This is a genomic window from Microbacterium sp. bgisy203 (genome assembly GCF_057706945.1).
In genome coordinates this window covers 56226-113545 of record NZ_JBYIPF010000004.1, presented here as the reverse complement: position 1 = coordinate 113545, position 57320 = coordinate 56226, and the positions used below count along the sequence as shown (strand labels likewise).

At 70.6% G+C, this 57320-nt stretch carries 49 protein-coding genes and 2 pseudogenes (2 of these 51 cut by a window edge); 29 read left to right on the top strand and 22 right to left on the bottom strand.

The window, feature by feature from the left end:
* The 5 genes in view from AC3ENQ_RS08330 to allB are tightly spaced (at most 50 nt apart) and all read right to left on the bottom strand, a layout consistent with a single transcriptional unit that may run on beyond the window.
* Positions 1-612 carry the beginning of a Zn-dependent hydrolase gene (locus AC3ENQ_RS08330; RefSeq protein ID WP_431803858.1) on the bottom strand. It extends 681 nt beyond the left edge of the window, so only the first 612 of its 1293 coding nucleotides appear in the window; the start codon lies at positions 610-612; the stop codon falls past the left edge of the window.
* A gap of 50 nt (positions 613-662) precedes the next feature.
* A complete protein-coding gene (locus tag AC3ENQ_RS08325) occupies positions 663-1910 on the bottom strand; it encodes a pyridoxal-phosphate-dependent aminotransferase family protein (protein ID WP_431803534.1) in 1248 nt (415 codons plus the stop codon).
* A complete protein-coding gene (locus AC3ENQ_RS08320; protein ID WP_431803532.1) occupies positions 1907-3559 on the bottom strand; it encodes an AtzH-like domain-containing protein in 1653 nt (550 codons plus the stop codon). Before AC3ENQ_RS08320 ends, AC3ENQ_RS08325 begins: the two co-directional genes overlap by 4 nt.
* On the bottom strand, positions 3556-4665 hold the full coding sequence (locus AC3ENQ_RS08315) for an acetamidase/formamidase family protein (RefSeq protein WP_431803530.1): 1110 nt from the start codon (positions 4663-4665) through the stop codon (positions 3556-3558). Before AC3ENQ_RS08315 ends, AC3ENQ_RS08320 begins: the two co-directional genes overlap by 4 nt.
* Positions 4662-6095, bottom strand: coding sequence for an allantoinase AllB (allB, locus tag AC3ENQ_RS08310; RefSeq protein WP_431803528.1), 1434 nt, complete (start codon positions 6093-6095; stop codon positions 4662-4664). Before allB ends, AC3ENQ_RS08315 begins: the two co-directional genes overlap by 4 nt.
* Before the next feature lie 157 nt (positions 6096-6252).
* Between allB and uraD the strand changes: the two are divergent.
* The 3 genes and pseudogenes from uraD to hpxO form a co-directional block, all read left to right on the top strand.
* Positions 6253-6738: pseudogene (gene uraD, locus AC3ENQ_RS08305) on the top strand (2-oxo-4-hydroxy-4-carboxy-5-ureidoimidazoline decarboxylase); the annotation flags it as partial.
* 18 nt (positions 6739-6756) lie between these two features.
* Positions 6757-7113: a hydroxyisourate hydrolase gene (gene uraH / locus AC3ENQ_RS08300; protein ID WP_431803856.1), complete on the top strand. Its 357-nt coding sequence runs from the start codon at positions 6757-6759 to the stop codon at positions 7111-7113.
* 96 nt (positions 7114-7209) lie between these two features.
* Complete coding sequence (gene hpxO, locus AC3ENQ_RS08295; protein WP_431803526.1) at positions 7210-8397, top strand: FAD-dependent urate hydroxylase HpxO; 1188 nt, start codon at positions 7210-7212, stop codon at positions 8395-8397.
* A gap of 80 nt (positions 8398-8477) precedes the next feature.
* Here hpxO and AC3ENQ_RS08290 read toward each other — a convergent pair whose 3' ends face one another.
* Positions 8478-9089 (bottom strand): helix-turn-helix domain-containing protein, encoded by a 612-nt coding sequence (locus AC3ENQ_RS08290; RefSeq protein ID WP_431803524.1) that lies wholly within the window; start codon positions 9087-9089, stop codon positions 8478-8480.
* Positions 9090-9263: 174 nt separating this feature from the next.
* On the opposite strand from AC3ENQ_RS08290, the gene AC3ENQ_RS08285 reads away from it, so the two are divergent.
* Positions 9264-11534, top strand: a complete 2271-nt coding sequence (locus tag AC3ENQ_RS08285) for a hypothetical protein (protein ID WP_431803522.1) — start codon at positions 9264-9266, stop codon at positions 11532-11534.
* 12 nt (positions 11535-11546) lie between these two features.
* Here AC3ENQ_RS08285 and AC3ENQ_RS08280 read toward each other — a convergent pair whose 3' ends face one another.
* The 3 genes from AC3ENQ_RS08280 to AC3ENQ_RS08270 form a co-directional block, all read right to left on the bottom strand.
* Entirely contained in the window at positions 11547-13097 is a 1551-nt protein-coding gene (locus tag AC3ENQ_RS08280; protein ID WP_431803520.1) for a nucleobase:cation symporter-2 family protein, read from the bottom strand.
* 317 nt (positions 13098-13414) lie between these two features.
* The gene (locus AC3ENQ_RS08275) at positions 13415-14941 is read right to left on the bottom strand and encodes a MinD/ParA family ATP-binding protein (protein ID WP_431803518.1); all 1527 of its coding nucleotides are present in this window, start codon (positions 14939-14941) and stop codon (positions 13415-13417) included.
* An 88-nt stretch (positions 14942-15029) separates the two neighbouring features.
* Entirely contained in the window at positions 15030-15548 is a 519-nt protein-coding gene (locus AC3ENQ_RS08270; protein WP_431803517.1) for an adenine phosphoribosyltransferase, read from the bottom strand.
* Positions 15549-15611: 63 nt separating this feature from the next.
* Here AC3ENQ_RS08270 and AC3ENQ_RS08265 point away from each other — a divergent pair, with 63 nt between their 5' ends.
* From AC3ENQ_RS08265 to AC3ENQ_RS08250, 4 genes are all read left to right on the top strand, one after another.
* Positions 15612-17336, top strand: a complete 1725-nt coding sequence (locus AC3ENQ_RS08265; RefSeq protein ID WP_431803515.1) for a glycoside hydrolase family 13 protein — start codon at positions 15612-15614, stop codon at positions 17334-17336.
* Between the two features lies 1 nt (position 17337).
* Positions 17338-18375 (top strand): LacI family DNA-binding transcriptional regulator, encoded by a 1038-nt coding sequence (locus AC3ENQ_RS08260; protein ID WP_431803513.1) that lies wholly within the window; start codon positions 17338-17340, stop codon positions 18373-18375.
* A 91-nt stretch (positions 18376-18466) separates the two neighbouring features.
* The gene (locus AC3ENQ_RS08255; protein WP_431803511.1) at positions 18467-19690 is read left to right on the top strand and encodes an amidohydrolase; all 1224 of its coding nucleotides are present in this window, start codon (positions 18467-18469) and stop codon (positions 19688-19690) included.
* Positions 19687-20535: a hypothetical protein gene (locus AC3ENQ_RS08250; protein ID WP_431803509.1), complete on the top strand. Its 849-nt coding sequence runs from the start codon at positions 19687-19689 to the stop codon at positions 20533-20535. Before AC3ENQ_RS08255 ends, AC3ENQ_RS08250 begins: the two co-directional genes overlap by 4 nt.
* Here the strand turns inward: AC3ENQ_RS08250 and AC3ENQ_RS08245 are convergent.
* Complete coding sequence (locus tag AC3ENQ_RS08245; RefSeq protein ID WP_431803507.1) at positions 20520-21599, bottom strand: VanZ family protein; 1080 nt, start codon at positions 21597-21599, stop codon at positions 20520-20522. The two genes, AC3ENQ_RS08250 and AC3ENQ_RS08245, sit on opposite strands and share 16 nt — an antisense overlap.
* A 50-nt stretch (positions 21600-21649) precedes the next feature.
* Between AC3ENQ_RS08245 and AC3ENQ_RS08240 the strand changes: the two genes are divergently transcribed.
* The gene (locus tag AC3ENQ_RS08240) at positions 21650-23701 is read left to right on the top strand and encodes an APC family permease (protein WP_431803505.1); all 2052 of its coding nucleotides are present in this window, start codon (positions 21650-21652) and stop codon (positions 23699-23701) included.
* Positions 23702-23965: 264 nt separating this feature from the next.
* Here AC3ENQ_RS08240 and AC3ENQ_RS08235 read toward each other — a convergent pair whose 3' ends face one another.
* Entirely contained in the window at positions 23966-24910 is a 945-nt protein-coding gene (locus AC3ENQ_RS08235) for a hypothetical protein (protein ID WP_431803503.1), read from the bottom strand.
* A 165-nt stretch (positions 24911-25075) separates the two neighbouring features.
* Between AC3ENQ_RS08235 and AC3ENQ_RS08230 the strand changes: the two genes are divergently transcribed.
* From AC3ENQ_RS08230 to kdpB, 6 genes and pseudogenes are all read left to right on the top strand, one after another.
* A complete protein-coding gene (locus AC3ENQ_RS08230) occupies positions 25076-26329 on the top strand; it encodes a SufS family cysteine desulfurase (protein WP_431803854.1) in 1254 nt (417 codons plus the stop codon).
* Positions 26330-26340: 11 nt separating this feature from the next.
* Positions 26341-26793, top strand: a complete 453-nt coding sequence (gene sufU, locus AC3ENQ_RS08225) for a Fe-S cluster assembly sulfur transfer protein SufU (protein ID WP_431803501.1) — start codon at positions 26341-26343, stop codon at positions 26791-26793.
* 7 nt (positions 26794-26800) lie between these two features.
* Positions 26801-28204, top strand: a complete 1404-nt coding sequence (locus tag AC3ENQ_RS08220) for an NAD(P)/FAD-dependent oxidoreductase (RefSeq protein WP_431803499.1) — start codon at positions 26801-26803, stop codon at positions 28202-28204.
* A gap of 348 nt (positions 28205-28552) precedes the next feature.
* Positions 28553-28642 carry a potassium-transporting ATPase subunit F gene (locus tag AC3ENQ_RS08215; protein ID WP_431803497.1) on the top strand — a complete coding sequence of 30 codons (90 nt, stop codon included), beginning with the start codon at positions 28553-28555 and terminating at the stop codon, positions 28640-28642.
* Positions 28642-30334: pseudogene (kdpA, locus tag AC3ENQ_RS08210) on the top strand (potassium-transporting ATPase subunit KdpA). Before AC3ENQ_RS08215 ends, kdpA begins: the two are co-directional and overlap by 1 nt.
* 1 nt (position 30335) lies before the next feature.
* Positions 30336-32513: a potassium-transporting ATPase subunit KdpB gene (gene kdpB / locus AC3ENQ_RS08205; RefSeq protein WP_431803495.1), complete on the top strand. Its 2178-nt coding sequence runs from the start codon at positions 30336-30338 to the stop codon at positions 32511-32513.
* Positions 32514-32648: 135 nt separating this feature from the next.
* Here kdpB and AC3ENQ_RS08200 read toward each other — a convergent pair whose 3' ends face one another.
* Positions 32649-33290: a DUF262 domain-containing protein gene (locus AC3ENQ_RS08200; RefSeq protein WP_431803493.1), complete on the bottom strand. Its 642-nt coding sequence runs from the start codon at positions 33288-33290 to the stop codon at positions 32649-32651.
* A gap of 139 nt (positions 33291-33429) precedes the next feature.
* Here AC3ENQ_RS08200 and AC3ENQ_RS08195 point away from each other — a divergent pair, with 139 nt between their 5' ends.
* Together AC3ENQ_RS08195 and AC3ENQ_RS08190 are read left to right on the top strand one after the other, a co-directional pair.
* Positions 33430-34218: a hypothetical protein gene (locus AC3ENQ_RS08195; RefSeq protein WP_431803491.1), complete on the top strand. Its 789-nt coding sequence runs from the start codon at positions 33430-33432 to the stop codon at positions 34216-34218.
* 72 nt (positions 34219-34290) lie between these two features.
* Positions 34291-34428 carry a hypothetical protein gene (locus AC3ENQ_RS08190; protein ID WP_431803488.1) on the top strand — a complete coding sequence of 46 codons (138 nt, stop codon included), beginning with the start codon at positions 34291-34293 and terminating at the stop codon, positions 34426-34428.
* 237 nt (positions 34429-34665) lie between these two features.
* Here AC3ENQ_RS08190 and AC3ENQ_RS08185 read toward each other — a convergent pair whose 3' ends face one another.
* Genes AC3ENQ_RS08185 through AC3ENQ_RS08170 form a run of 4 tightly spaced genes read right to left on the bottom strand, consistent with a single transcriptional unit; the run spans position 34666 to position 41494 of the window.
* Positions 34666-35922, bottom strand: a complete 1257-nt coding sequence (locus AC3ENQ_RS08185; RefSeq protein ID WP_431803486.1) for a Wadjet anti-phage system protein JetD domain-containing protein — start codon at positions 35920-35922, stop codon at positions 34666-34668.
* Complete coding sequence (locus AC3ENQ_RS08180) at positions 35919-39323, bottom strand: ATP-binding protein (protein WP_431803484.1); 3405 nt, start codon at positions 39321-39323, stop codon at positions 35919-35921. The genes AC3ENQ_RS08185 and AC3ENQ_RS08180 overlap by 4 nt, the downstream gene beginning before the upstream one ends.
* Complete coding sequence (locus tag AC3ENQ_RS08175) at positions 39316-40029, bottom strand: DUF4194 domain-containing protein (protein ID WP_431803482.1); 714 nt, start codon at positions 40027-40029, stop codon at positions 39316-39318. The genes AC3ENQ_RS08180 and AC3ENQ_RS08175 overlap by 8 nt, the downstream gene beginning before the upstream one ends.
* Complete coding sequence (locus tag AC3ENQ_RS08170; RefSeq protein ID WP_431803480.1) at positions 40019-41494, bottom strand: DUF3375 family protein; 1476 nt, start codon at positions 41492-41494, stop codon at positions 40019-40021. Before AC3ENQ_RS08170 ends, AC3ENQ_RS08175 begins: the two co-directional genes overlap by 11 nt.
* 282 nt (positions 41495-41776) lie before the next feature.
* Between AC3ENQ_RS08170 and AC3ENQ_RS08165 the strand changes: the two genes are divergently transcribed.
* The 5 genes from AC3ENQ_RS08165 to AC3ENQ_RS08145 all read left to right on the top strand — a co-directional run bounded on the left by AC3ENQ_RS08165 (position 41777) and on the right by AC3ENQ_RS08145 (position 46150).
* A complete protein-coding gene (locus tag AC3ENQ_RS08165; RefSeq protein WP_431803479.1) occupies positions 41777-42361 on the top strand; it encodes a hypothetical protein in 585 nt (194 codons plus the stop codon).
* Positions 42362-42550: 189 nt separating this feature from the next.
* Positions 42551-43276 carry an HIRAN domain-containing protein gene (locus AC3ENQ_RS08160; RefSeq protein ID WP_431803477.1) on the top strand — a complete coding sequence of 242 codons (726 nt, stop codon included), beginning with the start codon at positions 42551-42553 and terminating at the stop codon, positions 43274-43276.
* A 410-nt stretch (positions 43277-43686) separates the two neighbouring features.
* The gene (locus AC3ENQ_RS08155; protein WP_431803475.1) at positions 43687-43944 is read left to right on the top strand and encodes a BatC protein; all 258 of its coding nucleotides are present in this window, start codon (positions 43687-43689) and stop codon (positions 43942-43944) included.
* Positions 43941-45167, top strand: a complete 1227-nt coding sequence (locus AC3ENQ_RS08150) for a cupin domain-containing protein (RefSeq protein WP_431803473.1) — start codon at positions 43941-43943, stop codon at positions 45165-45167. Before AC3ENQ_RS08155 ends, AC3ENQ_RS08150 begins: the two co-directional genes overlap by 4 nt.
* Entirely contained in the window at positions 45164-46150 is a 987-nt protein-coding gene (locus AC3ENQ_RS08145) for a ferredoxin family protein (RefSeq protein ID WP_431803471.1), read from the top strand. Before AC3ENQ_RS08150 ends, AC3ENQ_RS08145 begins: the two co-directional genes overlap by 4 nt.
* 189 nt (positions 46151-46339) lie before the next feature.
* Here the strand turns inward: AC3ENQ_RS08145 and AC3ENQ_RS08140 are convergent, their stop codons facing one another.
* The gene (locus AC3ENQ_RS08140; RefSeq protein ID WP_431803469.1) at positions 46340-46876 is read right to left on the bottom strand and encodes a hypothetical protein; all 537 of its coding nucleotides are present in this window, start codon (positions 46874-46876) and stop codon (positions 46340-46342) included.
* A gap of 154 nt (positions 46877-47030) precedes the next feature.
* Here AC3ENQ_RS08140 and AC3ENQ_RS08135 point away from each other — a divergent pair, with 154 nt between their 5' ends.
* Together AC3ENQ_RS08135 and AC3ENQ_RS08130 are read left to right on the top strand one after the other, a co-directional pair.
* The gene (locus AC3ENQ_RS08135; RefSeq protein WP_431803467.1) at positions 47031-47639 is read left to right on the top strand and encodes a hypothetical protein; all 609 of its coding nucleotides are present in this window, start codon (positions 47031-47033) and stop codon (positions 47637-47639) included.
* Between the two features lie 89 nt (positions 47640-47728).
* Positions 47729-48010, top strand: coding sequence for a hypothetical protein (locus AC3ENQ_RS08130; protein WP_431803465.1), 282 nt, complete (start codon positions 47729-47731; stop codon positions 48008-48010).
* An 87-nt stretch (positions 48011-48097) separates the two neighbouring features.
* Here the strand turns inward: AC3ENQ_RS08130 and AC3ENQ_RS08125 are convergent, their stop codons facing one another.
* Complete coding sequence (locus AC3ENQ_RS08125) at positions 48098-48445, bottom strand: TraR/DksA family transcriptional regulator (RefSeq protein WP_431803463.1); 348 nt, start codon at positions 48443-48445, stop codon at positions 48098-48100.
* Between the two features lie 19 nt (positions 48446-48464).
* Positions 48465-48860 carry a VOC family protein gene (locus AC3ENQ_RS08120; RefSeq protein WP_431803461.1) on the bottom strand — a complete coding sequence of 132 codons (396 nt, stop codon included), beginning with the start codon at positions 48858-48860 and terminating at the stop codon, positions 48465-48467.
* Between the two features lie 214 nt (positions 48861-49074).
* On the opposite strand from AC3ENQ_RS08120, the gene purL reads away from it, so the two are divergent.
* The 4 genes from purL (at position 49075) to AC3ENQ_RS08100 (ending at position 53498) form a co-directional block, all read left to right on the top strand.
* Entirely contained in the window at positions 49075-51408 is a 2334-nt protein-coding gene (gene purL / locus AC3ENQ_RS08115) for a phosphoribosylformylglycinamidine synthase subunit PurL (protein ID WP_431803459.1), read from the top strand.
* Between the two features lie 5 nt (positions 51409-51413).
* A complete protein-coding gene (locus tag AC3ENQ_RS08110) occupies positions 51414-51554 on the top strand; it encodes a hypothetical protein (protein ID WP_431803457.1) in 141 nt (46 codons plus the stop codon).
* A gap of 231 nt (positions 51555-51785) precedes the next feature.
* Positions 51786-52673 carry an efflux RND transporter periplasmic adaptor subunit gene (locus tag AC3ENQ_RS08105; RefSeq protein ID WP_431803455.1) on the top strand — a complete coding sequence of 296 codons (888 nt, stop codon included), beginning with the start codon at positions 51786-51788 and terminating at the stop codon, positions 52671-52673.
* Between the two features lie 9 nt (positions 52674-52682).
* Positions 52683-53498 carry a hypothetical protein gene (locus tag AC3ENQ_RS08100; protein WP_431803453.1) on the top strand — a complete coding sequence of 272 codons (816 nt, stop codon included), beginning with the start codon at positions 52683-52685 and terminating at the stop codon, positions 53496-53498.
* Positions 53499-53526: 28 nt separating this feature from the next.
* On the opposite strand, the gene AC3ENQ_RS08095 is transcribed toward AC3ENQ_RS08100, so the two are convergent.
* The 3 genes from AC3ENQ_RS08095 to AC3ENQ_RS08085 all read right to left on the bottom strand — a co-directional run bounded on the left by AC3ENQ_RS08095 (position 53527) and on the right by AC3ENQ_RS08085 (position 56798).
* Complete coding sequence (locus AC3ENQ_RS08095; RefSeq protein WP_431803451.1) at positions 53527-54444, bottom strand: glycine betaine ABC transporter substrate-binding protein; 918 nt, start codon at positions 54442-54444, stop codon at positions 53527-53529.
* A gap of 114 nt (positions 54445-54558) precedes the next feature.
* Positions 54559-55470: an ABC transporter permease gene (locus tag AC3ENQ_RS08090; RefSeq protein ID WP_431803449.1), complete on the bottom strand. Its 912-nt coding sequence runs from the start codon at positions 55468-55470 to the stop codon at positions 54559-54561.
* Positions 55467-56798: a quaternary amine ABC transporter ATP-binding protein gene (locus AC3ENQ_RS08085; RefSeq protein WP_431803447.1), complete on the bottom strand. Its 1332-nt coding sequence runs from the start codon at positions 56796-56798 to the stop codon at positions 55467-55469. The genes AC3ENQ_RS08090 and AC3ENQ_RS08085 overlap by 4 nt, the downstream gene beginning before the upstream one ends.
* Positions 56799-57188: 390 nt before the next feature.
* Between AC3ENQ_RS08085 and AC3ENQ_RS08080 the strand changes: the two genes are divergently transcribed.
* Positions 57189-57320, top strand: partial view of a GntR family transcriptional regulator gene (locus AC3ENQ_RS08080; RefSeq protein ID WP_431803445.1) — the start only. 270 nt of this gene lie beyond the right edge of the window; only the first 132 of its 402 coding nucleotides appear in the window; the start codon lies at positions 57189-57191; its stop codon lies off the right edge, out of view.

The window sequence follows — 57320 nt, the reverse complement described above, 5'->3', positions numbered from 1 at the left end:
GTGCGCCTCGAGATAGGCGACGACCTCGTCGGGGCGCTTCGCGGCCTCGCCGATGCGCCCGGGATCGAGTCCGAACTCGAGGAACGCGCGGTGGAGCGTCACCCCGTCAGCGTCGGTGAGCTGCCACCACGCGTCGTCCCACGACCCGGCGACGGCCGACGAGCCGAGCAGCGCCTTTCCGAAGCGGGTGCCCTCCTCGTCGGAGAACGCGACGACCTCGATCGCGAACGGCAGCGGCACCGCCCACGCCTGGCCGTCGGGTGCCGCGCCGTCGCCGACCGGCACGCGCAGCAGGCGCACGACCTCGAGGGCCATGAGGACCCCGACGATGCCGTCGTAGCGGCCCGCGTCGAGGACGGTGTCGAGGTGCGAGCCGAGGACGAGGGCGGGGCGGCGGTCGCTGTGCGACGGCAGTCGATCGGCGGCGGGGGCGGATGCCGGCTCGATGCGGCCGAACTGGTTGCCCGCGGCATCCTGCCACGTGCGCATGCCGAGTTCGCGCATCCACTCCGCGGCGAGCCGGTTGACGCGCGCGTGCTCGGGCGAGAGGTAGACGCGCTCGATCTCACCGGGCGTCGCGGTCACGCGGGCGAGTTCGTCGCAGCGCGCCATGACGCGCCGCGCGGCGGCGGCGATCTGGTCGCGCGTGGCGCCCAGCAGACTCACACGGCCCCCGAGTCGGATGCCGCGTACACCCCGGCCGCGGCCTCGACGCCGCCCGAGACCGGCACCGACGCCCCGAACCGGCGGAGCACCGCCTCGAGCGCGGCGAGGGTTGTGAGCACGGCGTCCTTCCGGGCGTTGTAGCCCATCGTGCCGATCCGCCAGACGCGGCCGTGCAGCGGGCCGAACGACGTGCCGATCTCGACGCCGAAGTCCTCCAGCAGCGCGCCGCGCGCCGCATCGCCCGGCACGCCCTCGGGGATCTCGACCGCGACGACATTCGACATCTTGTGGGCGACGTCGCCGAACACCTCCAGCCCGAGGCCGCGGACCCCCTCGAGCATCGCCCGCCCGGCCAGGTCGTGCCGCGCGATGACCGCGTCACGACCCTCGAGCAGCAGCACGCGCGCGCACTCGCGCGCGGCGTAGAGCATCGAGGTCGCCTCGGTGTGGTGGTTGAGGCGGCGCGGGCCCCAGTAGTCGAGGATCATGCCGACGTCGAAGTAGTTCGAGCGGACGAAATCCGGCGACGAGGCATCGCCCGGCTCGCGGATGCCGGCTTCGATCTTCTTGCGCGCCGAGATGACCTCCACGGCCCGTTCGGACAGCGTGATCGGCGCGGAGCCGCTCGGTCCGCCGAGGCATTTCTGGAGCCCGGCGGTCGCGGCATCCAGCCCCCACCCGTCCGCCTCGAACGCGTTGCCGCCGAGAGAGGCGGTCGCGTCGGAGTAGAAGAGCACGCCGTGGCGCGCGCAGATCTCTCCGATGTCCTCGAGCGGCTGCAGCATGGTCGTCGAGGTGTCGCCCTGCACGAGCGCGAGGAGCGTCGGCCGGACGCGCACGATCGCCTCTTCGATGACGGATGCCGGGAACACCTGCCCCCAGTCGGTCTCGATCGTGTGGACCTCGGCCATCGCCCGCTCGGCGATCTCGGCGAGGAGGTGTCCGAAACGCCCGAAGATCGGCACCAGCACCCGGTCGCCGGGTCGGACGAGCGAGACGATCGCGGCCTCGATGCCCGCGCGAGAGGTGCCGTCGATGAGGAGGGTCGCGTCGTTGCGGGTGTTCCAGACGCCGCGGTAGAGCTCCTGCGTCTCGGCCATCGCGTGCGTCATGAACGGGTCGTATTGGCCGACGAGCGGGGCCGACATCGCCCGCAGCACGCTCGGGTACGCGCCGATGGGACCGGGGCCCATCAGGAGGCGCGCGGGCGGGTCGATCGGGCCGGGGATCGGGGTGACGGTCATGCGGCATCCGTTTCGGTCGTGAGGGAGGCGGGCGGCGCCAGCGCCGCGACGAGGTCGCGCAGGCGCAGCGCCGCACGGACGAGGGCGATGTCGGTGCCGGCACGCGAGACGAGGCCGACGCCGACGGGAGCGTGCTCGGGTGTGCCGCCCGACGCGGTGTCGGCGGTGCGCACGAGAAGGAGCGGCGCCGAGAGCGCGGGGAGCCCCGCGACCGCGGCGGGCGTCGTCATGCGGAGGGTCGCCTGACGCACCGCGTCGACGTCTTCGCCCCGAGCCGTCCGGAGTGGCGCGGGGCCGGGGACGACGGGGAGGATCAGGAGGCGGTCGCGGACGAGGTCGTGCATCCGGTCGCGGAGCGGTGCGAGGGCGGCGCGGGCCGCGCGCTCCTGGTCGGCCGTGATCTCGGCGCCGGCGCGGAAGCGCGCGGCGACGGCGGGTCCGGTCGCACCCGGGTGCGCGCGCAGCCACGCGCCGTTGTTCCGCCAGGCCTCCGCACCCTGGACGATGCGGAACGGCTCGTAGTACCCGTCGAGGTCGCCGATCGAGACGGTCTCGACCGGGGCCCCGGATGCCTCGAGCCGCGCGACGAGGGCGTCGAACGCGTCGCGCGTCGCGGGCTGCGCGGCATCCCGCACCTCTTCCGGTACGAGGAACGACCAGGGCAGGTCGCCGCCCGAGGCGCCCAGGACCGACTCCGTGGATTGCGACCCGTCGTAGCTGAGGCACCACTCGGCGACGTCGTGCAGCACCTCGCCGTCGCGGGTGATCCAGCCCACGGTGTCGAAGCTCTGCGCGAGCGGGAGGAGGCCCTGCCGGGGCACGAGGTCGTGCGTCGTGCGCAGGCCCCAGAGCCCCTGGTACGACGCCGGCACCCGGACCGACCCGGCGGTGTCGGTGGCGAGACCCACGTCGGCCTGACCGGTCGCGACCGCGGATGCCGGTCCGCTCGACGACCCGCCGGGGAGCGCGCCGGCGCGCGCGCCGTTGGGCGGCGTGCCGTAGTGGGCGTTGTCGCCGGCGATCGAGTAGGCGAACTCGTCTGTGCGGGCGATGCCGCGCAGCGACGCACCGCCGCGGAGGAGGTCGGTGACGGCGGGCGCCGTCGTCGTCTCGGCGCGTGCGGAGTCGAGGAAGGCCGGGTTGCCGGCGCCGATGCGGTAGCCCTTGATGGCGAAGAGGTCTTTGACGGCGACGGTGAGTCCGCGCAGCGGCCCCTCCCAGGCGCCCTGGAAGAGCGGGTCGCCGACCGTGCGCCACACCGATCGGTCGAGCGCCTGCGCACGCGGGGTGACGTGGGCGGCGGTGATGAGCCAGGTGCCGCCCCGCCGCTCCCACACCTGGGTCTGCAGGCCGGTGCCGCCGTCGCGGTAGCGCGAGACCGAGACGAGCAGCGCGACACCGTCCGCGAGCGGGCGGTACTCGACGCGTTCGATCTCGCGCGGCGGCACGCCGCCCCGCACCCCGCGGAACCGGCTGATCGCGTCATGGCCGACGAGGAGGCCCGCGCCGTCGCCCCGGAGCGTTCCGGGGCCGGGCGCGAACGCGGCATCCAACGCCTCGAGATCGTTCGCGACGATCGCGCGTTCGTATGCCTCGAACGCCTCCCGCAGGTCGGGCGGGAGCTCGCGCGGGATCTCGGCGGACGTCATGAGCGGCCCGTGACTCCGGCGAAGTCGGCCTCGCGGATGCGCGCGTGGACGCCGCAGACGATGTCGACGACCTGCGAGATGTCGAAGTTCGTCGCCGCGGAGAGATAGGCGTAGGCGAGGTGCTCTTCCATGCCGTAGCGGGCATGAAGGAGATCGAGGGAGGCGCGGACGGCCTTTCGCATCGCCTCGTCGAGGTCGGGGTCGAGGCCCGTCGGCACGAGGTACTCGTCGGTGCGGACGAGGGGGCCGGCGAGGTCGCCGAACTCCGCGAGAGCCTCGCTCCGCGGCACGACCTCGAACCGGAGCGTCGCCCGCAGGGATGCCTCGAGGGCCGTCAGGGCGACCTCGCCGTCGCCCTGGGCGAAGTGCGGGTCGCCGACGTAGGCGAGGGCACCGGCCACCTGCACCGGCAGGTACAGCACCGTCCCTTCGACGAGGAGGTTGATGTCGATGTTGCCGCCGTGCGGCCCCGGCGGCACGGAGTGGGGGCGTTCGCCGCCCGCGACGGCGACGCCCATCGTCCCGAGGAACGGCGCGAGGGGGAAGCGCACGACGCGCTCGCCCCCGTCGGTGAGCGGCAGGGCCCCGGCGCCCTCGTCGACGGGGGTGAAGACGCTGACGTTCTGCGGGCCACGCGGGAGCACGCCGGGGAGGGCGCCCTTGCCGTGCCGGTTGCTGATGACGCCGTACGGCACGCGCGGCGCGAGCTTCTCGACCGTGATCTTCAGCAGGTCGCCGGGCTCGGCCGACTCGACGAACACCGGCCCGGTGATGACGTGCGGACCGTCGAGGGTCGCGTCGCGCGGGACGGTGCGGGCGACCTCGACCGCGTCGGTGAGAACGTCCTCGGCGGCGACGCCATGGCCGGTGAAGAAGGCGAGCGGGTCCTGGCCCTGATCGGGGAGGATGCCTTCGTGGCTGATCGTGTCGAAGGTCACGGTCTGGCCCGGCGCGATGCGGAGCACCGCGGCATCCGTCTCGCACGGCAGCCGGCCCCACAGCACCGTCTCCGGCGTCGCCGGGAGGTAGTGGTCGCCGGGGATCTCTCCGAGGCCCGGTTGTAGGATGCCCGGTTGCAGGATGCCCGGTTGCAGGGTGTCGCTCATGCCGTACCTCTCTGAAGGAGCCGCCCGGCCGGTGGGCGGCGGAACCACGGCGCGTCGCCCGCGCCGCCTTCGCTCGCGTCGAAGACACTCTGCCCGCGCAGCCACGTGCGTCGCACCTTGCCGGTGAGGAGCTTGCCGTCGTACGCCGAGATCCGGTTGCGGTGCTGCAGCGCGCGCGCGTCGATCGGGAGCGCGTCGTCGAGGCCGAAGACCGCGAGGTGGGCGGGTGCCCCGACCTCGATGCGGCCCCTATGGGCGAGAGCGGCCTGCTCGAGCCCGGCCTGCTCGAGCCCCGAGACCCGCGCCGGCCCTGTCGTGAAGAGGGGCACGAGCGCCTCGAACGGGATGCCGCGGGCGCGCGCCTCGGTCCAGACGGCGGAGAGTCCGACCTGAAGGCCCGCGATGCCGCCCCACGCAAGGCCGAAATCGCCCGCGCCGGCGCGCTTCATGTCGATGGTGGAGGGTGAGTGGTCGCTGACGATCGCGTCAATCGTCCCGTCGACGACGCCCTGCCAGAGGCGGTCCTGGTTCGCGGCCTCGCGGATGGGCGGGCAGCACTTGAACTCGCTCGCGCCGTCGGGGATCTCCTCGGCGCGGATCGTCAGGTAATGCGGGCAGGTCTCGACCGTGAGGTCGACGCCGTCGGCCTTCGCCGCGGCGATGCGGGGCAGGGATGCCGCGTCGCTCAGGTGCAGGATGTGCGCCCGTCCACCGGTGCGGCGGGCGGCGGCGATGACGGCGTCGATCGCCGACTCCTCGCTTTCGGGCGGGCGCGAGGCGAGGAAGGCGGCGTAGTCGCGGCCGAGTGAGCCGTCGGGGCGTGCCTCGCCGTGTCGGTGGGCGCGTTCGTCGCCGCGCAGGAGCGCGGGGTCTTCGGCGTGGACGATGAGGCGCGAGCCGAGAGCGGCGACCTCGTCCATCGCGGCGTTCAGCTGGTCGCGGTCGAGGTGACCGAACTCGTCGACGCCGCTGGGCGCGAGGAAGCACTTGAACCCGAAGACGCCGGCCTCGTGCACCGGGCCGAGCGCACCGAGGTTCTCGGGCACCGCGCCGCCCCAGAACCCGACGTCGACGTGCGCCTTGCGCCCGGCGGCGGCGCGCTTGATCTCCAGCGCCTCGACGGTCGTGGTGGGCGGGATGGAGTTCAGGGGCATGTCGACGAGCGTCGTGATGCCGCCCGCCGCGGCGGCGAGGGTCGCCGACCGGAACCCCTCCCATTCGGTGCGTCCCGGCTCGTTGACGTGGACGTGCGAGTCGACGAGGCCGGGGAGGAGCACGGCATCCTCCGGCACCTGCACGGCGCCGCGCGGCGCGCCGACGGGAGCGTCGATCGCGGCGACCAGGCCGTCCGCGATCGTCAGCTGCGCGGGCTGGAAGCGCCCATCGACCCACGCGCGCTCGGCGCGGATGGTCCAGCGGTTCGTGGGCACATGTCTCCTTGGTCGTGGTGCCGTCGCCGCCGGTCGCCGGGGATCTTCGGACCTCCGGTTCTCGCGGCGCGCGGCACCGCTGTAAAGCTATAGCTTGACGATTTCGGCGGTGTAACGCCGACGTGAATGCGCCGCCCCCGCCCGCTACTCTGACCGCATGCGCGTGAGTGAATTCGACGAGGCGGATGCCGACGTCGCCACCGACCTCGTGGCCGTGTGGGCCGCGATCCCGCACTGGGTCGAGGCCGTCGTCGCGGGCCGTCCCTACGGCTCGGTCGACGCGGTGGCCGCGCGTGCCGATGCGCTCGCGCGCGACTGGTCGCACGCCGACCTCGACGCGGCGCTCGCCCACCATCCGCGTATCGGCGAGAAGCCGCGCGGGTCGGGCGACGAGGCCGCCGCCTCGCGCGGCGAACAGGCGGCGGTGGCCCGGGCATCCGACGATGTCACCGCGGCCATCGCGGCGGCGAACGCGGACTACGAGGAGCGGTTCGGGCGGGTCTTCCTCATCCGCGCCGCCGGGCGCTCGCCCGAGGAGATCCTCGCCGAGGCGCGACGCCGACTCGGGAACGATGCCGACACCGAGGCCGACGAGGCCCTCGATCAACTGCGCCAGATCGCCCTGCTGCGTCTGCGCTCGAGCCTGGAGGACGCCCCCGCGATGACACCCAGCACGACGACATCCACGTCCGGCACGACCCCTCATGTCACGACCCACATCCTCGACGCGACGGCCGGCATCCCCGCGGCGGGCGTCGCGATCGTGCTGGCGGATGCCGAGGGAACCGAGGTCGCGCGGGGCACGACCGACGCCGACGGGCGCCTGGGCCTCGGCCCCGCGGCGCTCGCGCCCGGCGAGTACGCCCTCACCTTCGCGACCGGGGCGTACTTCGCGGGCCGAGAGGTCGCGACGTTCTACCCCTCGGTCACGATCCGATTCACGGTCGCCGACGCACCGCACTACCACGTGCCCCTGCTGCTCAGCCCGTTCGGCTACTCCACCTACCGCGGAAGCTGAGCCGGCCCGGCGCACCCCACCCCGGTAAGCCCCGACTTAACACTCCGGCACCCGTCGGGAAACACGGCGGTGACATCGCGCTCCTAGCGTGTGGGCATGAAGATCATCGTCATCGGCGCGGGGATCGGCGGCACGAGCGCCGGCATCGCCCTGAAGCGCCTCGGACACGAGGTCGTGATCTACGACCAGATGCGCGAGAACAAGCCGGTCGGTGCGGCACTGTCGCTGTGGTCGAACGGTGTCAAGGTGCTCAACTGGCTCGGACTCGGCGCCGAGGTCGCCGCTCTCGGCGGAGATATGGCCGACATGGTCTACGCCGACGGGATCACGGGTGAGACCCTCTGCGACTTCTCGCTCGCCCCCGTCACGGCGCAGACGGGCCAGAAGCCGTACCCCGTCGCGCGCGCCGACCTGCAGGCCCTCCTCATGGAGGTTTTCGGCAGGGACGACATCCACCTCGGCACGAAGATGGTCGCGCTCTCCGACGACGGCGCGCACGTCACCGCGACTTTCGCCGACGGCTCCACCGACACCGCCGACATGCTCATCGGCGCCGACGGCGCACGCTCGATCACGCGCGCGTTCGTCCAGCCCGACGGCGCCCCCGAGATCGTCCGCGAGTACTCGGGCTACACGAACTTCAACGGGCTCATCCCGGTCGACACCGCCATCGGGCGGCCGGATGCCTGGACCACCTACGTCGCGGGCGGCAAGCGCGCCGCCGTCATGCCCGTCGCCGGCGACCGCTTCTACTTCTGGTTCGACGTGCCGCAACCGGCAGGGCTCCCCTACGACCGCGCCGAGGGCAAGGCCCCGCTGGAGGCGGCGTTCGCCGGCTGGGCGCCCGGCGTCGAGGCGCTCATCGGAGCGATCGACCCCGCGGCATCCCTCAACCGCGTCGAGATCTGGGACATCACCCCCTTCCACACGTGGGCGAAGGGGCGGGTCGCGATCCTCGGCGACGCAGCCCACAACACCGCGCCCGACATCGGGCAGGGCGCGTGCTCGGCCCTCGAAGACGCGTTCGCGCTCGGCATCGCCGTCGCCACGAACACCGTGAGCGTCGAAGACACCCTGCGTCGCTACGAGAAGATCCGCACCGAGCGGGCGGGCGAGCTGGTGCTCCGCGCGCGCAAGCGCGGTGAGGAGACCCACGCGTACGATCAGGCCGCGACGGATGCCTGGTACGCGAGCCTGCGCGGAGCGGACGGCGCGGGGATCATCCGCGGCATCGTCGGCAACATCGAGGGAAGCCCCGTGAACCTCGGCGCCGGCATCCTCTGAGCGTCACCGCATCCTCTGAGCGTCACCGTATCTTCTGAGCGCCACCGTCGCCGCCTCCCGACAGACGCCCACCGGAGCGCTCAGTCCTCGCTGAGCTCGCGCACGGTCAGCCAGATCGCGACCGCCGGGGCATCCGTCGCGTTCACCACGCGGTGCGGCCGCGTGGCCCAGAACGCGAGCGATCCGCCGGGACCGAGCTCGATCGTGCCGTCGGTGAACTCGAACTGCAGGGTGCCCGACACGACACGCCCGGTCTCGTAGCCGGCGTGCACGAGCATCGCGCCGTCGATGCTCGACGAGGCGCCGGGCGGATACGTCGACTCGAACAGATCGATGCCGTCGAGCGCGACCGGGGTGAGCCGGCGGTACGTCACACCCTGACCCAGCACGGTCGATTCGTCCCCCTCGAGCGAGGAGACGTGCACGCCCGGCAGCGGCTCGCTCGCGGCGGCGGAGAGCGTGCGCGGCTGGAAGAACTCGGCGTCGCCGAAGATCGCCGCGACGGGTGCGCCGATCTCCCCGACGAGCTCGATGAGGCGGTTCACGGACGGCTGCATCACGCCGGTCTCGATCTGCGACAGCGCGCTCGACGAGATGCCGACCGCCTCGGCGACCGACGCGAGCGACCGCCCCGACGCGAGGCGCGCCCGACGCAGCCGGCCGCCGATCGTCGTCGCTTCCTTCTCGTTCACGCGCCCTCCCCGAACCGAGTCTAGGCGGGCCGACCCGCGCGGAACGCCCCGCACACGCCCGCGCCCGGCCGCGGTATCGTCGGGTCACCTGCCGGCTTCGACGAAAGGCCCGCCACGAGCACCCCGCCCCCCGCCGTCGCCCCGGCGGCGCGCTTCGCCGCGATCGACCAGCTCATGCGCTCGCGCCTCGGCGTGCACCTCGCGGGGCTGCTCGCGGCGGCGGGCTTCCCGCTCACCGTCGACGACCTCACGCGCCTGACGGGGCGCAGCGCCGCGGCCGTCGAGAGCGCGTTGCAGGATGCCGGCGACGCGGGCGAACTGGGCATCGTCCGGGCGGGCATCCTGCGGACGAGCGACGGCGTCGCGATCACCGCACCGGATGCCGTCGCGCACGTCGTCCGGAACCTCCACCGCGGCCCTCTCGCGCCCGGGTCGGAGACCGACCCTCGGACGCAGCGCGCGGCGCTCGCCCCGTTCCGCGCGGCGCTCCGTGCCGGCGCCCTGTCGGCGCTCGAGGAGTGGGGCTGGGAGCAGACGCCGCCGTACCTGCGCGGCGCCGGCCTGCCCCGCTCGATGCACGACCGCCGCGACGAACGCGACCTCCTCGTGCGCCTCCTCACCGATGCGCGCCGCCAGGAGGCGGTCGCGGCGGCAGATCCCGACGCGCCCTCGGCGCAGATCGACGAAGCCGCGCACGCGATCGCCGACACCGCGACGACGACCGCCGACCTCGGCGACCTCGGCGCGCTGCTCGTCGCGGCGCACCAGGTCCGGCCGGTCGACGGCGCGCCGCCGCACGGCGTCGCCCCCGTCTTCGCGTTCAGCGGCGACCTCGAACGCGCCCGGGCGATCGCCGACGAGGTGCGCGTCGAGCCCGACATCGAGGCCGCGTACGTCGGCGAGGCGGCGGCGCGCGCCGGTTATCACGAGGGCGCCGAGATCGCCGGGTCGGCCGCCGCGGCGGTGCGGGCGGCCGCGGCCCCCGTCGGCGCTCTGCTGCGCGTCGCTCAGGCGGTCGCCGGAACGGCGCTGCACACGGACGACCCGGATGCCGCAGCCGCGCTCGCCGGCGAGGCGCGCGCCCTCGTGGCATCCGCGCTGGAGGTCGACGAGCCGGTCGCCGAAGTCGCGCATCTGAGCCGATCGATCTTCCGGGCCGCGCGCGACCACGAACGGGCGAACGGGGCGACGACCCTCGCAACGGCCGCCGCGGCCCTCGCCCGCGCCGGCGACGACGCAGCCGCCGCGGCCACCGCGGACGCGGCCGACGACCTCGTGGACGGGATCGTGGTGGCTTCGCTGCGCGCGCGGACGCTCGCCCGCCTGTCGGCGCGTCTGCGCGGCCGCAGCGCCGCCCTCACCGACCGCGCCGATCGTCTCGGCGAACGCGCCGTCGAAGCGGCCCGCGAGGACCTCGCGACGCGGGCCGAGGTCGCGCGACTCCTCGTCGACACCGGCCCCGCCACCGGCCCCGACCCCGACCCGCCCGCCGTAGGCGATACGCGACGCGCCGAACCGCTCGCCCGCGCCGTGCTCGCGGAGGTCGCCTCCTCCGACACCCTCGTGCCGCGCGGCGTGCTGCACGACGCGGCCGCCGCGCTCGACCGGATCGCACCCGACGGCCCCGCCGTCGCAGCGGCCCGGGCGACGGTCGAACGGGTCGCCGACGCCCGCCACGGCACCGCGATGGAGCGCACCTCCCGCGCGCTCCACGAGGCGGTCGTCCTGGCCGAGGCGGCGGCGATCCTCGATCGCGCGGGCCTCGCGGACGAAGCGACCGCCGCGGCCGGGCGCGCGAGGGAGATCGCCGATCGCATCCCCGCTTCCGCCCGCGCCCGCACTCTCGCCCGGATCGCCGCGGAACTGCTCCCCGCCCGAACGCCCGCGGTCTTCGACCTCGGCATCCGGGCCGCCGACGACGAGCGGAGCGGATCATCGCGCTATCGCGATGCCGGGGCCGCCGAACTCGTCGCCGCCGCTGCGGCGGGCGCCGAGGCGGGCCTGGGCGGCAGCGAGCCCGCGGACGCCGACCGCGCCGCCCGGCTCGACGAGGTCTTCACGCAGGCGACCCGCAGCCTCCGTCACCACGGCGAGGCCGCCGCGCTCATGCGCCTCGCCGACCTCGACGCCCGTGCGGGCCGGCAGGAACGGGCCGAACGTCTCGCCCGCGACGCGCTCGTCGCGGCGCGCGCGCCCGACCCCGTGCGCCGCGGGCGGGCGCGTGCCGCCCTCGCCGCCGCACGGGACGGCGTGGTGTCCGCGCCCGGCGCAGAATCTCCGGCATCCCCGCCGCACGACTCGGACACGGCGCAGAGCTGGGCGGACACGGCGCAGCGGTGGCTCAGCGACGGCTACCCCCTGAGCGACCTCGCCGCGCTGAAGAGCGCCGATCCCCGGGTGTGGTCCCGGGTCTCGGCGCTCATGTCGAGCGAACTGGCACGCTGAGGGCGCGACGGGTCAGTGCTGCCCGTCGGTCGTGGTCTCACCGCTCGGGTCGGTCTCAGGCGCCGTCCCGGGTGCCGGCACCCCGTCCGTGTCGAGCACCGCCGTCGGGATGAGTCCCGTGCCCTGCGCGTCGGGGTGGACGAGTGCCGCCGCCGCCGGACCGCGGACCGCGTCGTGCGCGCTCATCTTCGGTTCGAGGGCTTCGGCCGCCTGGATGTCCTTGCCGTTGAGCAGCAGGTTGAGGAGGATCGCGACGATCGCGCCCGCCGAGATGCCCGAATCGAAGATCAGCTGGAACCATTCGGGGAACCGGCCGTAGATGTCGGGGGTCACGGTCGGCAGCAGTGCGACACCGATCGAGATCGCGACGATGAGGACGTTCTTGTTGTTGAACTTGACCTTCGACAGGGTGCGGATGCCGGAGGCCGCGACCATCCCGAACAGCGCGATCCCGGCGCCGCCGAGCACCGCCCGGGGCACGCCCTCGACGATCGCGGACACCTTGGGGATGAGGCCGAGGACGATGAGGATCGCACCCGCCATCGTCGCGACGTAACGCGACCGCACTCCGGTCAGCGACACGAGCCCGACATTCTGGGCGAACGCCGTGTAGGGGAACGTGTTGAACATCCCGCCGAGCACCGTGCCGAGACCGTCGGCGCGCAGGCCGTCGGCGAGCTGTCTGCGCGTGACGGGCCGGTCGACGATCTCGCCGACGGCGATCATGTCGCCCGTCGTCTCGGTCATGATGACGACGCCGACGATGCACATCGCGATGATCGAGGCGATCTCGAACTGCGGCAGTCCGAAGTGGAACGGGGTGACGATCGCGAACCATCCGGCATCCCCCACGTGCGACCAATCCGTCATGCCGGGCACGAGGAGTGCCACGAGCGTGCCGACGACGAGGCCGAGGAGGACCGAGACGCGAGCGAACGCGGGCGGCGCGAAGCGCTCGACGAGCACGATGAACAGGAGCGTTCCGGCGGCGAAGGCGACGTTCACGACGGGAGCGCCGGGTTCTGCCTCACTCGAGCCCGTCATGATCCAGCCGGCGGCGACACGCATGAGCGAGAGCCCGATGATGAGGATGACGGTGCCGGTCACGATCGGCGGGAAGAACCGCAGCAGCTGCGCGAAGAACGGCGCGACGAGGATCATGAACAGGCCGCACGCGATGACGGATCCGAAGATCGTCTGGATGCCGTGTTGCTGCCCGATCGCGATCATCGGCCCGACCGCGGCGAAGGTGACGCCCTGCATGAGCGGCAGGCGGACCCCGAACCTCCAGAAGCCGACCGATTGGATGATCGTCGCGATGCCCGCGATGAACAGGTCGGCGCTGATCAGGAACGCGAGGTCGGCGGGGTCGTAGCCGAGGGCTCCGCCGACGATGAGGGGCACGGCGACGGCGCCGGCGTACAGCGCGAGGACGTGCTGGAGTCCCAGCGGGAAGAGTCTCGCGAGGGGCGGGATCGCATCGACCCCGTTGTCCTCGGCGCGTTCGCGACGCGCGGCGGCTTTCGCGGCCTTCTGCTCGGCCTTCTGTTCGGTGGTGGTCATGGCGGCTCCCGTCAGTGGGGGCGCGGGCGGCTCGCACCCCGTCGTGACGATGACGTTAAGCCAGGACTGAAGACCGGTTCCACCGAAATCCGGTTCCGTTCGCGAGATTTCACAGGCCGAAACGGCCCGGAAACACGGGGCGCGGGGGTTGCGGGCGGGGGTTGCGCGGGGCGCGGGGGCGCGCGTTGTTCGGAGATCGGGCGTTCTGCGGACATTCGACGCCGAATCTGTCCGAAGAACGCGGGATCTCCGAAGAACCGCGGCGCGGTGAGGGGTGGTGGGGGCGAGGGGTGGCGGGGTGAGGGGGCGCGGGTGGGTCAGAGGCGCTGAGCGATGGATGCCGCGACACTCAGCCACGCGTCGCGGGTCTCGGGAGAGAGCGCCTCGAAGTCGATCGGTCCCCCGTCGACGAGAGCGGCGTCGAACGGCACGTGCACGACGTCGGCCGTGACCTGCGCGAAGTGGCGCTCGAGACGCTCGGCGAGCTTGCGATCGGGCTTCGCCGACGGCGCCGCGAGAATCGTGACGGCCTCGTCGATCTTCTGGTCGAAGCCCTTCTCGCGCAGCCCGTCGAGCAGCCACGCCGCGCTCGCGGCGGTGTCCTCGCGCACCGTCGAGACGATGACGAGCTGGTCGGCGGCGGCGACGGCGGCGACCCAGTTCGAGGCGCGCATGTTGTTGCCGGTGTCGACGATCAGCAGGCGGTAGTACCGCGAGAGCACGCCGTGCAGGCGGTCGAAGGCGGCGGCGTCGATGGTGGAGGATGCCGCGGCATCCTCATCGGACGCGAGCACATCGAAGCGCGCGTCCACCTGCGTGCGGACGTACGTGTCGAGCGCGGCGAGGCTCGCCTGGGTGGGCTCGGTGAACTGATCGAGGTGCTCGAGCAGATCGACGGCGGTGCGGTGGTGCGGGGCGTTCTGGGCGCGCCAGCCGAGCGTGCCGCGGGTCTCGTTGTTGTCCCACGCGAGGGTCGCGCCGCCCCGCTGCGTGCCGAAGGTCGCGGCGAGCAGCAACGTCGAGGTCGTCTTGTGAGCGCCGCCCTTGGGGTTCAGGATCACGATGGTCCGCGGGCCGTCGAGGCGGCGCTGCACCGCGCGCTCGCGGTCGAGGCGCGACTGCTCGGCCTTGCCGGGACGCGGCGAGATCGCCCCGCCGGTCGCGCGGCGGACGGCGCCCTGCCAGCCTTCGGTCGCGCGCGGCTTGGCGCGGTCGGTGCGCGAGTTCAGCAGGTCTTCGACGGTCGGCCTCGCCCGCTGGGCGGGGTCGCGCAGCGCGCTCTCGCGCCGGGTCGCGTCGCTGCGGAGCATCGGCGCGGGCTCGGGCTGCGGGCTGGGCGCGGGCTGCGGGCTGGGCTCGGGCTGCGGGCTCGGCGCGGGGATCGGCGCGGGCGCCGCGACCGGTGCCGTTTCCGGGGCAGGCGCGGACGCCGGGGCAGGCGCAGGCTCCGAAGCAGGCGCAGGCTCCGAAGCAGGCACGGTCGCCGACTCCACGACAGACGCGGGCGCCGCGGCATCCGTCGAGCGCACGTCTGCTTCGCCGGCGTCGCGCACCGCACGCGGGGCCGACGCGGGTTCCCCGTCCTCGGTCTCTGCGAGCGCGGTCGCCTCGATGAAGGTCCCGTCGGGGTGGACGATCAGCGGCCAGCGCACGTCGCCCTGCACGACCATCGCGGTCACCGGCTCGCCCGCCGACGCGGCGAGCTGACGGATCGCCTCGATCACGCGGTGGCGCAGGGTCTGCTCGGTCGAGGCGAACACCTCGTCGACCTCGCCCCGCACGTGGATCTCGGCGGCCGTGGTCGACGTGAAGTGGACGGTCGGTTCGAAGGTCGCGGTTCCCATGGGGAGCCTTTCTGTCAGGTCGAGCGAGTCGGGTCGGGCGAGGAGCGTCGGGCGGAGCGGGTCGAGCGGAGAGGCGCGGCGCGCCCCGTCACATCCGGAACACGGCGTGCACGGGTCCGCAGACCTCTTGCCCGCCGAGCTCGACGAGGTCGATGATGACGGCGGTGCCGGCGAGCGCGAGGTCGAGCTGGGCGATGAGCTGGTGGCCCGCGCGGAGCGTGCCGCCGGTGGCGAGGATGTCGTCGACGAGCAGCACGCGGGTTCCCGGCGCCAGGTCGTCGCTCATCTGGATCGTGGCGGTGCCGTACTCGAGGTCGTAGTCGACGGATGCCGCGGGACGCGGCAGCTTGCCGGCTTTGCGGATCGGCACCATGCCGACCCCCGCCGCGATCGCCACCGCTCCCGCGAGGATGAAGCCGCGCGCCTCGATGCCCGCGACGACGTCGAACTGCCCTGCGAACGGCGCGATGACCGCATCGACGACCGCACGGAACGCCGGTCCGTCGGCGAGCAGCGGAGTGATGTCGCGGAAGAGCACGCCCGGTTCGGGGAAATCAGGGGTCGTCACGATGAGGGATTCGGCGCGCGCGAGGTCGTCGGAGGTCACCTGCCCAGGGTACGCGCTCCGCCCGGATTCCCTGTGCGTAAGCGCTTACACTAGACTGTCGGGATGAGTTCGCAGCTGACCTCCCCACCCGCTTCCCCCGCGCACCTCCCCGCCATAGGCGAGAACCGCCCCGGCGCCGAGTGGTGGCGCACCGCCGTCATCTACCAGATCTACCCGCGCTCGTTCGCCGACGCGTCCGGCGACGGCATCGGCGACCTCGCCGGCGTCACCGCCCACCTCGACGACCTCCGCGCCCTCGGCGTCGACGCCGTGTGGCTCAGCCCCTTCTACCGGTCGCCGCAGAAGGATGCCGGGTACGACGTCGCCGACTACCGCGACATCGACCCTCTCTTCGGCACGCTCGCCGACTTCGACGAGATGCTCGCCGCCGCGCACGACCGCGGCATCCGCGTCATCGTCGACCTCGTCCCGAACCACTCCTCCGACCAGCACGTCTGGTTCCAGGAGGCGCTGGCCGCCGAGCCCGGCAACGCCGCGCGCGCCCGCTACCTCTTCCGCGACGGGGCGGGCGAGAATGGCGAACTGCCGCCGAACAACTGGGAGTCCGTCTTCGGCGGCCCCGCGTGGACCCGCACGACCGACCCCGACGGCACCCCCGGACAGTGGTACCTGCACCTGTTCGACACGACGCAGCCCGACTTCGACTGGGCCAACCCCGAGATCCAGGAGGAGTTCCGCGGCATCCTGCGCTTCTGGCTCGACCGCGGCGTCGACGGGTTCCGTGTCGACGTAGCGCACGGCCTGGTGAAGACCGACGGCCTCCCCGACCACGTGCCGGCCGTCGACCCCGACACGGCCCACGGGGACAGCATGGGCGGCGACGATGACGACGTGCCGTACTGGGGTCAGGACGGCGTGCACGAGATCTACCGCGACTGGCACCGGGTGCTCGCGGAGTACGACGGCGACCGCCCGCTGTGCGCCGAGGCGTGGCTGCCGACGGTCGACCGGACCGCCGAATGGGTGCGCTCCGACGAGATGCACCAGGCGTTCAACTTCCCTTACCTGATGACCGAGTGGGACGCCCCGGCGATCCGCGAGGTGATCTCCGAGTCGCTGCGCGCCTTCCCCGCCGTGGGTGCGCCCGCGACGTGGGTGCTCTCGAACCACGACGTCGTACGGCACGCGTCGCGGCTCGCGCTGACGGCCGAGAACCCGCAGGGTCACGGCATCGGACCAGACTCCCCCGGACAGCCGATCCCCGAGGTGGGCCTGCGCCGCGCCCGCGCCGCGACGACCGTCATGCTCGCCCTGCCCGGATCGGCGTACCTGTATCAGGGCGAAGAGCTCGGGCTTCCCGAGGTCATCGCCCTGCCGGGGGAGGTCCGTCAGGACCCGACGTGGTTCCGCACCGACGGCGAGCGCTACGGCCGTGACGGATGCCGCGTGCCGATCCCGTGGACGGCGGATGCCCCGGCCTACGGCTTCAACGAGACCGGCGCATCGTGGCTGCCGCAGCCGGCGGAGTGGGCGACCCTCGCCCGCGACGTGCAGGAGCAGGACCCCGAATCGACGCTGTGGCTCTACCGCACCCTGCTCGCGACGCGCGCCGCCGAGGGCCTCGGCGCGGCGGCGCCCACCGGTCTCGAGTGGCTCGACGGCTACGGCGACGACGTGCTCGCGTTCCGCACGGGCGGCATCACCGTCATCGCGAATGCGTCGGATGCCGCCGTCCCGCTCCCCGCGGGGACTGTGCTCGTCGCGAGCGAGCCGTTCGAGGGCAGCGAGCTGCCCGTCGACACGGCCGTCTGGATGCACGCCGGCTGACATGCCGAGCCTCGACGACGTCGCCCGCGCCGCCGGGGTCTCCACGGCGACCGTGTCACGCGCCCTCAGCGGGCGCGGGCGGACGTCGGAGGAGACCCGCGAGCGGGTGCGGGCGGCGGCCGAGGAGCTCGGCTATGTGGCATCCGCCACCGCGTCGAGCCTCGCCTCGGGCCGCGCCGAGAACATCGGCGTCGTCGTGCCGCTCATGGACCGATGGTTCTTCGCGACCGTGCTCGACGGCATCGCCTCGGTGCTCGCCCCGCACGGCTACGACATCACGCTCTACAACCTGACCGATGACCAGGCGCAGCGCCGGCGCCTGTTCGACACGGCCCTGCGTCGCGGGCGGGTGGACGCCCTCATCGTGCTGTCGGTGGAGCTGTCGGATGCCGAGGTCGCGCGCCTCTCGTCTCTCGGCCTGCCGGTCGTGGGGCTCGGCGTCCCCCGCGCCGAGCTGCCGGGCCTGCGCGTCGACGACACCGCCGTGGGGCGGCTCGCGACGGAGCATCTGCTGGCGCTCGGCCATCGCGACATCGCGCACATCGGCCTCTCGCGCAGGGATGGGCGCGAGGCCCTCGACATCCCCACGCGCCGCCGCCAAGGCTTCGACGACGCCGTCGCGGCGGCACGAAAAGCAGGGTCAACCGTCACGGCCCGCTTCGTCGAGGCTGATTTCACGGTCTCCGGCGCGCGCCGGGCCGCATCGGCCCTGCTTTCGGAACCTCAACCGCCGACGGCGGTGTTCGCCGCCTCGGACGAAATGGCCTACGGGGTGCTCGCCGCCGCGCGCGACCGTGGGCTGTCGGTGCCCGGCGACCTCTCGGTGATCGGCGTCGACGGTCACGACCTCGCGGCGCTGTTCGACCTGACGACGATCGACCAGTTCCCGCACGCTCAGGGCGAGCGGGTGGGCGCCGCCGTCCTCGCCGCGCTCGGGGTCGGGGGGGTCGATGCCGGGCGACCCCCCGAGGCTCCCCTTACCGAGGCATCCCTGCCCTTCCACCTGGTCCCCCGGGCCACCACCGCCCCACCCTCCTGACCGACCCGCCCCGCCGGCTCGCGGGCAGAGGGCGCGGGCAGAGGGCGAGGCCAAAGGGCGAGGGCAGAGGGCGGGAAAGTAGGCTCGGAGCATGAGCATCGATCTCGAGGCCCTGTACATCGACCTGCACCGGCACCCGGAGCTCTCCTTCCAGGAGACCCGGACGGCCGGCGTCATCACCCGCGAACTGGCCGCGCTCGGCCTCGACTACGTCGAGGGCATCGGCAAGACCGGCGTCGCGACGACGGTCACCGGCGCGAAGGAGGGCGACGGCCCCGTCGTCTGGCTCCGCGCCGACATGGACGGGCTCCCCGTCGAGGAACAGACCAGGCTCCCCTACGCCTCCACCGCTCGCGGCACCGACCCGGCGGGCACCGACGTCCCCGTCATGCACGCGTGCGGGCACGACATGCACGTCACCGCGATGCTCGGCGCCCTCGAGCGCCTCGTCGCCACCCGCGACGAGTGGTCGGGCACCGTCGTCGCCGTCTTCCAGCCCGCCGAGGAGTACGGCGCGGGCGCGCAGGCGATGATCGCCGACGGCGTGCTCGACCGGTTTCCGAAGCCCGACATCGTCCTCGGCCAGCACCTCACGCCCCTCCCGGCCGGCCAGGTCGGCGTCCGCCCCGGCACGCAGATGGCGGCATCCGACGGGCTCACCGTCCTCCTCCACGGCCGCGGCGGCCACGGCTCGCGCCCACACGCGACGATCGACCCCGTCGTCATGGCGGCGGCGACGGTCATGCGCCTGCAGACGGTCGTCTCCCGCGAGGTCGACCCGCGCGAGATGGCGGTCGTCACGGTCGGCTCGATCCACGCGGGCCTGAAGAACAACATCATCCCGGCCGAGGCGAAGCTCGAGCTCAGCCTCCGCTACCCCGACGACGAGGCCCGCGTCGACGTCCTCGCCCGCGTCGAGCGGGTCGTCCGCGCCGAGGCGGCGGCCTCGGGCGCCGAGCAGGAGCCGACGATCACCGTCGACCACTCGCTCCCCCCGACGATCAACGACCCGGCCGCGACCGCGCGCCTGGTCGCGGCCTGGTCGCGCGCGTTCGGCGAGGAGTCGGTCGTCGACCCGGGCATGTTCACCGGCAGCGAGGACGTCTCGTGGTTCGCGCGCGAGGCCGGCGTCCCGCTCGTGTACTGGTTCTGGGGCGGCGTCGACCCGCAGGAGTATGCGGATGCCGAAGCGCACGGCACGATCAACGAGGACATCCCGACCAACCACTCGCCGTTCTTCGCGCCCGTCCTCCACCCGACGATCGAACGCGGCGTCGAGGCGCTCGTCGCGGCGGCGCGGGAGTTCCTCGCATGAGCTGGGCCGACCTGGGCGTCCCCGAGCCGAGCGGCAACGAGACACCGGCACCGAAGCCGGCGAAGCAGCCCACGCCCCCCAAAGAGCCGAAGCCCCCGAGGACCCCGAAGCAGCCGGGCAGCGGCGGCGGCTCCCGCACCCCCCTGATCCTCGGGATCATCGCCGGCATCCTGCTCATCGCGGTCATCGTGACCCTCGCCATCGCCCTCACCCGCCCGAGCGGCGACGCGCAGCCCGCCCCCGCGCCGCCGACGAGCGAGCCGGGCACCGCGAGCCCCGCGCCCACGCCGACGGCCACAGCGACCGACGAGGTCGGCCCACCCACGGCAATGACGTTCTCGGGCACCGGCTTCGTCCTCACCGACGAGGACGGCGACGAGGTCTTCACGTACGCGTGGCGAGACGACGCGCAGGATGCCGTCGACGCGCTCACCGAGGCCTTCGGTGCGGCGCCCACGCAGCGCGTCGAGCCGGGCGACGGCACGCACTATCCCGACTACACGGTGTATCAGTGGGACGGATTCCTGCTCTTCGACATGATCGAGTCGACCGGCGGCGCGACGCGAGACACGTACCCCCAGCCCTCGTACGTGCTGTTCTCGCGCAACGAGGTCGGCGGCATCGCGATGGAGGCCGAGCACGGACTCGAGATCGGGATGCCGATCGCCGCCGTGCGCGCCGCGGGCCCCGACCAGGAGATCCCGCGCGGCAACGTCGGCGCGATCCGCTTCGTCTTCGACCAGGAACGCTCGGCCGGCGACGATCCGCTGCAGTACAGCACGTTCGCCGACACCGACGGCTCGGTCGTGACGGCGGTGCTGTACTACCGCTACTCGAGCCTCTGACGCGCGTTCCCGGCGCCGGCGCGGGGTGCACGCTCGCGCGCGTCGATGACCTCCTGCCCCGACAGGATGCCGGGGAGCCCCCGCCCCCGCGAGGTCGTGAACACCAGGATCAGCGAGACGACGGCGAACACGAACGACAGCCACTGCCACCCCTCCGGCACGAGCCCGAGCAGCAGGTATCCGCCGATGCCGCCGACGAATCGGAGGACGCGTGCGAACGGGCGCGGGAGCGGCCCGCCCGTGTAGCGGAGTTCGACGGTGACGTCGCCCGGCGTCCGGCCCGTCGCGAGGGTCGCTATCGCCCACACGACGAGCGGCACGACCGCGGTGGCGACGGATGCCGCATCGCCCGCGACGACGGCGGCCCGGTCACGGACGACGTACTGCAGCCACACCTGCACCGCGACGCCTGCCGCAAATCCCACGAGCGCGCTCGCGAGCAGGTCGCACACCATCGCCAGCAGACGCCGGCCGCGGGTCACGGGGCGGGGCACTCCGGCATCCGCCGCTTGCGCCGCTCCCCGGTACTCGCGGGGCACGAGGAACCCGAGGAGCGACCCGAGGAGCGCGCCGACCGTGTTCGTGAGCAGGTCGTCGACGTCGAAGACACGGTAGGCGCACGGGTAGAGCCCCCAGACGCCGGTCAGCTGTGTCGTCTCGATGGCGAGCGAGACGCCGAAGCCGACGAGGAGAGCCACGACGATCCCGCGCCCGCCGAGCACGCGCAGGAAGAAGCCGAGGGGCACGAACAGCAGCACGTTGAGCGCGAGCTGGAGCACCGCGAAGTCGGTGACGCTCCGCGCCGAACGGAGGTCGTCGAGGAATGCCGTGAGGTCGAGGTTCACGCCCGCGCAGACGTAGTCCGTGCTGTCGGGGAGCGGCAGCAGCGTGTACGTCCAGATCGCGAGGAAGTAGACCAGCGCCGCCGCCCAGAGGAGGAATCGGCCGATCGTGAGACCCCCGCGGCGCCGGTAGCTGAGGGCGACGAACGGGACGAACAGGGCCACGCCGACGAGCGCGCCGAGGCCGATCGCGACCGCTCCCGAATACACCTCGTTGCCCATGCCTCGATCCTTGCAGGCGCCTGGATTGCGCGCAGGTCACGGGAGGCGTAATGTCGCCCGCCGTGACTGACGACGAACGCGTCGGGGCAGACGAGGCTCCGATCGCGAAACGCATCCTCATCGGGGAGCCTCTGACGAGCGAAGAGCTCGAGGGGCAGCTGCTGCCGAAGAAGATGGCGCTGCCGATCTTCGCCTCCGACGCCCTGTCGTCGGTGGCCTACGCGCCGCAGGAGCTCCTGATGATCCTGCTCATCGGCGGCACCGCGTTCCTCGCCTTCAGCCCGTGGGTCGCCGCGGCGGTCGTCGCCCTGCTCATCGTCGTGGTCCTCAGCTACCGCCAGCTCATCAAGGCGTACCCCTCCGGCGGCGGCGACTACGAGGTCGCGCGCACGAACCTGGGCGAGAAGGCCGGCGTCATCGTCGCGGCGGCGCTCCTCGTCGACTACATCCTCACGGTCGCGGTGTCGGTGGCATCCGGCGTCGACAACATCATCTCCGCGCTGCCGGGACTCGCCGCGTGGCGGGTCGAACTCGCGGTCGGCTTCGTCATCCTCATCATCCTCGTGAACCTCCGCGGCGTCCGCGAGGCATCCACCGCCTTCGCGATCCCCACCTATCTCTTCATCGGGTCGGTGCTGCTCATGATCGTCGTCGGGCTCATCCGCTGGAGCCTCGGCGACCCCCCGACGGCATCGAGCGCCCAGTACGCCGTACAGGCCCAGGACATCTCGCAGGCGGCGGTGTTCCTGCTCATCCTCCGCGCCTTCTCGAGCGGCTGCTCCGCCCTCACGGGCGTCGAAGCGGTCTCGAACGGCGTCCCCGCCTTCCGCCGCCCGAAGGTCAAGAACGCTCAGACGACGCTCGTGCTCATGGGATCGATCGCGATCCTGATGTTCGCGGGGCTCACGCTCCTCGCACTCGTGGCCGGAGTGCACTATTCCGAGAACCCGTGCCACCTCGTCGGCTTCGACTGCAAGAACGCGATCCAGCCGAGCCTCATGGCCCAGGTCGCCGCGGCGACCTTCGGCGAGGGGAGCATCGCGTTCTTCGTGATCCAGGCGGCGACGGCGTGCGTCCTTCTCCTCGCTGCCAACACGGCGTTCAACGGCTTCCCGCTGCTGGGGTCGGTGCTCGCGCGCGACGGCTACGCCCCGAAGGCGCTCAACACGCGCGGCGACCGTCTCGTCTACTCCAACGGCATGATCATCCTGGGCCTCGCGGCGATCGCCGTCCTGATCGTCTTCCAGGCGCGACTGACGACCCTGATCCAGCTGTACATCATCGGCGTGTTCGTGTCGTTCTCGCTCGGGCAGCTCGGCATGGTCAAGCACTGGCGACGCGAGCTGCGCCTTCTCCCGAAACGGGCGGTCGGCGAGCGCCGCGCGGCCATGACGGGTCTCTTCATCAACTCGCTCGGCGCGACGTTCACCATCGTCGTGCTCGTCATCGTGACGGTGACGAAGTTCACGCACGGCGCATGGCTCGTCTTTCTCGCGATCCCGGTGCTGTCCTTCCTCATGGTCGGCGTCCACCGCTACTACCGCGACGTCGAGCACGAGATCACGATGGACGACGACGTGCACTTCGGGGCGACCGGCGACGTCGCGATCGTCCTCGTCGGCAAGCTCCAGAAGCCCGTCGCGAAGGCCATCGACTACGCCCTGGCCGCAAAGCACGACAAGACCCTCGCCGTGCACATCGCCGTGAGCGCCGACGATGCCCGCACCGTCCAGGAGGAGTGGGAATACCACCGGATGCCGATTCCGCTCCTCGTCATCGAGTCGCCCTACCGGCAGTACGCGACCCCGCTCGCGCAGTTCATCACCGAGTACCGCCAGAAGCACGGCTCGTCGGTCGTCACCGTCTACCTGCCGCAGTACATCGTGGGGCACTGGTGGGAGACGTTCCTGCACAACCGGCGCGCCCGCCGCATCGCGCAGCAGCTGATGCTCGTCCACGGCGTGCAGATCACGCTCGTCCCGTGGCTGCTCGACTCGTCGGAGGTCATCTACGGCCGCCGCTCGCGCCCGATGCCCGGCGACGACCGCGCCGGCCGCATCTCGTCGTACGGCCTGGTCTCGCACACCGACGACGAGGCCTGAGCCTCCGGCATCCCGTCTCGGGTCGGGCGCCACATCGCTGTTCGGGCGCCACATTCCTGAGCGCCCCGGATCTCGGGCGCCTGTCTGCTGTTCAGGCGCCACATTCCTGAGCACCCCGGATCTCGGGCGCCACATCGCTGTTCGGGCGCCAGAGAACTGTGGCGCCCGAACAGAAAAGTGGCGCCCGAACGCAGCCTCACCGAACACAGCCTCACCGAACGCAGCCTCACCGAGCAAAGCGCCCTGCGCACCCGGTGGAGCACATCAGCCGCGCCCGAGCAGCACGCCTTCGCGGCGACGCGCCAGGTCGTCCAGGCGCGCGTCGACCGCCGCGGATCGCGCGGCGAGATCGCTTTCGAGACGGGTCAGACGCACATCCAGATCGGATGCCTCGGCCTGCGCGGCCGTGATGCGGTCGCGCACCATCCAGTCGCTGAGGATGTTGTCGAACAGGACGTCGAACACGGCGAGCTCCTGCGAGATCTCGACGCCGCGCACCGCGCCGCCGCCGATGTCGGCGAGCTCGACGCGCAGCCGCTCGAGGGCGCGGTTGACGCCGGCGAACGCGGCGGTCGCCTCATCGAGGCGCTGATGCTTCATCAGATCGGCGACGAACCCTCCGCCGAAGAACGTGTCGTAGGTCGACCACCCGCCCGCGCTGTCGAGGGCGCGCACCGCGACCGCGAGCGCCTGCCGTGCGGCGACGGATGCCGCGACGGCCTCCGCGATCTCGCGCTTCTCGTCGCTCGCCGCCCCGGTGCTCGCGGCGATCTCGGTCAGCTCCCCCGCGTCCCCTGCGGCGCGCAGCTCGGCCTCGTGCGCAGCGAGCGCCGCCGCAAAGGCCTCCTCGACATCTCCGAGGGCCGCGCGTTCCGCGCCGATGCGCAGGGCCTCGGCATCCGCCGAACGCTTGCGCTCCTGCGCGCCCGCGACGGCGCGCGCCGCGGCATCGCGCTCGGCGCGTTCGGTCGCGGCGCGCTCGTCGGCGTCTCCGCGGAGCGTCGCCCACAGCCGCGTCGGCGACATCCCCTCGATGCGGCGGACGTCGGCCTCTTCGACGGCGAGGCGTGCCTCGAGGTCGGCGAGTTCGGCGGCACGCGTCGCCGCGAACTCCTGCGCCGCCGCGAGGCTCGCCCCGAGCGAGCGGTACCGCTCGCGATCGGCGGCCGTCCGGATCAGGGCATCGAGCGAAGGGGAGGGATCGGTCATCGCCCCAGCGTCGCACACCCGCGCCCCCGGACACCCGACCCGCCACCCCCGGATCCCACCCCATCGGCGGGGCGTAGCCTAGAAGGCGTGACTTCCCCGACCCCGACCGCCGCGCCGGCGCACGGCACCCCGAGTTCGGACGACGCGACGCGCGAGAGCGAACCCCTGGATGCCGCGGCCCTGCGTGCCGACTTCCCGATCCTCGATCAGGAGGTGAACGGGCATCCCCTCGTCTACCTCGATTCGGCGGCGACCAGTCAGCGGCCGCTGCCGGTCCTCGACGCCGAGCGGGAGTTCCTGCTGCGCCATAACGCCGCCGTCCACCGCGGCGCACACACCCTCGCCGCCGAGGCGACCGACCTGTTCGAAGACGCGCGGGCGACCGTCGCGGGCTTCGTCGGGGCGCAGCCCGACCAGCTCGTCTGGACGAGCGGCGCGACGATGGGCCTGAACCTCGTGGCGTACTCGATCGGCAACGCCTCGATCGGACGCGGCGCCCCGGCATCCGCCCAGCTTGCCCTGCGTCCCGGCGACGAGATCGTGACGACGGCGATTGAGCACCACGCGAACCTCATCCCTTGGCAGGAGCTCGCCGCCCGCACGGGCGCGGTCCTCCGGCACATCCCTGCGCACGACGACGGCACCCTCGACCTGGCGGCGGCCGCCGAGATCATCGGCGCGCGCACCCGCATCGTCGCGTTCACGCACGTCTCGAACGTGCTCGGTATCGTGAACCCGGTCGCCGAGCTCGTCGCGCTCGCCCGGTCGGTCGGCGCGCTGACGGTGATGGATGCCTGCCAGTCCGCGCCGCACCTGCCCCTCGACCTCCCCTCTCTCGGCGTCGACCTCGCGGTCTTCAGCGGCCACAAGATGCTCGGCCCCTACGGCGTGGGCGGACTCTACGGCCGTAGCGAGGTGCTCGAGGCGATGCCGCCGTTCCTCACCGGTGGCTCGATGATCACGACCGTGACGCTCGACGGCGCCGAGTACCTGCCGCCGCCGCAGCGATTCGAGGCCGGCACGCAGCCCATCGGGCCGGCGATCGGACTCGCCGCGGCCGTGCGCTACCTCGACGGCGTCGGCCTCGAGAAAGTGCACGCCCACGAGCGCATGCTCGCCGACCGCATGCGCGCGGGACTCGTCGAGATCCCCGGCATCCGCCTGCTGGGCGATGCGCCCGGAGAGCGCGTGGGCCTCTGGTCGTTCGACGTCGCGGGGGTGCACGCGCACGACGCCGGCCAGTTCCTCGATTCCCGCGGCATCGCCGTGCGCGTCGGCCACCACTGCGCCGCGCCGCTGCACGCGCGCTACGGCGTGACCGCCAGCGTCCGCGCCTCCGCGGCCCTGTACAACACGGTCGACGACGTCGACGCGTTCCTCGATGCCGCCAGCGGCATCCGTCCCTATTTCGGAGTCTGAAAGTCTGACGCATGAGCGACCTCGACGCCCTCTACCGCGAGCTGATCCTCGACCACTCGAAGCACCCGCAGCACTTCGGCCTCGCCGCCGACGACGCCCAGCCCGGATCGAGCGGCACCTCGTACCAGAAGAACCCCGTGTGCGGCGACGAGATCACCCTCCGCGCCCGCGTCGACGGCGAGACCGTCGCCGACGTGACCTGGGAGGGACGCGGGTGCTCGATCTCGCAGGCGTCGGCATCCATGCTCGCCGACCTCGTCGCCGAGGAGGGCCTCAGCCGTACCGAGATCGTGACGCTCGTCGAAGGCTTCCGCGAGGCGCTGCGCTCACGCGGGCAGCTCGAGCTCGACGAGGAGGTGTACGGAGACGCCGCGGCCCTCTCCGGCGTCTCGAAGTTCTCGGCGCGGGTCAAGTGCGCCATGCTCGCGTGGGTGGCCCTCGAAGACGCGATCGCCAAGGCGTGAGCGCGATATGAGTCATCCCGAGGCCGCGTCCCACCTGCCGCACGTCGTCATCATCGGGGGCGGATTCGCCGGCGTGAGCGCCGCCCGCGCCCTCCGGAAAGCTCCCGTGCGGGTGACGCTCGTCGATCGGCGCATCTACAACACGTTCCAGCCGCTGCTGTACCAGGTCGCGACCGGCGGGCTGAACCCGGGCGACGTGACGCACTTCCTGCGGAGCCTGCGCATCCGCCAGCCGAACCTCGACGTCGTGCACGAGCACCTCATGGAGATCGACACGGAGGCGCGGACCGTGCGCCTGCTCGACGGGCAGGAGATGCCCTACGACTACCTCCTGCTCGCGAACGGCGTGACCACCGCCTACCACGGCACGCCGGGGGCGAAGGAGAACTCCTTCGCGGTGTACTCGCGGTCGCAGGCGATCGCGATCCGCGACACCCTGTTCACACGTCTCGAGCGCGCCGCGGTCAAGCCCGACCGCGACAAGGGCCTGTCGGTCGTGGTGATCGGCGGCGGCCCCACCGGCGTCGAGATGGCGGGTGCGCTCGCGGAGCTGCGCGATCAGGGCCTCGAACCCGCCTATCCCGAGCTCGAGGGCGACGCGTTCCGCATCACGCTCGTGCAGCGCAGCGAGATCCTGAAGCCGTTCCTGCCCAAGCTGCGCACCTACGCGCAGAAGCAGCTGCGGCGGCGCGACGTGACGGTCCGCCTGGGCGCCGGCGTCGAAGAGGTGTGCCCCGACTCGGTGCGGCTCTCGGACGGCGAAGTGCTCCCGTCGGACCTCACGATCTGGGCGACCGGTGTCGCGCCGCACGAAGAGGTGCGCGAGTGGAGCCTGCCGCTCGACGCCGGCGACCGCATTCTCGTCGGCGACGATCTCCAGGTGCAGGGCCTCCCGCGTGTGTTCGCCGCCGGCGACGTCGCGAAGACGCCGCAGGACCTGCCGCAGCTCGCCCAACCCGCGATCCAGGGCGGCGCGCACGTCGCGCGGCAGATCCAGCGGCTCCTCGCCGGAGAGCCCACCGAGCCGTTCGAGTACTACGACAAGGGCCAACTCGCGATCATCGGGCGCCGGTCGGCGGTCGGCGAGGTGCCCGGGATCGCGAACCTCCCCGTGCTCCACCGCCTCGGCATCCTGCAGCGCGTGCCGCTGCTGCGCCACATCGTTCCGCTCACCGGCCGCCCCGCCTGGTTCGTGTGGCTGTTCGTGCACATCTCGAGCCTGCTCGGCCCCCGCAACAAGCTGCAGGTCATGGTCGGTCTCGTCGCCCGCTACGGGCCGCGGCTGCACCGCGCGCCCGTGCCGATCGTGGGCGACGTCCCCGCCATCCGCCCCTCGAAGGCGCAGCGCCGCAGGCTCTCGCCCGCCGAGCGCCAGGCGGTCGACGCGGCCGCCGCCGAAGACGCCGGCTGACCCGGGACGCTTCCGGCACGCCGGAGTCGAGCCCCGTCACGATCACCGGCTGACCCGGCCCCGTCACGAAAGCAGGGCCGATCGGCCGATGGCCGGCGCCCGACGCCCGCCCGGGTCGGTTCGCCCTGCTTTCGGAACGGGTCGGCTCCATCGCCCGTGCGGGAGTCCGAGCTCCGCATGGAACGCGTGAGGGCCGCCGCGCCCGGCGTATGGAAACCGTGAGGATGCCCGGCGACTCCCGGGCGCGGGAGTTGTATCGGATCCCGTGATCGACATCGTCTACCTCCTCGCGACGCTCGCCCTGTTCGGGCTCGTCGCGCTCATCGCCCGGGGGGTGGAGAAGCTCAAATGATCTTCTTCTCCTTCCTCGCCGCCGCCCTCGGCGTCGCCGCCATCGTGTACCTCGTGGTCGCGCTCGTGAAGGCCGAGCACTTCTGATGACGGGCACCGACAGCGCCTCGATCTGGTCAGGCATCCTGCAGATCGCCACAGTGATCCTCGCCCTCGTGCTCATCTACCGCCCCCTCGGAGACGGAATGGCACGCGTCTTCACGAGCCCCCGCGACTCCCGTGCCGAGCGCGGCGTCTACCGCGTCATCGGGGTGGATGGCTCGGCCGAACAGACCTGGCAGGCCTACACCCGTGGGGTGCTGCTGTTCTCGCTCGCCGGCGTGGTGTTCGTCTACCTCCTCCAGCGCCTGCAGGCCTTCCTGCCGTACTCGCTGGGCCTTCCCGCGGTGCCGGAGGGACTCGCGTTCAACACCGCCGTCTCGTTCGTGACGAACACGAACTGGCAGAGCTACTCGCCCGAGGTGACCCTCGGCTACACGGTGCAACTCGCAGGCCTTGCGGTGCAGAACTTCGTCTCGGCCGCCGTCGGCATCGCCGTCGCGGTCGCGCTTGTGCGCGGTTTCGCGCGTCGCGGTTCGGCGACGATCGGCAACTTCTGGGTCGACCTCGTGCGCGGCGTCGGTCGCGTGCTGCTCCCCCTCGCCATCGTGATGTCGATCGTCCTGATCATCGGCGGCGTCGTCCAGAACTTCACCGGCTTCACCGACGTCACGACGATCACCGGCGGCACCCAGACCATCCCGGGCGGCCCTGTCGCATCGCAAGAGGTCATCAAGGAGCTCGGCACGAACGGCGGCGGCTTCTTCAACGCGAACTCGTCGCATCCGTTCGAGAACCCCACGCCGTGGACGAACGTGATCGAGATCCTGCTGATCCTCGCGATCCCGTTCTCGCTGCCGCGCACGTTCGGCCGCATGGTCGGCGACAACCGCCAGGGCTACGCCATCGCGGCCGTCATGGGCAGCCTGCTGCTCGCTTCTCTGACCATCGTGACGTGGCTGGAGCTGCGTGCCGCGGGCACCGCCCCCCAAGCTGGCCGGCGGAGCGATGGAGGGCAAGGAGGCGCGCTTCGGCATCTGGAGCTCGACCTTGTTCGCCAGCGCGACCACGGGCACCTCGACGGGCGCCGTCAACTCGATGCACGACTCGTACACCGCACTGGGCGGGATGATGCCGCTGGTGAACATGATGCTCGGCGAGGTCGCCCCCGGCGGCGTCGGCACGGGCCTGTACGGCATGCTGATCCTCGCCGTGATCGCCGTGTTCGTCGGGGGGCTCCTCATCGGCCGCACCCCGGAGTACCTCGGCAAGAGGATCGGGCCGCGCGAGATCACCCTCGCGAGCCTCTACATCCTCGTGACCCCGGCCCTCGTGCTCGGGGGCACCGCCCTGAGCTTCGCGATCCCGGCGATCCGCGACGATGTCACCACGACGTCGATCTGGAACCCCGGCGTGCACGGCATGACCGAGGTGCTCTACGCCTTCACCTCGGCGGCGAACAACAACGGCTCGGCGTTCGCCGGCCTCACCGCCAACACGCCCTGGTTCAACACCGCCCTCGGCGTCGCGATGCTGCTCGGACGCTTCGTGCCGATCGTGTTCGCCCTCGCCCTCGCCGGATCGCTCGCGGCGCAGGAGAAGGTTCCGACCACCGTCGGCACCCTCCCCACCCATCGGCCCCAGTTCGTCGGACTCCTCTCCGTCGTCGCGGTCGTCGTCACTGCACTCACCTATTTCCCCGTTCTCACGCTGGGTCCCCTGGCGGAAGGTCTCGTCTGACATGTCCCTCACCACCTCATCGCGCAACATCTCCGGGCCGGATGCCGAGGCATCCCGCGCCTCGACCGAGACGCCGCGCACCCCCTCGCGCGCGTCGTCGCGCGCGTTCGGCCCCGCCCAGCTCGCGAAGGCGCTGCCCGGCGCGCTGCGCAAGCTCAACCCCGCCGCGCTGTGGCGGGATCCCGTCATGTTCCTCGTGTGGGTGGGGGCGGCGCTGACGACGCTCATCGCCGTCGCCGAGCCGTTCCTCGGCGGCCCCGAGCAGTCCGGCGGCACGACGGTGCCGTGGGGCTTCACATGGCGGATCGCGATCTGGCTGTGGATCACCGTCGTCTTCGCGAACCTCGCCGAATCGGTCGCCGAAGGTCGTGGCAAGGCGCAGGCGCAGTCGCTGCGCAAGACCCGCACCACCACGAAGGCGCACGTCGTCAGCGCGTACGATCCCGCGACCGACGCGGCCGCAGAGCACGCGCCGACCGCCGAGAAGGCATCGAGCGAGCTGACCCTCGGCGACGTGGTCGTCGTAACGGCGGGCGAGCTGATCCCCGGCGACAGCGACATCGTCCACGGCATCGCCACCGTCGATGAGTCCGCGATCACGGGCGAATCGGCGCCGGTGGTACGCGAATCGGGCGGCGACCGGTCGGCGGTCACCGGCGGCACGCGCGTGCTGAGCGACCGCATCGTCGTGCGGATCATCTCGAAGCCGGGGCAGACCTTCGTCGACCGCATGATCGCGCTCGTCGAAGGAGCCTCGCGCCAGAAGACGCCGAACGAGATCGCCCTCGGCATCCTGCTCGCAAGCCTGTCGATCGTGTTCGTCGTCGTCGTGCTGACGCTCAATCCGATCGCCTCGTATGCGGCCTCGCCGGTGTCGGTGCCCGTTCTCGTGGCGCTGCTGGTCTGCCTCATCCCGACGACGATCGGCGCCCTGCTGTCGGCGATCGGCATCGCCGGCATGGACCGTCTGGTGCAGCACAACGTGCTCGCCATGTCGGGGCGCGCCGTCGAGGCCGCGGGCGACGTGTCGACCCTGCTGCTGGACAAGACCGGCACCATCACCTACGGCAACCGCCAGGCCTCCGAGTTCGTCGCCCTCGCCGGGGTCGATGCCGCCGACCTCGCCCGCGCGGCGGCACTGTCGTCGCTGGCCGACCCGACACCCGAGGGCGTGTCGATCGTCGATCTCGCGACCCGGCAGGGCGTGCACGTCGAGGCGCCCGCGGGGTCGACGGCGGTGCCCTTCACCGCCCAGACCCGCATGTGCGGCGTCGACCTCGCCGACGGCACCCAGGTGCGCAAGGGAGCGGCATCCGCCGTGCTCTCCTGGCTGGATGCCGAAGGCGTCACGCTGGGGGCATCGGTACGCGCCCAGGTGATCGCGGAGGCCGAGGCGATCGCGCAGGCGGGCGGCACTCCGCTCGTCGTCGCGACATCGGCGACGCTCTTCGGCGTCGTGCACCTGAAGGACATCGTCAAGACGGGTCTGCGCGAGCGGTTCGACGAGCTGCGCGCGATGGGCATCCGCACCGTCATGGTCACGGGCGACAACCCGCTCACCGCCGCCGCGATCGCGAAGGAAGCGGGGGTCGACGACTTCCTCGCCGAGGCGACGCCCGAAGACAAGCTGGCCCTCATCCAGCGCGAGCAGCGCGGCGGCAATCTCGTCGCGATGACCGGCGACGGCACCAACGATGCCCCCGCGCTCGCGCAGGCCGATGTCGGTGTCGCGATGAACACCGGCACCTCGGCAGCGAAGGAAGCCGGCAACATGGTCGACCTCGACTCCGACCCGACCAAACTGATCGACATCGTGCGCATCGGCAAGCAGCTGCTGATCACCCGCGGCGCGCTCACGACGTTCTCGCTCGCCAACGACATCGCGAAGTACTTCGCGATCATCCCGGCGATGTTCATGGGAGTGTTCCCCGGCCTCGCGGCGCTCAACATCATGGGGCTGCACTCTCCGGCATCCGCCGTGACGAGCGCGATCATCTTCAACGCCGTCGTCATCGTGTTCCTCATCCCGCTGGCTCTGCGCGGCGTGAAGTATCGCGCGCAGAGCGCGTCGAAAACGCTCAGCCGCAACCTGCTGATCTACGGCGTCGGCGGCGTCATCGCCCCCTTCATCGGCATCAAGCTGATCGATCTGGTCGTCAGTCTCATCCCCGGGTTCTGAACCCGACCCGCCGACTTCTCCATCAAAGGAAGCACTTCATGGCCACCATCCGCGCCACCCTGCGCACCACCGGCGTCGCGTCCCGCGCGATGCTCGTCGCGACCCTCGTCCTCGGCGTCGCCTACACCCTGCTCATCACCCTGATCGGCCAGCTCGTGCTGCCCTCTCAGCTTTGGCCTCGTTGCCGACGCCGTACTTCACAGGGATCTGCGCCATCTGGTAGGCCTCGCTGGCGTCGAAGATGTCGCTCACAGGGAACCACTTCTTCGTGTCGTCCTCAGCGGCTTGCGTGATCTGCTCCTTAGTGAGGAACGCAAGGTGGTACTTCAGGCCGGCCTCGTTTTCGGGCGCCTCGCCGAGCAGGTTCAGATAAAGCCGTCGCTCGGGGTATGACCATGCCTTGTTCGCCCATGCGCGCGGATTGCGGTAGGCGTAGGTGCCCCGTAGTCCGATGTTCAGCGAGGTGAGCCGCTGCTGGCCGTCGAGAACAGCGATCACCTCGCGGTCGGTCGGGATGTCGACCACCGGGTTGTGCTTCTTGTCGTAGCCGCTGTAGTCCTTCAAGAACCCGTAGAACTTGAATGCGCCTACGGTTTCCGGCGCGACTTTCCAGGACAGGAAGCTGCCGACCGGGTATCCGCGCAGAACGGAGTCGAAGATCTTGATGACCTGCGACGGCTTCCAGACGTACTCACGCTGGATCGCGGGGAGGATCAACTCGCTCTTCTGGATCAGCTTGAGCGCGGTAGCGATTGTCATCGGTTCTTTGTGGCCCACGCGGAAACACTATCGATGAGGGCGGACGGTCCCGCGACCAAACTGGCGAGGGCGGCAACCCGATCGATTGGGCTTCTGTCGCTGGCACGTCCTTCACGACGAGGAATTGATGTCGGCGGTGGCGTCTATGGTGGCCGTGATGACCGACACTCCCGCACCACCGATCAGCATCTCGCTCGACGGATTCTCCGAGGACTACGACGACCCGGAGCTGGCCGGCGCGTTGTCGTTCATGATCGAGCAGCAGGGACTGCTGCAGACGCTGGTGACGGGGATCGTCGAGTTGCTCCCGGACACGTCGCTGTGGCGGTTGACGCTCACGGGCGACATGGTCGCGACCGTGAACCGGGTCACCGAACGCGCGGACGACAACCCCTACACCACTGACCGCGGCGCCGGTCATGCCGGGGCTATCACTCTCCCGCACGATGACGGCAAGTTCGACATCGTGGTCTCCGCGAACGTCCTGTTCGCCACCCGGGAGGACGTCGAGTCTGTCGAGGCGCTCATCGCCCACGTGATCGCCGCGGCCGAGCACTTGAGCCGGCACGAGGCCGGGCATGCCGCGCTGCGGCTGCGCGGCGAGGACGCGGACGCCTACCAGGACGTCGAGGGCCTGAGTAAGAGCGACGCGGCCTGCCGCAAGCCGCTCGCCGCGCACGTCGACGACAACCGCATCGAGCAATACACCGCCGTCCACGCGCCGTCGCCGCTGCACCACGTCGACCACCTCACCGACGCGATCGCGCACCTGCGCGCCGAGCTCAACGAAGCCCAGCGCACCTGGCGCGCCGATATCGGTGACGCCGCCTACAGGACCCTGAACGCCGCGAACGGGCTGATCCGCGTCTTCGCCTACCTCGCCCCCGAACTCGGCCTCGACGAGAACGGCAAGCCCCGCCGCCCCAACCCCGTGCCCGCGGGCTGAACCGACTACGTCGAAGACAGTTGGGACGCCTGGAGCCTGACCTCCCACCGGCTCCAGCCGGTGGACGAGCCCATGACCACCGACGAGCTCGGCGCCGTGCTGGCCGATCTCTGTCGACTGATGAACGCCTGGCTGCGGTCGATCGGCATCGAATGGGGCCTCACCGACGACGACCAGGAGTACATCTTCTGGGAGAAGGACAGCTACTAGGCCATCATCACCCGCCTCGAATTGTGCAACGAGCCGTTGCACCAACTCACAATCGGACCTCGGCTGATGTCGGGGGATGCCGCACCGCTGACATCGTCAGCGGCCGTCCGACACGAAGCCGTCACGACTCCTCGCCGAGTGTGATCCCAGTGCGGCTCGAGATCAGGTGAGGAAGCTCCGACACAATCCGCCGCCAGCCACGTACTGATAACGAAGTCCGCGATTCGAGAAGCGCGCTCAGATCATGGGAGTCGAGCGCGCGCCGCGCCCTGAAGGGAGCGTTCGCTGAGCGTCAGACAGCTGCTCCGCAGCATTCGTCTGGATATCAATCTGGGCCTGCAGCCGCCGCACGATGTCGGACGCGATGTCGAGCGGGATTCGCTCTTGCTCCACACGTCGGTACCTCGCGGACGACGGGTCGTTGAGCAGTTCGTACAACGCCCGCTCGTCGTGTTCGAGGTTGGCGGGCGCGGGACGGCGATCGGCGGCGATCGGATTCCCGCGTTTGTCGCTATTCGTCCCGTATAACTCCCACCTCTCATACGAGGGAATGTCCATGAACAGCGACCGCGCAGGTATGTCGGCGTCGCGGAACTGGGCGAGGATCCGGAGTCCGTCGGCGTCCATGTCGCCCCAGTAGATGACCAAAGGCGCCTGGCGAAGCCAGTCGGTATCTGCGAACGCCCCAGCGCCCGACCCCGCGCCTTCAACCGCGATCGCTCCACGCACCTGTGGGAAATGGATCGCGGTGTCTTTGTTCTCGCAGATGATGACGATCTGCGGCGGGTACGCCGGCTTGAATGCGTCTCCGACCGTTGCGGAGTCGTGCCGTCGGTTGCCTGCTTCTAGGTGTGCCGGGTCGAGGTATGTGAAGTGGATGCGGGAAGGGTGAGGCGGGTGCAGCCCGAGGTCGCTGAGGCCAGCGAGGCGCGCGACGGTCTGCGTGCGGGACTCGAGCCACTTGGTGTGGAGCCCCTCGAGCGGAACCTCTCTGGGGCTGAGGTCCGATCTGGGGTGCTGCTCGAACCATGAGGCCGCTTGGGCGAGGAGCCCGACGTCCACGCGCGTCCAATCCGCCGTCGCGAGAATCGTGCGAGCCAGGACGTCTCGGCGATGAGGGAACTGGGCGTCGATGATCCTGCCGTACTCACGCCCACGGGCCAGCCGCGCCGTCCAGCCGGGCCCGGCGATGGCGGCCGCCACATCGATGCTGGGAATGACGATGTGAGACGGCATCGGATAGGCGGTGCCGTCAGCACGGATGTTCCGCTCTGCGACTTCCGCACCCCATGCGGTTGCCTGCGTTCGCCAAGAATCCACGAGTTCGATGAGGTCGCCGAATCCGGTTTCGAGCATGTCGGCGTCCGGGCGGCCAAGCGGGTACGCTCGCGGCCACCACTTCTGCTCTCCCGTGCTCTCCGAGGCGACCTCGTCGGCCCACCGCTCAGTCACGTGCAGTCGGACGCGTCGTTCGACCTCTGCGACCGTCTTCACGCGACGCTCTCTTGTCGTTGGTGGTAGGCGTGGTCGACGAATGAATGTCCCGTTTGGCGGTTCTTCGAGACGAGGACGGTCTGGGCGACGTGGCGTTCGAGCCCGGTGTACTTGTCGAACGGCGCCCCGATGATGAGCTGGAACCCGAGTCCCTTCCATGCCTCGACGGCCCGGCCCGCGTACTCGGAGTCCGCCTTGATGAAACCTTCGTCGAGGAACACCGGGGCGAACCGTGGGAGATGGCCGAGTTCGTCGCCGAGCTGGAACCGAAGCGCGGCTCCGACAATGAACGCGACGAGCTCCTGCATCTCTCCGCCACTCTTACCTGCGAGCGATGAGTACTCGGCGACGGGATCCGCGTCGCGCGCATCGGCGTACTGCTTCGCAGTGATCTCCACATGTCGTCGCACGTCGAGAATCTCCTCGCGGACGACTTGAGCTCGAAGCTCAGCGGTGAGCGCCGGGTCGTCGCGCTTGCGGATCTTGGCAACGAACACTCTCATCTGCGTGAACCGCTGTACGAGCTGCTCCTCAGGCGCGCCCTGCGTAGCGAGCTTCTTCAACCCGTCCAGCTCGCGACGGAACGTTGTGACCGTCTGCGGCGCGAGGCGTCGCAGGTCGATCTTTAAGCGTCCATCCGTGGGCCCGAAGGGCAGGCGCTCGAGGATCGCATTGACGGCGTCGAGGCGGGCCTGGATGTCGTCGACGGCGGAGCTCATCGCGCTGCCCAGCAGTCGAAGACTCCTTCCGCTCCACTGCAGCGCAGTCTTGCGCCATTGCTCACGCTGTTCGTGGATCCCGACGCGCTGGATCTCGTCGAGGATCGCGACATACTCGCGGTAGGAGTCAATCGTCTGACCGCGCGTCGGGTCGTTCCATCGCTCTTGGAACTGTTCGAAGGCGCGCTCGATCTGCTTGCGGCTCGACGCTTCCTTCTCGGCTGCGCGTGAGACCCCATCGGCGAGGGCTCGTTCGAGCCGTCGCAGGTCTGTCTTCCAGGTCCCACTCGTCGGCGCCTCGCTCGCAAGTGCGCGCTCCCATGCTTGGTCGAGGGTCGTCGATAGAGCCTCGTCGAGCACCACTGATCCGTTCTCCTCGAGGGGCCACAGGGCGTCGTTGACGGTGTCAATCATGTCCGCCAAGGCGCTTCGTTTGTCTGCGACTTCTGAGAGCTTGCCCTCGAGCGAGTGCTGTAGGCGTCGGGCGCTGTCGGCTACCGCGGACAGGGTTTCGACCTGCTTCTTCAGCACGGCGAGGACGCCGTCGTCGGCGAGCAGCTTCTCCTGCAGCGCACGCAGTTCGGCGATGTGACGGATCGGCGTGTCCACATCAACGTCGACCCACGAGAAGTCGAGGGTGCGGAGGTAGGCGGCGTGCTGCTTGTCGACTGCCTGGATTTCCGCGGCGACCCGCGCCCTAGCCCGCTCGGACTCTGCTAGCTGCGCACGAAGGTCCTTCTGCTGCGCCTCGAGCGACGCCTTCAGGCCGGCGTTGTCGAATCCGATGATCGGGCGCGCTGTGTTCCCTCCGTGCGCCCCTCGCCGTCGTTGTCGTGTCTGACCCGAGGGCGTCACGCGGAGACCTTCACCAGCGAGTCCATCCGTGCTCGAGACGCACAGGGCGTTCCTGGCCGGTGAGCTGAGATGCTCGATGACCCATGCCTGGTACGGAGAGTCCTGGTAGTCCAACTTGCCGGCAATCCGCTGCGGGTCCATAGGCGCGGTGTGCGCGACGACACTGCGTTCAACGCCTTCGAAGTTCAGCCGTACTGACGACCGGATCGGGTCGATGGCCCGGGAAAAGCGTTCAAGGTGCTCGCCGGGCACAAGCAGGATCCGCGCGCTCGCGTACAGGACCGTCTCGATCGCGCCCCGCCACCGGTCCTCTCCATCAGCAACGTCGATGAGTTCGGCGACGAAGGGGAGGTCGGCCACGTCGAGTCCGGCTGCGTCAGCGGCCTCGCGGCGCCGAGCGTCCATCGATGCGTCCACGCGACCAGAGCGGCCTTCGAGCGAGCGGAGCTCCGCCCGGACGCTCTTGAGCTCCTCGCCGAGCGGGTGCTCGTCGCGGATCATCTGCTCGCGCTTGCTCTCGAGTTCCGCCTTCAGCCCCGCGGCGCGCTCAGGGAATGCGCGGGCTTCGGAGTGGATCGTGAGAAGGTCGCCCTCCCTGTCGACGACGCGATCGAGATCGGCCAGAGCGTCATCGAGTCGCGCGCGCATCCCGCGGCGACCTTCGGCCGCCTGTTCGTACCGAGTGATCTCATCCGTGAGCTGCCTGTCGCGGTCCCCGCCGCCGGCGTCGTAGTCGGCTTTCGCGACGTCGAGCAACCGCTCCGCCTCGTCGGTGGCCGTTGTCGCGGTACGGAGCTGCTCCTGGAGCGCGGCGGCCCGCTCGCGGAGCAGGCCGTCTTCGCGCTCGAGGATGGCGGAGTGGGTGCGAAGACGCCAGAGACCCGCCGGGGTGTTGTCGTCGTCGATCGCTCCGAGTGCGCGCGCCTGCGCGATGTCGCGCTGCGCGGCGACCATCTCCTCATAGAGGTCGGGCACCGGCGCCAGGAGATCTGCCTGGTGCTGGGAGGTCTCCATCTTCCGATACATCTCGTCGAGTTCATCGAATGTCGCGATGGCTTCGTCGGCGACACGGAACGTCTCCGGGATCTCGATGACGAGCCGTTTGTAGAGGTCGTCGACGGTCGGCGACATCGTTCCGGCCTGGATGCGGGCGAGCAGAGCGAGCGCGTTCGCCCCGTCGCCGCCCTGCCCGATCCCGAGCCTCGAGAACAGCGCGTGCGAGAACTCTCCGTACGAGCCATATATGCGCAACTCCGACCACTTCTGCTTCATCGCCTTTGCCGGGTACGACTCGGAACCCACGCGGGCGAACTCGCCAAGCTGACGGATCTCGAACGACCCGGGAATCGTCATCATCCGCTTGACGACGTCGCCGTCTCGGGCCACGCCCACCGGGACGAAGTACGCGCGCATGGCCGTGAACCGGTCTCCCGTCTCGGCGATGAAGGTCGCCGCGATCGCTCCCCAGGTGGGTTTGCCCTGGCCGCGCAGCACCTTGTCGACGGTGACACCATCCTCGACAGTGTCATCGGTCTTCCCACGCAGGTAGGTCAGTACACTCCGCTGCTCTGCCCCCCTCGCACGCCCCACGGTCGCTGCGTTCGAAGCACCGTTGAAAGGGACGTCGGAGGGCATCATGAGCGCAAGGTAGGCGTCAAGGACCGTGGACTTCCCCACACCGGATGCGCCGGTGACGATGGTCGTCTCGGGGTGGAACGCGAACGTTGCCGTGCGCTGGTGGAAACCGCCCCAGTTGACGAGCTGAATCTGCTCGATCCGCCACTGCGAGCTCGGCAGGAGCGGGATGCCTGCGGAGACTTCACTCATCGTCGTTTGCCTCCGTGAAGTAGGTGACCAGTTCGCGCAGCCTCGTGAGGGGCAGCAGTCGAGGCAGTGCCGGCGAGATCGTGTACACGCCGTCCTCTGCCGTCTTGTCGAGAAGTCCGGCGGCGGCGACCGCATCGATCGCGCGATTGACTCGGCCGGCATCCATGTACTGATCGGTCGCTGTCTTCGGACGGTTGCCGCCGATGAATGCGTGAATGTCGCTCCTTGAGACGACTGCGCGGCTCGCCCCGCTTGAAGTCTGGTCCCGGTGGGTGAGGCACAAGTGGACGAGCACGGCGGTCTGGTCCCGATTCCAGGTCATCGCCCGCAACAACGCGGGGAAACCACGTGTGCTGTCGGCGTTACGTACCTGCACCTTGAACGCGACCTCGTACTTGGCGTCATACTCGAGGTCGAGATACATGTCGTTGAGTCTCGACTTCACCTGCGCGTGGGCGGCGGTGAGCGTCTGCCACTCCTTCTTGTGCGTGTCGCTGGTGATGAAGCGCTCGTTGAGGACGGCGACGAGCGCAGACCGGACCTCGGCGACGAGCGTCCCGGTGTCACCATCGAACTCCACCGATGACAAGTCGTCGTCGACTTCCTGCTCAGGCTCGTCATAGAGGTCCTCTGGCGTGCGGTCGGTCAAATCATCGACCGACAGCTCGGCAACCGCGTCGTCGAGCTCCTGGAACTCACTGGTCATCGTCGAGCCTCCGCGTCCGGGTGATCTGCGGCAGCAGCAGGACCTGTTCGGTACCGTCGGGCCGGCGAGTCACGTATGCCTCGTGCGTGCCCGTGCGCACGAGGTCTTCACGGTCCGCGATCAGGTGCAGGATACCCAGCGCGTCCACGGGCCGCCGCTCGTCAGCCGCGAGCCGGGGGAAGAGGTCTGCACCGATGGTCCACTCGCCGTCCGATGCTGCAGCTTCGTCGAGCGCACCGCGAAGCGCGTCCAGGTGCGGTCCTCCGTAGCGGCGAAGCTCATCGAGTGACATGGACTCCGGGCGATCCTCTTCGGCGCCGTCCTCGAGCGGGTCGAGAGGAACATCCGAGGCGGGGTCATACAGCTTCTCCTTCAGGTGCAGGATGTCCAACCCGTCGGGCAGCATCTGAACTGGAACTGTTTCTCGTGGCCCCGCTGTCTGCATCCACGCACTCAGGCCGGCTTCCAGTTGCATCAGCACCCTGTCCAGTTCACGATCCTCGGAGATGTTCCGCGATCGGATGAAGGTGTTCAGAGTCTCGATGGTGTCGACGATCTTCGCCATCGTGTCTCGCGCTCCGTCGCGCACGACGCGGACGATCCCGATCATCGTCTGCTTCTCCGCGGTAGTGAGAACCGGAGAGATGTCGGGATGCTCGACCAGCGCGGTGATGTCTGAGCGAAGCTGATCGGTGAGCGCATCGTCATCCAGCAGGTTGAACGCCCCCTCGAACGCGCGCCCTTCCGGTGTCGCGGTCGTCAGGTCGTCTGCGCGGACCAGGAAGTCAGCGACAATCTCCCCGGGCGGTCGCTCGTCTGCCCGGAAGTCCTCCCGCAACCGGTCCTGCAATGCCTCGACGACCTCACCCACACGGGCGAACTCAATGGGGAGACCCGAAACGAGATCCTGCAGCTCGACAAGCCCCTCGAGGATGAAGTCGGCGGTGACCGGGGCGATCGGCTCCCCCGCCTCGAGCCGCTCCAACTCCGCTTGCTGCTGCGCGATCTGCGCGCGCAGTCGGGCGATGCGGGCGCCACGGTCGGGGTTGGATGCGGCGTTCAACCGGTTCGCGGTCTCCACGATGTTCTTGATGCGGTGTTCGGACAGATTCACCCGGTCTCGCGTCAGGGATTGCACCAGGCCGAGCGCTTGCATCGCGTAGGACGTGAGCGTGTAGCTCTGTCCGTCGACGTCACGGGTCAGCCACCGCCGGCGCACCCACCCCATGCACACCTCTCTGCCATCTCCATCCGGGACGTGGGAGATCCCTCGCTCGCGAAGCTCTCTGAGGAGTGCGTCCACCATCTGGTGCAAGCGGGCAGTCGGCTGAGTCTTCGAGTCCCGCGGGAACCCCGAGCGAAGAATCGCGACGTTCACTGGTGCGAGATTCCCCCGCAGCAGAGACAGCGTTGGCTCCTCGAAAGCCGCGATCACGCGACTGTGTTCCGCGACGATGCTGCTCACTTACACCTCCCCCAGGCCAAGCATGACGAGTCTGTCCGCAATGATGCCCGAGGCCGCCGACATTGACGAAGTAGGGCATCTGAAGCTGCGTCGCCACGACACGTCCTACGAAACGCGCATCCATTGAGATGGCCGACCGCCGGGCTCGCCGGTAGCGTCAACCCCGTGCCAACCGCCTGGGAATCCCTCCACTTCGTACGAGGCTCCGCCGAGGCCGACGAACCGATGGGATCCAAGGAGAAGTGGTGGGTCGATCTCCCAATGTTCGGGTAGCGGCAGTGGTTGCTCAAACTTGCGCGTCTCGACGAGCACGACGGGACTGTTAGCGGGGAGGACTGGGCCGAGTGGACCGTCCACCAGTTGGCGGAGAAGCTTGGTGTCCCGAGCGCGACCGTGCGTCCGGCAACGCTGGAGGGACGACGGGCGATCGTTTCAAGATCGGTACTGCGAGACCGCCTTGAGTATCTCGATCATGGCAACAGCGTGCTGTCAGCGCGATTCCCCGACTACGACCAGTCAGTCCAAGGGGAGAACCAGGGGTACACACCGATGGCAGTCCGGGATGCCCTCGGCGAGGTTGGGCCGCCAGCCGATGTTGACTGGCCGAGCGGCTTCACCGCGTTTGACGCCTGGGCCGGCTATGTCCTGATGGATGCCTGGGTTGCGGGGCGCGATCGGCACCACGAGAACTGGGCAGTCATCCTCCGCGGAGACGAGCGCCGACTGGCGCCCTCGTTCGACCACGGAAACGCGCTCGGCTTCCAGGAGCGAGACGAGAGACGTTTACGGATGTTGAACGACGAAGGCCACTCATGCGCTGGGTGGAGCGCGGAACCAGCCACCACTTCGCCGGAAAGCCCAAGCTGACGGATCTCGCGTTGCACGCACTGGGGCTTGCATCGGCAACGGCTCGCGTGTTCTGGATCGATCAACTCGATGCGATCTCGGAAGATGCAGTTCATTCCGTCGTCTCACAGATCCCGCGCGCGATAATGTCTGAGGTCACTTGTACATTCGTTCTCCGGCTGTTGGCGACGAATCGGAGGAGGTTGCTCGATGGCTACTCACGCACTTGATCGCGACCAGCTCGATCTCACGGCGAGCCGAAGGACTCTCATCCTCGTCTGGCAGAACCCGACGTCCAGGCTCTTCATCAAGGTCGGCCAGCTCAACGCTTTGCCCGGCGGGCGGTTCGCCTTCCACTATCTCGCGGGCGCGTGGAACGACCCTGACTTCGTCCCACTGCTTGAATACCCCGATCGCGATGCCGCTTACGTCTCGGATGAAGTCCCAGCGTTCTTCGCGAATCGCATCCTTTCCGTCGATCGCCCAAATTACGACCGCTACCTCAGCTGGCTCGGAATCGAGGATCTCAGCCCGGAGGATGTGCCATTCGAGGTGTTGGCTCGCACGGGCGGCGGGCGAGCAACAGACACCTTCCACGTAGTCGAGCTTCCTCTCACCCAAGCCGACCGGCTAGCAAGCCGATTCTTCGTATCTGGTGTCCGCTATTTCGTTGAAGCCGACGCCGCGATCGCGTTGCTAGGGGAAGGTGCGAACCTTCGCCTCGAGCTCGAGGAGGGCAACGAGGTGAACCCGAAGGCCGTTCTTGTCAGCACCGTCGATGGCCAGAAGTTCGGATACGTGCCCGACTGGCTCTGCGGGGATGTGCACAGCCGCATCAAGGATGGATGGTCCATCACCGCAGTGGCTGAACGCGTGAATCCAGATGCTCCGGCCCACGTCCGCGTGCTCTGCCGCCTCGAAGCACAGCGAGACTAACCGCGCCGGGGCCACATGAGTCAGCAGCTCCCTCGGCCGCCGCTCTGTCACGCCATGCAGGCATCCCCGGGAAAGTGTCACGACAAAGTCGACCCCGGCCGCCCGAAACCGCGCGTTCTACGTGACATCTAGTGTCATCTCGCCGCGTTCCCGACACCAGCCCTGCTCGCCCTAGATCCCCGAACGAGCTCGGCGCGTGAGGCGAAGAACGGTGCTGCTGTTCCGGGTGGGGCTGCGCCCACGGACTCCGCGCCGAACACACCGTGGTTCGCGCGGACCTCGGCGCGTGAACGCGCCGCCGCCCACCACGACGGCGTCAACCCCCTCCCCGGCGCGGAGCAGCGGGAGTACTGTCACGCTGGAGGGTCGATTCCGGCCCACAATCAACGGCGGCAGACCCGGGAGGTCCCATGAGCATCAACGACGACGACATCACGACGACGGGCGCCGCAGGCGGGGAGGGCCCCGCCGACGGCGGAGCGAACCCCGGCGGCCACGACGGCGGAGCCGACGGCTCGGCCTCGGCCGGCGAAGGTCCCGCGGACGGCGGCGCCAACCCGGGCGGCCACGACGGCGGCGCGGACGGCTCGGCCTCGGCCGGCGAAGGCACGGCCGACGGCGGCGCCAACCCGGGCGGCCACGACGGCGGCGCGGACGGCTCTGCGTGAGTTCGGGTGACGGGGGCGGGTCGAGAAGTCGGCCCGCCCCCGCGCTCGCGCGGCTGACCGGACTCGACCCCGACGCCTTCGCGTCGGAGTACTGGGGCACGCAGCCGCTCCTGACGCGCGCGCAGGGGAGTTTCGACGACCTCTTCAGCGCCGCCGCAGTGGACGACCTCGTCGCCGACCGCGCGCTCCGTACCCCCTTCGTGCGCATGGCCCACGAGGGTTCCGTCCTCTCGCCCCCTTCGTTCACCGGCTCGGGCGGGTTCGGCGCCGAGATCGGCGACCAGCTCGACTCCGCGAAAGTCCTCCGCGAATTCGCCGGCGGGGCGAGCCTGGTTCTCCAGGGCCTGCACCGCACGTGGGCGCCGATCGCCGACTTCACCCGCCAGCTGGTGGCCGACCTCGGGCATCCCGCGCAGGTGAACGCCTACATCACCCCGGCATCCTCCCGCGGATTCGATCCGCACTACGACACGCACGACGTGTTCGTGATCCAGATCTCCGGAGCGAAGCACTGGACGATCCACGAACCGGTGCACGAGCACCCGCTCGCCGACCAGCCCTGGAGCGACCACCGCGACGCGGTCGCCGCCCGCGCCCGCGAGACGCCCGCGATCGACGCGACCTTCGAGCCGGGCGACGTCCTCTACCTCCCTCGCGGCTGGATCCACTCCGCCGTCGCGCAGGGCGGCACCTCCGTGCACCTGACGATCGGCGTGCGCGCGGCGACGCGTTTCGACGTTCTCCAGCGCCTCGTCGCTCAGGCGGGTGAGGATCCCGAGCTCCGCCGCCCCCTCGCGCTCGGCGTCGACTACCTCTCTCCCTCGTTCGCCGACGACATCGCCGCCACGGTCTCGGCCGCGCGGGCGTTGCTCGATCGTGCGGATGCCTCCGCCCTCGGCGCCGGGATGGAGCGCGCGTTCGAGCGCGCGACCCGGCCCGCGCCGGTCCGCCCGCTTGCGACCGTCGACCTCCTCGCCGATCTCGCGCCGTCCACGATCGTCGGCTGGCGCACGGGGCTGCCGGCGCACGTGCAAGATGACGACGCCGGCGTCCACATCGTCCTTCCCGATCGGACGATCACCCTGCCCGCCGAGGCGAGCGCAGCCATCCACGCCCTGACCTCCGCCGATCACGCCGCCGGATCTCTCCCCGCCCTCGACCCCGACTCGTCGCTCGTCGTCTCGCGGCGCCTCGTGCGCGAGGCGGTCCTCGTCGTCCGATGAGCGCGACCGCGCTTCCTTCCACGGGGCTCGAGGCGGGGCGGTGGGAGCCGTGCAGCGACCGCTCGGCGGATCGCGCCGACCCGCTCGCGGGCACCGCGGGCTTCGGCGAGCGCTGGCTGCTCGTCGAGATCGACGGATCCTGGGGCCGGCATGCGTTCCTCGAATCTCGCCTCGACCCGACCGTCGGGCGAGCGCTCGTGCGCCGTGCGGAGGCGGCCGGGATCCGTCCCGTGGCGATCCGGCGGCCCGGCCGGCGCGCCGACGAGCGTCGGGCGACGACCGGTTGGCGCTGGGCGGTCGCCGATGTCCGCCCCGGCCGCGAGGGGGTGCGCTGGGGGTTCGCGGCGGAGGCCGAAGACCTGCTGACTGTGCCGCTGGATCCTGTGCCGCGGGATGCCGCTGAGGCGGATGCCGTCGACCGTGAGCGTTCCGAGGCATCCTCGGCCCCGATCTACCTCGTCTGTGCGCACGCTCGCCACGATCAGTGCTGCGCCGTGAAGGGACGCCCGGTCGTGACCTCTCTCGCGGCGGCGTACCCGGAAGAGACATGGGAGTGCTCCCACCTCGGCGGCGACCGGTTCGCCGCGACGATGCTTCTCCTGCCGCAGGGCCTCTCGTACGGGCGGGTGACCGCCGGTGCCGTGTTCGACATCGTCGGTGCGGCGTCGCGCGGTCTCGTGCTGCCCGCGCTCTACCGGGGACGGACCGCCTTGACGATGCCGGTACAGGCGGCGCAGGCCTTCGCGCGGGCGGCATTCGGAGACGACGGCATCGACGCGTGGCCTCCGCTCGGCGAAAACCGCCAGGAGGCGCCCGCCGGCACCCTCGTGCACGTGCGACTCGGCGCGTCAGGTGGGCAGCCGCAGGTCACCGTGACGATGCGCGAGACCCTGTCGGATCCGCTGCTGTCGACCTGCACGGCGACGATCGCCGCACCCGTGCGTCAGTTCGCCCTCGTCGCGATCGAGCCTCGACGGCGCTGAACGTGCGGGATGCCCGCGACCATCGCGCCCCGTCAGACGACCGTCACGCTCCGGGCGTCAGCGGAACCGCCGCGCTCTCCGATGTGTGCGATGCCGGGTCATCCGCCCCTCCGGCGGGGGAACCGGCGGCGGACGCCGCCGCCTCGACACGGGCGCAGCGCCGTGCCCACACGATCGTCGCGAGCAGCATCACGCCGCCCCGAGGACGGAACGCGCGGGTTCCGTGGGGCGGACATCGCCCACCGAGACGGCTCCGACGCACGGGACGGCGAGGACATCACCCGCGGTGACGTCGCCGGGAAGGAGCAGAGTGACGGCATCCACCGCGCGTCCCGCAGCCTCGGACACCGCGAAGCGCCGATCGGCGCCGACGCAGATGCGACCGACGACGCGCGCGTGGCTCCACTCCGGCGCACACGCCGTGAACGCTCCGTCGAGGACGAGAGTCGGCAGGGCCGCGGCGCCGTCGCTGCGCTCGACGCGGACGATGCGCACCGCAATGACCGAGGTGGTCGCGGTGAGTGAGGCCACGCCGCCCGACAGGGGGATCACCGCCGGCGCCGTCATCACCGCGGGCGTGTCGCACAGCGCGACGAAGCGCACGAGCGAGACACCGCCGATCACGAGGTCGTCGCGAGCGGCGACGGTATGGACCGGCCAGACGTCGCGGGCGAGGGGGTCGGGAATGCTGCGCCGCAGGGTCGGGAGGAGTGAGGTGAGGGTCATGCCCTCCGGTCTACGCGGCGGCCGCCGGCGCCGCAGTCACCCTCACGCGTCACATACGTGTTCGGGCGCGATCCTGACGCCGCGAGCGCGTCGGCGGCGTCATCGCGGCGCGGTCGATAGGCTCAGTCTCCCTGGACCGTCACGAAGGATCCTCATGCGCGTGTGGAAACGAACGCTCGCCGTCTGCGTGAGCGCGCTGATTCTGGCGACGACGCTGGCCGGGTGCTTCCTCATCCCCCTCGCCGACAACCGCTCTCCGTTCGACAGTGCATCCAACGCCAGCAACGCTGAGATCAACGATGCTTTGAGTGAGATCAGCCCGGCGCTGGAGTCCGTCGATACCCACCAAGGCGCCTGGCGCATCACGGCGTACCGCGGAGCGGACAACTGCGAGGGAGCCTGCAACCTGAGGGTCGAGGTCGAGATCGCCCCCGCAGACGTGTCGTCGATGGAGCCGATCGATCCGACCGACGAGAGCACACACATGCCGCCGCGTTATGCCGTCCCCGAGGACGTGCTGCGCCAGACGCTGATCACGGCGGTGCCCATCGGCGAGGAGAAGAAGGTGGACGTGCGCGTCGTGGCCGGCTACCGCGAGGACGGTGAGGGTCTGGCGGACTTGAGGTCCGCGGTCGAGGCGCTCTTCGGGCCGGAGACGACGAGGGGCGACGGCTTCTGGGCGTCGGCGTCCGAGTACGACAGCGACGTCAGCGCGTTCACCCGAAACTGGACGGGCGTCCTGGCGAACATGGGACTCGAGTAGGCATCGCACCGCTGTCAACCCCCCTGCGCACCGCGCCGAGCACGCGCAGACTCGTCTCACGAACGGTGACAGGCACGACGGAGGTCCCCATGTCCGACCAGACCACTCCCGACCAGACCACTCCCGACCAGGCCACTCCCGACCAGGCCACTCCCGAGGACGCCGCGCCCGAAGAGCCGAGAGAAGAGCCGGGAGCACAGACGGATGCCGCGGCGGAAGCGCCCGAGCCGAGCACCGAGAAGCCGCATGATGAGGAGCCGAAGGCGCCCGCCAAGAGGTCCGATCCCGAACCGAACCACGAAGCGGTGGGCATCGGCGTGATCGACTACCCCGACGACGACTGGGACCCGGTGACCGGCCAGAGAGTCTGAACCCCGCTCATCGGAGCGAACCGCGCGCGCTGCTCGACGACGATCCAGACGAGCGCGCGCGGTGCGCTCACACGCGGGAGCGGGTGCTCACGCTGAGGCGCACGCGACGCACATCGTCGAGAACGGGCGCGCTTCGAGCCGCCCTTCGGGAATCTGGGAGCCGCACACGACGCACACGCCGTAGGTGCCTGCCGCGACGCGCTCCAGCGCGGCCTTCACCTCGCTGCGCTCGGCCGCGGTCGACCGGCGCAGCGCTTCGATACGCTGCCACTCGCCCGACAGCGTCGACCCCTCGGGGTCGTGCTCGTCGTCGGCGGTCTGATCGGCGCGGTCGGCGCGTACCGCGGCGTCGTCGGCGGCGAGCCGGGCGAGCAGCGCATCGAGCTCGGCCGCCCGCGCCCGCAGCTCCGCCACGACATCGGCCCTCTCACTCATGCACGCAGCTCCGCGCTCATCAGCCCCGGTAACCGATCAGCCATGTGACCCCGTAACGGTCGCGCACCTGCCCGTCGTGATCGCCCCACGGCTTGAGCGTCAACGGATCGAGAACTCCGCCGTCGGCCGCCAAGATCGCGAACCACCGCTCCAGCACGTCCGGCTCGGCGGTGCCGAGCAACGCGAACTGGATGCCTCGCAGCACGGTCGTCTCTTCGCCGGGCGCCGTGTCCGCCGCGAACAGTTCCACGGGGCCCTGCAGCATGCCGTGCGCGACGGCTTCGGCGGGCCCGTCGGCGCGCCCGAAGTCGGCGTACGTGTTCAGAACGATCTCGCCGCCGAACACGTCGCGGTAGAACTCGAGCGCGGCACGCGCCGCGCCGTCGAAGTGCAGGTAGGGAGTGATGCCGGTCATGCGCCGACTCTACGACCCGGTCCGGACACACGCGATGCCCCTTGCACTGCGCGCTCAGACGACTCGGAACAGGAGGAGCCCGGCGAGGAAGCGCTCGCACCGAACCGGGAGTGAACGCCGACTGAGCCGCGGACGAGCCCGCCGACGCCACCAGCGCGCGCGGCTAGACTCGAGGCATCCCCCGCCGGCTTCCCGAGTCTTGGAGTCCCGCCGCGTGAGCACCCCCGTCACCTCGCCTGTTGCCGACACCGTCGAAAACGCCGCCGCCACGCCCGAGAAGGAGCAGCCGTACGCCGCGCTGGGCCTGAAGCCCGACGAGTACGCGCAGATCCGCGAGATCCTGGGCCGTCGCCCGACGAGCGGCGAGCTGGCGATGTACTCCGTCATGTGGTCGGAGCACTGCTCCTACAAGTCGTCGAAGATCTACCTGCGCCGCTTCGGGCAGAAGGTCTCCGACGAGATGAAAGAGCGCCTCATGGTCGGCATGGGCCAGAACGCCGGCGTCGTCGATGTCGGCGAGGGCTGGGCCGTCACCTTCAAGGTCGAGTCGCACAACCACCCGAGCTACATCGAGCCCTTCCAGGGCGCCGCGACCGGCGTGGGCGGCATCGTCCGCGACATCATCTCGATGGGCGCGCGCCCCGTCGCCGTCATGGACCAGCTCCGCTTCGGCGCGATCGACCACCCCGACACCCCCCGCGTCGTCCACGGCGTGACGAGCGGCATCAGCTTCTACGCGAACTGCCTCGGCCTGCCGAACATCGGCGGCGAGACCGTCTTCGACGCCGTCTACCAGGGCAACCCCCTCGTCAACGCGCTCGCGGTCGGCGTCCTCCGTCACGAGGACATCAAGCTCGCCAACGCCACCGGCGCCGGCAACAAGGTCGTGCTCTTCGGCGCCCGCACGGGCGGCGACGGCATCGGCGGCGCGTCGATCCTCGCCTCCGACACGTTCGCCGACGGAGGGCCGACAAAGCGCCCCGCCGTGCAGGTCGGCGACCCGTTCGCCGAGAAGGTCCTCATCGAGTGCTGCCTCGAGCTCTACGCCGGCGAGCTCGTCGAGGCGATCCAAGACCTCGGCGCCGCCGGCATCTCTTGCGCGACGAGCGAGCTGGCCGCCAACGGCGGTTCGGGCATGCGCGTCGACCTCGAGAACGTGCTGCTGCGCGACCCCACGCTCACGCCCGAAGAGATCCTCATGAGCGAATCGCAGGAGCGCATGATGGCGATCGTCTCCCCCGCGAAGCTGGATGCCTTCCTCGCGGTGACGACCAAGTGGGATGTCGAGACGTCCGTCCTCGGCGAAGTGACCGGCGACGGTCGCCTGCAGATCTTCTGGCACGGCGAGCAGATCGTCGACGTCGACCCCTCGACCGTTGCGGTCGACGGCCCGGTGTACGAGCGCCCGGTCGCCTACCCGACCTGGATCGACGCGCTGCGGGATGACTCGGCATCCGCCCTCCCCCGCACCGACGACCCCGACACGCTGCGGGCGCAGTTCCTGCAGCTGCTGGGTAGCCCGAACCTCGCCGACACGAGCTGGATCACGAACCAGTACGACTACTACGTGATGGGGAACACGGCGCTCAGCTTCCCGGATGACGCCGGCATGATCCGCGTCGACGAGCAGTCGGGTCTCGGCTTCGCGATCGCGACCGACTGCAACGGCCGCTACTGCCAGCTCGACCCGTATGCCGGGGCGCAGCTGGCCCTCGCCGAGGCGTACCGGAACGTCGCCGTCACCGGCGCCGTCCCGACCGCCGTCACCGACTGCCTGAACTTCGGCAGCCCGGAGAACCCCGAGGTCATGTGGCAGTTCGGGCAGGCCGTCGACGGCCTCGCCGACGCGTGCTTCGAGCTCGGCGTGCCGGTCACGGGTGGCAACGTCAGCTTCTACAACCAGACCGGCGACGTGCCGATCTTCCCGACCCCGGTGGTGGGAGTCCTCGGCATCATCGACGACGTCGCCCGGCGCATCCCTTCGGGCTGGCAGGATGCCGGCGAGAACATCTACCTTCTCGGCGTGACCGCGACCGAGCTCAGCGGTTCGCAGTGGGCGGGGACGGTGCACGGCCACCTCGGCGGACGCCCGCCGGCGGTCGACCTTGCGGCGGAGAAGCGTCTCGCGGAGCTGATCCAGGCGGCATCCCAGCAGGAACTCGTCTCGTCCGCGCACGACCTCTCCTCCGGCGGCCTCGCGCAGGCTCTCGCCGAGGCCGTCATGCGCTTCGGGGTCGGGGCGCGCGTGTGGCTGCGCGAGATCATGGAGCGCGACGGTGTGGATGCCGCGACCGCCCTTTTCTCCGAGTCGACCGGACGTGTCATCGTGTCGGTGCCGCGCGAAGAGGACGTGAAGTTCCGCGGGCTGTGCGAAGGACGCGGCTACCCGGTGCTGCGCATCGGCGTGACGGACCCCGCCGCCGACGGCGACGAGCCGGCCCTCGAGATCCAGGACGTCTTCACGCTCACGGTGCCCGAGCTCCGAGGCATCTCGCAGGGGACTCTCCCGGCAGTGTTCGGTCCGACCGTCGCCGAACCCGTAGGCTGAGCGGCATGACCAAGCCTTCCGACGAAGAATTCAATGCGCTCGTCGCGAAGCGCGCACGCCGCACGCGCATCATCGCGTGGGTCGTCATCATCGCGCTGATCCTCGGCGGCGGCGGTGCCGTCGTCCTCGCCCTGATCTTCGGCTGACGCGCGGTCCCCCACCCCACCCCACCCCGCACCGCACCGCACCGCACCGCACCGCACCGCACGCGAATCACCGCCGCTTTCACGAATCACCGCTCGATTCGCGCGATTTCGGCGGTGACTCGCGAATCGGGTGGTGATTCGCGAGCATCAGGCGAGCCGGAGTCCTCTGTGTAACCCGCGTGCGGGCGAGACTCCCCGACCGTTGTCAGGCACGATGGATAGCATGGCGACGTGGATCCGGTCTGGGCGATGGTCGCCGAGTTCTGGTGGATCGGGCCGACCGTGATCGGCGCGGGCACCCTCGGCTGGTTCGGCCTGCGCGGGCAACGCACCGCGAAGGCGCGTCGGCTCGCCTACGACGCCTCACGCGAGGCGCTGCGCACCGCTCGGCAAGACGCGACGACCGCGCGCCTCGGCGTCCGGGCGGCCCGCGCCGAACTGACCCGCGCGCAGGCCGCGCGCACCGCCGGTTACGGCACGAGCGAAGAGGTGGCCGCCGCCCGTCGGGCTCTGGACACCGCGCAGCGCAAGACCAAGGCGGCCTCCGCCACCCTCCGCGCCCGCCGCGCGAACCTCTCCGCCGATCGCGCGGCGCTCGGCGCTCGGTCGGACGACCCCGCGCACCTGCCCCTGGCGCGGGTCATGGCAGCCGACGACGCCCTGACGGCGCGGTGGATGGAGTATGAGACGGATGCCGCGAAGGTCCTCGCCTTCCCCGCGATGAGCGACGCCCGCGTCCCCGCGACGGCCGCGTTCCACGCCGACCACCACCGGGCCCGGGCGCTCCGGCCCGCCGCGGCGACCAGCCGCATCACACCGGCCCAGTTCGGCGCCTACCGCGATGCCGTGGCCCGGATGTACCGCTCCTTCGAGGCCGCGGAGTCCGAGGCGTGGCGCCGCGCCCGCGCCGCCGGCTCGGCGCCGGCCGGCCCCGGCCCCGACAGCGCACGTCCCGCGATGACCGCGCCCGCCGAATGGATGACCTCGGCGCAGGAGATCGCGCAGAACCTGACTCAGTCGATGCTGGCGCGCGGCGCAGAGGCCCTCTCGCGCATGTCGACGCCGCGCTCCCGCGACGCCGACGACGACCCGCACGATCCGCGGAACGGCCGCGCGTAGGCTTTCTCCGTGGACGAGTTCTGGGCCTTCGCCCGCGACTACTGGTGGATGGCTTTCCCGATCATGGCCGTCGCGGGCGGCTTCGCGCGGCGCTGGGAGTTCGGTGCGCGCGCCCGCCACAAGCGCCGTCTCGAGATCCTGCAGGCGAAGGCCGCACTGAAGGCGGCGAATCCGCCCCGGCAGGTGGCGACGGCATCCGACCCGCGCCCTCTGACGAAGCCGACCCCGAGCCAACCGCAGCTCGAGAAGCTCTTCGCCGAGCACGACGCCGTCACGGCGCGATGGCTCGACTACGAGCTCGACGTCGCGAAGCTCATCGCCTTCCCGACGATCAGCGACGGCCGCCAGCCCCTCACGGCTGCCTTCCTCCGTGCGAAGAAGACCGCCGACCGGCTGCGGCCGGCGTCGGTCAAGGCTCATCCGAGCGACCAGGAGCTTGCCGCCTACGCGGCTGCGGTCACCGACTACGAGGTCGCCTTCGATGTCGCCGAACGGGAGGCGCGCCGGCTGCGCGACTCGGATTTCACGGAGAGTGAGCGCAAGCGCCTCGCGACGGCGCAGCAGTTGCTGACGGTCGCCGTCGACCAGGCGGCGACGCCCGCCGAACGCCAGGTCGCGTACAAGCGCGTGCGCGAAGAGCTGGACGGGCTGATCGTCGTGTCCGACGATGCGATCACGGTGCTCGAGGAGAAGGTGGCCCTCGCGCTCGGACCCGCACCCACACCCGCACCCGCACCCACACCCGCACCCACGCCCGCACCCACGCCCGATGCGCCGGGAACAGACGACGGACGGGGCCCGGCCGCTGCCGAACCCCGTCCGTGACGTCCGTGGGGACGTGCGCGAGAATGCGTCAGGCCGTCAGGCCGTCGACCCAGTCCTGGTTCTCTTCGATCCACTTCTGCACGACGGGGCCGTAGTCGTCGCCGTCGTAGGCGTTGAACATCGCGTCCTCGAGCGAGTACAGCATGTCGCTGGGCATCTTGAAGTTCGAGATCCACTCGTGCACCTCGGGGAAGTCGTCCGCGAACGAGGTCGCGGCGACCGAGTGGATGCTCTCGGCGTCGCCGAGGAGCCCCTTCGGGTCTTCCAGGTCGCGGACCGGGAAGGCGTTGTACGCCCAGTGCGGCCGCCACAGGGTGACGACGATGTCCTCGCCGGCATCCGTCGCCTTCTTCAGCTCCGCGAGCATCGCGGGCGTCGACGACTCGACGAGGTCCATGTCCTCCAGGCCGTAGCCGGGGACGACCTCTTCGGACGTCACCTCCATGAGGCCCGCACCGGGCTCGATGCCGACGATGCGTCCGCCGAAGTCGTCGGATGCCGCGGCCAGCTCGTCGAGCGAGGTGATCGATGAATCCTCGTTCACCGCGATGGTGAGCTTCGCCTCGTCGTTCCACGCACCGAGGTCGTCGACGTCGTCGCCGTACTGCTCCATGTAGGTCGCGTGCGTGATCGGCAGCCACGTGTCGAGCACGAGGTCGAAGTCACCGCGCGCGAGGCCCTGGTAGACGGGGGCGACGTCGGCGTAGGTGAGGTCGACGTCGTAGCCCTTCTCTTCGAGGATCGCCTCCCACAGGTGCGACGCGGCGATGCCCTCGTCCCAGCCGTTGAAGACGGCGATCTCGACCGGACGGTCGGCCGGGCCGTCGCCCGACCCTGCATCTCCCGATCCGCCGGCGCAGCCGGCGAGGGTCAGCGCCGCGGCACCGGCCAGGGCGATCGTGCTCAGAACGTTCCTTCTCTTGGTCCCATGCTTTCTCTGGGTCATCGTGACGTCCTCTCCATCCGTGTGCTGTGCACGGATCGGTCGTTGTGTGTCAGACGCGGAGTCTCCGCGCCCCCGGCGGGTGATGGGCCCGCCTGGTCTGTGGGGTGTGAAAGGTCAGACGGCGGCCGGCGCGCGGCTGACGGAGTCGGCGGCATCCTGCGCATCGCGCGCTCGCTTGCTTCTCGTGACGCGACGGGCACGATCGCCCTGGCCGAGCGCGGAGGTGACGCGGTCGAGGATCATCGCGATCACGACGATCGAGATGCCCGCCTCGAAGGCGAGCCCGACGTTGATGCGTCCGAGCGCTCGCACGATCTCGCCGCCGAGGCCCCCGGCGCCGACCATGCCGGCGATGACCGCCATCGACAGGCTCAGCATGATGACCTGGTTGATGCCGGCCATGATCGAGGGCAGCGCGAGCGGAATCTGGATCTGCCGCAGCACGCGCCCGGGCGTCGCTCCGAACGCCTGACCGGCCTCGACGATCTCCGGGTCGACGCCGCGGATGCCGAGCTCCGTGAGGCGCACGCCGGGGGCGATCGCGAACAGGATCGTGGCGATCATGCCGGGCACCGCGCCCACGCCGAAGAAGAAGATCGCGGGGATCAGGTAGACGAACGCAGGCATCGTCTGCAGGAGGTCGAGGAGGGGACGCACGATGCGCGAGACGCGGTCGCTGCGCGCCGCCCAAATGCCGATGGGGATCGCGATGACGATCGCGATGACGGCGGCGACGAGGACGAGCGCGAGCGTGTCCATCGCGTTCTCCCACTGGTCGACGCCGACGATCAGCAGCAGTCCGAGCACCGTGCCGAGGGCGAGCTTCCATCCGCGCACGACGAACGCGACCGCCGCGAACACCAGGATGATCACCCAGAACGGGGGCGCGGTGAGCAGCCAGTCGAGCCCGTCGTAGACGCCTCGCAGCGCTCCGGCGATGAGGTCGAAGAGCCAGCCGAACGCGTCGCCGAGGAAGTCGACGACCGCTTCGGCCCACTCGCCGAGGGGAATGCGGAATCCGTTCACGAGCGTGCTCCTTCCGTCGCGGCCTCGGCGGGCGGCGTGGGCGACCCGGCCGCCGCATCGACGAGCGGTGTGAACTCGGCCACCATGTCGATCGGGGTCTGGATGACGGGCATCTCCCGCGTGACGGCGGGGACGTTCCCGAGCGCCGCGAGCAGGGTGATCCGGGGGATCACGCCCAGCAGGCGCCGGTGCTCATCGATGACGGCGAGGGGGACGTGCGCCTCGACGGCGGTCTCGACGATGTCGGTGAGCAGGTCGTCGGGGCCGACGGTCGGCACCGCGGTATCGACGATCTGGCGCAGGTCGGTCTGCCCGGCCTTGACGGCGCGGATGACGGCACGGTCGGTGACCACGCCCACCAGGCGGCGGTTCTCCGTCGCGAACACCGCCCCGGCCTGCTGGGAACGGAGGGTTCGCAGCGCCCCGCGCACGCCCGCGGTGAGCGGCGTCGTGAGGTGCGGGGGCTCCATCACCGAGGCGGCGGTGAGCACACGGGCACGGTCGACGTCCTGCACGAACTGCGCGACGTAGTCGTTGGCGGGATCGGTGAGGATCTCCTCCGGCGTGCCGTTCTGGACGATGCGGCCGTCGCGCATGACCGCGATGCGGTCGCCGAGGAACATCGCCTCGTTGAGGTCGTGCGTGATGAACACGATCGTGCGGCCGAGTTCGCGCTGGAGTTCGACCAGCTGCTCCTGCATCTCGCGGCGGATGAGCGGGTCGAGGGCCGAGAAGGCCTCGTCCATGAGCAGGATGCCGGTGCCTGCCGTCAGCGCGCGGGCGATGCCCACGCGCTGGCGCATGCCGCCGGAGAGCTCGTCGGGCATCGCATCGGCCCGGTCGCCGAGGCCGACGCGCTCGAGCACCTCCATGGCGCGCGCACGACGCTCGGTCTTGCCGACGCCCTGGATCTCCAGGCCGTAGGCGGTGTTGTCGAGAACGCTGAGGTGCGGCAGCAGCGCGAAGTGCTGGAACACCATCGACACCTCTTCGCGCCGGATGGCGCGCAGCTCGGTGGCAGAGGCGGTGGTGACGTTCCGTCCGTCGATGACGACCTCACCGGCGGTCGGGGGGAGCAGGCCGTTGAGCATGCGGATGATCGTCGACTTGCCCGAACCCGACAGGCCCATGATGACGAAGATCTCGCCGGGCTGAACCGTGAAGCTCGCGTCGATGACGGCGGCGGTCCCCGCGTCGGCGACCTGGGTGCGGGTTTCGCCGGCGCGCAGTCGGCTCACCGCCTCTTTCGGAGCGCGGCCGAAGACTTTGAAGAGATTCCTCGCCTCGAGCGCGGGAGGCGTGGTTTCAGGAACGGATGCAGTGGTCACAGGACACCTCGGGCAGCCCGGTGCACAGGCTGCAACGGTCACGTCCGGGTGACGGTCGTCGGCTCGAGGATGTTCGGCACCGAGGGGTTCGGCGCCGGCATGTTCGGCATCAGGAGCGTCGGCGCAGAAGTCGGTTCCGCGCCCGGACCGCCGACCGTACGCTCGCCCGGCGCCGGAGAGTTTCGGGTTCTCGGTGGCACGGGGTCGACCGCGGACTGGTCGAGTGGGGCCCGTCAGGGCCGTCATCCAACGTTTCATGCGCCCGCATGAAGACGCAAATTCGACATCTGCACCCGTGCTTGCTACACGCGTGTGCGCGACTCTTGACGGCAGGCTGGTTCTATGGTTACTTAGTCAAGTAACTAACCCACTAACCAGGACGGAGCCGGTGTGATCGAAGAGGGAAAGGCACTCTTCCTGCAGATCGCGGAGAGCGTCGAGGACTCCATCCTCGACGGCAGTCTCGCCGAGGACACCCGCGCCCCCTCTACCAACGAACTCGCCGCCTTCTACCGCATCAAC

Excerpts from the sequence above, each read along its gene's own strand:
- hpxO (WP_431803526.1), top strand. The coding sequence starts at position 7,210 with ATGAAGATCATCGTCATCGGCGCGGGGATCGGCGGCACGAGCGCCGGC.
- AC3ENQ_RS08240 (WP_431803505.1), top strand. The coding sequence starts at position 21,650 with ATGTCGCCCGCCGTGACTGACGACGAACGCGTCGGGGCAGACGAGGCT.
- kdpB (WP_431803495.1), top strand. The coding sequence starts at position 30,336 with ATGTCCCTCACCACCTCATCGCGCAACATCTCCGGGCCGGATGCCGAG.
- AC3ENQ_RS08315 (WP_431803530.1), bottom strand. The coding sequence starts at position 4,665 with ATGAGCGACACCCTGCAACCGGGCATCCTGCAACCGGGCATCCTACAA.
- AC3ENQ_RS08245 (WP_431803507.1), bottom strand. The coding sequence starts at position 21,599 with ATGGGCAACGAGGTGTATTCGGGAGCGGTCGCGATCGGCCTCGGCGCG.
- AC3ENQ_RS08320 (WP_431803532.1), bottom strand. The coding sequence starts at position 3,559 with ATGACGTCCGCCGAGATCCCGCGCGAGCTCCCGCCCGACCTGCGGGAG.
- AC3ENQ_RS08145 (WP_431803471.1), top strand. The coding sequence starts at position 45,164 with ATGAGCGCGACCGCGCTTCCTTCCACGGGGCTCGAGGCGGGGCGGTGG.
- AC3ENQ_RS08275 (WP_431803518.1), bottom strand. The coding sequence starts at position 14,941 with ATGGGAACCGCGACCTTCGAACCGACCGTCCACTTCACGTCGACCACG.
- AC3ENQ_RS08175 (WP_431803482.1), bottom strand. The coding sequence starts at position 40,029 with ATGACCAGTGAGTTCCAGGAGCTCGACGACGCGGTTGCCGAGCTGTCG.
- AC3ENQ_RS08250 (WP_431803509.1), top strand. The coding sequence starts at position 19,687 with ATGAGCTGGGCCGACCTGGGCGTCCCCGAGCCGAGCGGCAACGAGACA.
- AC3ENQ_RS08135 (WP_431803467.1), top strand. The coding sequence starts at position 47,031 with ATGCGCGTGTGGAAACGAACGCTCGCCGTCTGCGTGAGCGCGCTGATT.
- AC3ENQ_RS08140 (WP_431803469.1), bottom strand. The coding sequence starts at position 46,876 with ATGACCCTCACCTCACTCCTCCCGACCCTGCGGCGCAGCATTCCCGAC.
- AC3ENQ_RS08195 (WP_431803491.1), top strand. The coding sequence starts at position 33,430 with ATGACCGACACTCCCGCACCACCGATCAGCATCTCGCTCGACGGATTC.
- AC3ENQ_RS08120 (WP_431803461.1), bottom strand. The coding sequence starts at position 48,860 with ATGACCGGCATCACTCCCTACCTGCACTTCGACGGCGCGGCGCGTGCC.
- AC3ENQ_RS08235 (WP_431803503.1), bottom strand. The coding sequence starts at position 24,910 with ATGACCGATCCCTCCCCTTCGCTCGATGCCCTGATCCGGACGGCCGCC.
- AC3ENQ_RS08265 (WP_431803515.1), top strand. The coding sequence starts at position 15,612 with ATGAGTTCGCAGCTGACCTCCCCACCCGCTTCCCCCGCGCACCTCCCC.
- AC3ENQ_RS08125 (WP_431803463.1), bottom strand. The coding sequence starts at position 48,445 with ATGAGTGAGAGGGCCGATGTCGTGGCGGAGCTGCGGGCGCGGGCGGCC.
- AC3ENQ_RS08095 (WP_431803451.1), bottom strand. The coding sequence starts at position 54,444 with ATGACCCAGAGAAAGCATGGGACCAAGAGAAGGAACGTTCTGAGCACG.
- AC3ENQ_RS08255 (WP_431803511.1), top strand. The coding sequence starts at position 18,467 with ATGAGCATCGATCTCGAGGCCCTGTACATCGACCTGCACCGGCACCCG.
- AC3ENQ_RS08215 (WP_431803497.1), top strand. The coding sequence starts at position 28,553 with ATGATCTTCTTCTCCTTCCTCGCCGCCGCCCTCGGCGTCGCCGCCATC.
- AC3ENQ_RS08325 (WP_431803534.1), bottom strand. The coding sequence starts at position 1,910 with ATGACCGTCACCCCGATCCCCGGCCCGATCGACCCGCCCGCGCGCCTC.
- AC3ENQ_RS08220 (WP_431803499.1), top strand. The coding sequence starts at position 26,801 with ATGAGTCATCCCGAGGCCGCGTCCCACCTGCCGCACGTCGTCATCATC.
- uraH (WP_431803856.1), top strand. The coding sequence starts at position 6,757 with ATGACACCCAGCACGACGACATCCACGTCCGGCACGACCCCTCATGTC.
- AC3ENQ_RS08155 (WP_431803475.1), top strand. The coding sequence starts at position 43,687 with ATGAGCATCAACGACGACGACATCACGACGACGGGCGCCGCAGGCGGG.
- AC3ENQ_RS08260 (WP_431803513.1), top strand. The coding sequence starts at position 17,338 with ATGCCGAGCCTCGACGACGTCGCCCGCGCCGCCGGGGTCTCCACGGCG.
- AC3ENQ_RS08280 (WP_431803520.1), bottom strand. The coding sequence starts at position 13,097 with ATGACCACCACCGAACAGAAGGCCGAGCAGAAGGCCGCGAAAGCCGCC.
- AC3ENQ_RS08130 (WP_431803465.1), top strand. The coding sequence starts at position 47,729 with ATGTCCGACCAGACCACTCCCGACCAGACCACTCCCGACCAGGCCACT.
- sufU (WP_431803501.1), top strand. The coding sequence starts at position 26,341 with ATGAGCGACCTCGACGCCCTCTACCGCGAGCTGATCCTCGACCACTCG.
- AC3ENQ_RS08285 (WP_431803522.1), top strand. The coding sequence starts at position 9,264 with ATGCGCTCGCGCCTCGGCGTGCACCTCGCGGGGCTGCTCGCGGCGGCG.
- AC3ENQ_RS08110 (WP_431803457.1), top strand. The coding sequence starts at position 51,414 with ATGACCAAGCCTTCCGACGAAGAATTCAATGCGCTCGTCGCGAAGCGC.
- AC3ENQ_RS08160 (WP_431803477.1), top strand. The coding sequence starts at position 42,551 with ATGGCTACTCACGCACTTGATCGCGACCAGCTCGATCTCACGGCGAGC.
- AC3ENQ_RS08190 (WP_431803488.1), top strand. The coding sequence starts at position 34,291 with ATGACCACCGACGAGCTCGGCGCCGTGCTGGCCGATCTCTGTCGACTG.
- AC3ENQ_RS08180 (WP_431803484.1), bottom strand. The coding sequence starts at position 39,323 with ATGAGTGAAGTCTCCGCAGGCATCCCGCTCCTGCCGAGCTCGCAGTGG.